The sequence below is a fragment of the Nostoc parmelioides FACHB-3921 genome, from assembly GCF_014696625.1.
In the GTDB taxonomy this organism is placed as follows: domain Bacteria; phylum Cyanobacteriota; class Cyanobacteriia; order Cyanobacteriales; family Nostocaceae; genus Trichormus; species Trichormus parmelioides.
In genome coordinates this window covers 1-57,671 of sequence record NZ_JACJQL010000033.1, presented here as the reverse complement: position 1 = coordinate 57,671, position 57,671 = coordinate 1, and the positions used below count along the sequence as shown (strand labels likewise).

41 protein-coding genes and 1 pseudogene (1 of these 42 running past the window's edge) are annotated in these 57,671 nt (G+C 40.6%); 22 read left to right on the top strand and 20 right to left on the bottom strand.

The features are described from left to right. Window positions 1–373, top strand: partial view of a photosystem II q(b) protein gene (gene psbA, locus H6G14_RS20185; protein ID WP_190569091.1) — the final stretch only. 710 nt of this gene lie to the left of the window's left edge; the window shows 373 of its 1,083 coding nt (coding positions 711–1,083); its start codon lies beyond the left edge, outside the window; the stop codon is at window positions 371–373. Window positions 374–447: 74 nt separating this feature from the next. On the opposite strand, the gene H6G14_RS20180 is transcribed toward psbA, so the two are convergent. From H6G14_RS20180 to H6G14_RS20155, 6 genes are all read right to left on the bottom strand, one after another. After that, complete coding sequence (locus H6G14_RS20180; RefSeq protein WP_190569090.1) at window positions 448–810, bottom strand: ArsR/SmtB family transcription factor; 363 nt, start codon at window positions 808–810, stop codon at window positions 448–450. 123 nt (window positions 811–933) lie between these two features. Then, window positions 934–2,631, bottom strand: a complete 1,698-nt coding sequence (gene crtO / locus H6G14_RS20175; protein WP_190569089.1) for a beta-carotene ketolase CrtO — start codon at window positions 2,629–2,631, stop codon at window positions 934–936. Between the two features lie 108 nt (window positions 2,632–2,739). Continuing rightward, on the bottom strand, window positions 2,740–3,498 hold the full coding sequence (locus H6G14_RS20170; protein ID WP_190569088.1) for an LmeA family phospholipid-binding protein: 759 nt from the start codon (window positions 3,496–3,498) through the stop codon (window positions 2,740–2,742). 316 nt (window positions 3,499–3,814) lie between these two features. Next, window positions 3,815–5,200 (bottom strand): cytochrome P450, encoded by a 1,386-nt coding sequence (locus H6G14_RS20165; protein WP_190569087.1) that lies wholly within the window; start codon window positions 5,198–5,200, stop codon window positions 3,815–3,817. Between the two features lie 256 nt (window positions 5,201–5,456). Continuing rightward, on the bottom strand, window positions 5,457–5,912 hold the full coding sequence (locus H6G14_RS20160; protein ID WP_010997888.1) for a cupin domain-containing protein: 456 nt from the start codon (window positions 5,910–5,912) through the stop codon (window positions 5,457–5,459). Beyond that, a complete protein-coding gene (locus H6G14_RS20155; protein ID WP_190569086.1) occupies window positions 5,913–6,707 on the bottom strand; it encodes a cysteine hydrolase family protein in 795 nt (264 codons plus the stop codon). An 83-nt stretch (window positions 6,708–6,790) separates the two neighbouring features. Here H6G14_RS20155 and H6G14_RS20150 point away from each other — a divergent pair, with 83 nt between their 5' ends. Then, on the top strand, window positions 6,791–8,191 hold the full coding sequence (locus H6G14_RS20150) for an amidohydrolase family protein (RefSeq protein ID WP_190569085.1): 1,401 nt from the start codon (window positions 6,791–6,793) through the stop codon (window positions 8,189–8,191). A gap of 231 nt (window positions 8,192–8,422) precedes the next feature. On the opposite strand, the gene H6G14_RS20145 is transcribed toward H6G14_RS20150, so the two are convergent. Beyond that, the gene (locus H6G14_RS20145; protein WP_190569084.1) at window positions 8,423–9,052 is read right to left on the bottom strand and encodes a class I SAM-dependent methyltransferase; all 630 of its coding nucleotides are present in this window, start codon (window positions 9,050–9,052) and stop codon (window positions 8,423–8,425) included. A 93-nt stretch (window positions 9,053–9,145) separates the two neighbouring features. Here H6G14_RS20145 and hemH point away from each other — a divergent pair, with 93 nt between their 5' ends. Together hemH and H6G14_RS20135 are read left to right on the top strand one after the other, a co-directional pair. Further along, the gene (hemH, locus tag H6G14_RS20140; protein WP_190569083.1) at window positions 9,146–10,312 is read left to right on the top strand and encodes a ferrochelatase; all 1,167 of its coding nucleotides are present in this window, start codon (window positions 9,146–9,148) and stop codon (window positions 10,310–10,312) included. A gap of 272 nt (window positions 10,313–10,584) precedes the next feature. After that, window positions 10,585–11,151 (top strand): hypothetical protein, encoded by a 567-nt coding sequence (locus H6G14_RS20135; RefSeq protein WP_190569082.1) that lies wholly within the window; start codon window positions 10,585–10,587, stop codon window positions 11,149–11,151. A 107-nt stretch (window positions 11,152–11,258) separates the two neighbouring features. On the opposite strand, the gene H6G14_RS20130 is transcribed toward H6G14_RS20135, so the two are convergent. Continuing rightward, window positions 11,259–12,050 (bottom strand): SDR family NAD(P)-dependent oxidoreductase, encoded by a 792-nt coding sequence (locus tag H6G14_RS20130; RefSeq protein ID WP_190569081.1) that lies wholly within the window; start codon window positions 12,048–12,050, stop codon window positions 11,259–11,261. Window positions 12,051–12,736: 686 nt separating this feature from the next. On the opposite strand from H6G14_RS20130, the gene H6G14_RS20125 reads away from it, so the two are divergent. From H6G14_RS20125 to H6G14_RS20105, 5 genes are all read left to right on the top strand, one after another. After that, window positions 12,737–14,032, top strand: a complete 1,296-nt coding sequence (locus H6G14_RS20125) for a cellulose synthase subunit BcsC-related outer membrane protein (RefSeq protein WP_190569080.1) — start codon at window positions 12,737–12,739, stop codon at window positions 14,030–14,032. A gap of 79 nt (window positions 14,033–14,111) precedes the next feature. Further along, window positions 14,112–15,596: a DUF3131 domain-containing protein gene (locus H6G14_RS20120; RefSeq protein WP_190569079.1), complete on the top strand. Its 1,485-nt coding sequence runs from the start codon at window positions 14,112–14,114 to the stop codon at window positions 15,594–15,596. Window positions 15,597–15,837: 241 nt separating this feature from the next. Further along, window positions 15,838–18,657, top strand: coding sequence for a DUF3131 domain-containing protein (locus H6G14_RS20115; RefSeq protein WP_190569078.1), 2,820 nt, complete (start codon window positions 15,838–15,840; stop codon window positions 18,655–18,657). Window positions 18,658–18,712: 55 nt separating this feature from the next. Beyond that, entirely contained in the window at window positions 18,713–20,719 is a 2,007-nt protein-coding gene (locus tag H6G14_RS20110; protein ID WP_190569107.1) for a glycosyltransferase, read from the top strand. 623 nt (window positions 20,720–21,342) lie between these two features. Beyond that, window positions 21,343–21,681, top strand: a complete 339-nt coding sequence (locus tag H6G14_RS20105; RefSeq protein WP_190569077.1) for an STAS domain-containing protein — start codon at window positions 21,343–21,345, stop codon at window positions 21,679–21,681. A gap of 24 nt (window positions 21,682–21,705) precedes the next feature. Here the strand turns inward: H6G14_RS20105 and H6G14_RS20100 are convergent, their stop codons facing one another. After that, entirely contained in the window at window positions 21,706–22,896 is a 1,191-nt protein-coding gene (locus tag H6G14_RS20100) for a SpoIIE family protein phosphatase (protein ID WP_190569076.1), read from the bottom strand. A 149-nt stretch (window positions 22,897–23,045) separates the two neighbouring features. Here H6G14_RS20100 and H6G14_RS20095 point away from each other — a divergent pair, with 149 nt between their 5' ends. From H6G14_RS20095 to H6G14_RS20080, 4 genes are all read left to right on the top strand, one after another. Continuing rightward, window positions 23,046–23,462, top strand: coding sequence for an ATP-binding protein (locus H6G14_RS20095; protein WP_190569075.1), 417 nt, complete (start codon window positions 23,046–23,048; stop codon window positions 23,460–23,462). A gap of 36 nt (window positions 23,463–23,498) precedes the next feature. Then, on the top strand, window positions 23,499–28,151 hold the full coding sequence (locus H6G14_RS20090; RefSeq protein ID WP_190569074.1) for a GAF domain-containing protein: 4,653 nt from the start codon (window positions 23,499–23,501) through the stop codon (window positions 28,149–28,151). Window positions 28,152–28,808: 657 nt separating this feature from the next. Further along, the gene (locus H6G14_RS20085) at window positions 28,809–30,575 is read left to right on the top strand and encodes a peptide ABC transporter substrate-binding protein (protein ID WP_190569073.1); all 1,767 of its coding nucleotides are present in this window, start codon (window positions 28,809–28,811) and stop codon (window positions 30,573–30,575) included. A gap of 238 nt (window positions 30,576–30,813) precedes the next feature. After that, a complete protein-coding gene (locus tag H6G14_RS20080; RefSeq protein WP_190569072.1) occupies window positions 30,814–30,990 on the top strand; it encodes a hypothetical protein in 177 nt (58 codons plus the stop codon). A gap of 276 nt (window positions 30,991–31,266) precedes the next feature. Here H6G14_RS20080 and H6G14_RS20075 read toward each other — a convergent pair whose 3' ends face one another. The 5 genes from H6G14_RS20075 to H6G14_RS20055 all read right to left on the bottom strand — a co-directional run bounded on the left by H6G14_RS20075 (window position 31,267) and on the right by H6G14_RS20055 (window position 37,513). Continuing rightward, on the bottom strand, window positions 31,267–32,376 hold the full coding sequence (locus H6G14_RS20075; RefSeq protein ID WP_190569071.1) for a hybrid sensor histidine kinase/response regulator: 1,110 nt from the start codon (window positions 32,374–32,376) through the stop codon (window positions 31,267–31,269). A 27-nt stretch (window positions 32,377–32,403) separates the two neighbouring features. Further along, window positions 32,404–33,735 carry an ATP-binding response regulator gene (locus H6G14_RS20070; protein ID WP_190569070.1) on the bottom strand — a complete coding sequence of 444 codons (1,332 nt, stop codon included), beginning with the start codon at window positions 33,733–33,735 and terminating at the stop codon, window positions 32,404–32,406. A gap of 228 nt (window positions 33,736–33,963) precedes the next feature. Next, the gene (locus H6G14_RS20065; protein ID WP_190569106.1) at window positions 33,964–34,395 is read right to left on the bottom strand and encodes a response regulator; all 432 of its coding nucleotides are present in this window, start codon (window positions 34,393–34,395) and stop codon (window positions 33,964–33,966) included. Between the two features lie 355 nt (window positions 34,396–34,750). Beyond that, window positions 34,751–36,277: a PAS domain-containing sensor histidine kinase gene (locus H6G14_RS20060; RefSeq protein ID WP_190569069.1), complete on the bottom strand. Its 1,527-nt coding sequence runs from the start codon at window positions 36,275–36,277 to the stop codon at window positions 34,751–34,753. A gap of 12 nt (window positions 36,278–36,289) precedes the next feature. Then, entirely contained in the window at window positions 36,290–37,513 is a 1,224-nt protein-coding gene (locus H6G14_RS20055; protein WP_190569068.1) for an RNA-guided endonuclease InsQ/TnpB family protein, read from the bottom strand. A gap of 632 nt (window positions 37,514–38,145) precedes the next feature. Here H6G14_RS20055 and H6G14_RS20050 point away from each other — a divergent pair. From H6G14_RS20050 to H6G14_RS20030, 5 genes are all read left to right on the top strand, one after another. Next, window positions 38,146–38,868: a response regulator transcription factor gene (locus H6G14_RS20050; RefSeq protein WP_190569067.1), complete on the top strand. Its 723-nt coding sequence runs from the start codon at window positions 38,146–38,148 to the stop codon at window positions 38,866–38,868. Window positions 38,869–39,056: 188 nt separating this feature from the next. Then, window positions 39,057–40,409: a response regulator gene (locus H6G14_RS20045; protein WP_190569066.1), complete on the top strand. Its 1,353-nt coding sequence runs from the start codon at window positions 39,057–39,059 to the stop codon at window positions 40,407–40,409. Window positions 40,410–40,514: 105 nt separating this feature from the next. Continuing rightward, window positions 40,515–45,410: a WD40 domain-containing protein gene (locus H6G14_RS20040; RefSeq protein WP_190569065.1), complete on the top strand. Its 4,896-nt coding sequence runs from the start codon at window positions 40,515–40,517 to the stop codon at window positions 45,408–45,410. 60 nt (window positions 45,411–45,470) lie between these two features. Further along, window positions 45,471–46,184 carry a cyclase family protein gene (locus H6G14_RS20035; RefSeq protein WP_422394088.1) on the top strand — a complete coding sequence of 238 codons (714 nt, stop codon included), beginning with the start codon at window positions 45,471–45,473 and terminating at the stop codon, window positions 46,182–46,184. 281 nt (window positions 46,185–46,465) lie between these two features. Next, complete coding sequence (locus tag H6G14_RS20030; protein WP_190569064.1) at window positions 46,466–47,962, top strand: aldehyde dehydrogenase family protein; 1,497 nt, start codon at window positions 46,466–46,468, stop codon at window positions 47,960–47,962. A gap of 109 nt (window positions 47,963–48,071) precedes the next feature. Here the strand turns inward: H6G14_RS20030 and H6G14_RS20025 are convergent, their stop codons facing one another. Then, window positions 48,072–49,007 (bottom strand): hypothetical protein, encoded by a 936-nt coding sequence (locus tag H6G14_RS20025; protein ID WP_190569063.1) that lies wholly within the window; start codon window positions 49,005–49,007, stop codon window positions 48,072–48,074. 455 nt (window positions 49,008–49,462) lie between these two features. Continuing rightward, a complete protein-coding gene (locus H6G14_RS20020; RefSeq protein ID WP_190569062.1) occupies window positions 49,463–51,586 on the bottom strand; it encodes a serine/threonine-protein kinase in 2,124 nt (707 codons plus the stop codon). Between the two features lie 180 nt (window positions 51,587–51,766). Between H6G14_RS20020 and H6G14_RS20015 the strand changes: the two genes are divergently transcribed. Together H6G14_RS20015 and H6G14_RS20010 are read left to right on the top strand one after the other, a co-directional pair. After that, on the top strand, window positions 51,767–52,462 hold the full coding sequence (locus tag H6G14_RS20015) for a rhomboid family intramembrane serine protease (RefSeq protein WP_190569061.1): 696 nt from the start codon (window positions 51,767–51,769) through the stop codon (window positions 52,460–52,462). A 284-nt stretch (window positions 52,463–52,746) separates the two neighbouring features. Further along, window positions 52,747–53,094 carry a hypothetical protein gene (locus H6G14_RS20010; protein WP_190569060.1) on the top strand — a complete coding sequence of 116 codons (348 nt, stop codon included), beginning with the start codon at window positions 52,747–52,749 and terminating at the stop codon, window positions 53,092–53,094. 154 nt (window positions 53,095–53,248) lie between these two features. On the opposite strand, the gene H6G14_RS20005 is transcribed toward H6G14_RS20010, so the two are convergent. Together H6G14_RS20005 and H6G14_RS20000 are read right to left on the bottom strand one after the other, a co-directional pair. Further along, the gene (locus H6G14_RS20005) at window positions 53,249–53,716 is read right to left on the bottom strand and encodes an FHA domain-containing protein (protein ID WP_190569059.1); all 468 of its coding nucleotides are present in this window, start codon (window positions 53,714–53,716) and stop codon (window positions 53,249–53,251) included. 297 nt (window positions 53,717–54,013) lie between these two features. After that, window positions 54,014–54,256 carry a hypothetical protein gene (locus H6G14_RS20000; RefSeq protein ID WP_190569058.1) on the bottom strand — a complete coding sequence of 81 codons (243 nt, stop codon included), beginning with the start codon at window positions 54,254–54,256 and terminating at the stop codon, window positions 54,014–54,016. A gap of 48 nt (window positions 54,257–54,304) precedes the next feature. Here H6G14_RS20000 and H6G14_RS19995 point away from each other — a divergent pair, with 48 nt between their 5' ends. Further along, window positions 54,305–54,466 (top strand): hypothetical protein, encoded by a 162-nt coding sequence (locus H6G14_RS19995; RefSeq protein ID WP_190569057.1) that lies wholly within the window; start codon window positions 54,305–54,307, stop codon window positions 54,464–54,466. Between the two features lie 182 nt (window positions 54,467–54,648). After that, entirely contained in the window at window positions 54,649–54,840 is a 192-nt protein-coding gene (locus H6G14_RS19990; RefSeq protein WP_190569056.1) for a hypothetical protein, read from the top strand. A gap of 44 nt (window positions 54,841–54,884) precedes the next feature. Here H6G14_RS19990 and H6G14_RS19985 read toward each other — a convergent pair whose 3' ends face one another. Both H6G14_RS19985 and H6G14_RS19980 read right to left on the bottom strand, forming a co-directional pair. Then, window positions 54,885–57,203, bottom strand: coding sequence for a tetratricopeptide repeat protein (locus H6G14_RS19985; protein WP_338421207.1), 2,319 nt, complete (start codon window positions 57,201–57,203; stop codon window positions 54,885–54,887). 81 nt (window positions 57,204–57,284) lie between these two features. After that, a pseudogene (locus H6G14_RS19980) lies at window positions 57,285–57,560 on the bottom strand (hypothetical protein); the annotation flags it as partial. Window positions 57,561–57,671: the final 111 nt, after the last annotated feature.

Sequence of the window (57,671 nt, the reverse complement as noted above, 5' to 3'; positions counted from 1 at the left end):
TAAGTTTGGTCAAGAAGAGGAAACCTACAATATCGTAGCTGCACATGGTTACTTTGGTAGGTTAATCTTCCAATATGCCAGCTTTAACAACTCCCGTTCTTTGCATTTCTTTCTAGCAGCTTGGCCAGTAATTGGCATCTGGTTTGCGGCTTTGGGTATCAGCACCATGTCCTTTAACTTGAATGGGTTCAACTTCAATAACTCAATTTTGGATCACCAAGGACGGACAATTGACACTTGGGCAGACCTGCTCAACAGAGCCAACTTAGGGATTGAAGTGATGCACGAGCGAAATGCTCACAACTTCCCGCTAGATTTAGCATCTGGTGAAGTTCAACCAATTGCTTTGGCTGCTCCAGCGATCGCTAGTTAGTTTCTCCTGGTATGCTGCTTAGTAGATAGCACCCTAATTTTAGGGTGCTTTATTTTTAGATGACTATGTGATTTTTAAAAAATTGGTGTTTTCTCTTGAAGGGCTTTTAGACTCTTAGCCTGCTGTAGTAAACGTTGACTAATGCGATCGCATACTAACTCACAAAGTTCAAATATCATTGGATCAGTAATCTCGTAATAAGCGCTGGTACCCTTAGGCTGACGAGATACCAGACCTGCTTGAGTTAACACTTTCAAATGCTTAGACAAATTTGCCTGTCCTAAGCCAGTCGCCTCCGCAATTTCCATGACATTCATCGGCCCTGACTTGAGACAAGACAAAATCTGTAATCGACTGGCCTCCGATAGTACCTTAAAATAGTCAGCAACCGCCACAAGAACAGAGGGATCAGCCTGGGATGGCTTTATTTTTGGCATAGTGAGATTTAATTGCCGACACAAAAAGCGTTTAATAACTAGTTGGTATTATAGCTAAATACGATTAAAGTTTGTCATCAGTAGTCAACCGTCAACCGTCAACCGTCAACTGTTGACCACAGACTATTGATGAATCCCAAACACTGACTCAACCGTTGACTTAATCGAATCCCTCGCATCCTTGAGAGTCTGAGTAATGGGGTGCTTAGTCTGCAAAAATACCCGCGCACAGTTGCGTCCAGGCATTCCCGAAATCGAACCACCGGGATGAGTACCTGCACCAGTGAGAAATAAATTATCGATGGGGGTTTTGTAGTTGGCTATTTCTGGCAAGGGACGGAAAAAGACCATTTGATCCAAGGTCATATCAATGTGGTAATAATTTCCTTTGTATGCACCTAGTCTTTCTCCCAATTCCGCCGGGCTTTCTACACGCCGGGCAATTGTTGCTGTTTTGACATTTGGTGCATAGGTTGCCAATTTATCAACAACCTTGTCTGCAACTTGGTTTTTCAATTCGTCCGTCCAACCAGTACCTTTGAAACCAGTACCTTCTGCACCAGCGATTTGATAAGGGGCGAAAAACTCAATCCACACTGTATGTTTGCCAGAAGGTGCTAGTGTGGGGTCGAGATAGCTAGGCATAACTACATACATCGATGGGTCAGAATCAGGAATTTCTCCCAATGTACATTTACTATGTGCTTGTTCCACATGAGCTACAGAATCGGCAATTAAAATAGACCCAACCAAGTATTCATCTTTATGGGCGTGGAAAGGAAAACGCAAAGGTTCATCTAATGCCAAATCTATCTTGAGAATGGTTTCATTGTTGTTAACAATGCGCCGTTCCAACCTTTCCCATAAATCTGGGTCGGCTGCATCTACATCACTTTTATCGGTCATTTGCAAAAACAACCGTTTCGCGTCGATGTTAGAAATGACACCATATTTAGCACGATATTCTGTACCACCACTTACCCGCACACCAACGGCTTTACCGTCATCAATTAAAACTTTTTCAACGTGTTGGTCTGTGAGAATCACACCGCCTTTACTTGTGACCAAGTTCACCAAGGCTTTGACCAATGCGCCAGTACCACCGCGAGGTCTAGCCATCCCAGGATTGTGACGCATTGCCATCATGATTGCACCAATAGCGATCGTTTTTTGCGATGGAGGCGCGCCGAGTTCTGATGCTAATCTTGCTAAGGGTGCTTTGAGAAATTCCGAATCAAACCACTCATTGAGAATATCTTCTGCGCTGGTTAACATATTGCGAATGAAGTCCAGCGTTTTGTTAGGAGAACCGATGACTGAAAATAAGTCCTTGAATTTCGTGATATCGTAATTACCAACAATATCAATAATTGATTTTGGTGGCGCGTTAAACATAGGAATCATTGCACCTATTGCCCGTTGCCAGTATTCGGTAAACTCGGCGTATTTTTTAGCATCACGTTCGCTGTACCGAGCGATTTCTGCACAAGTTTTTTCTAAAGATTTATGAGCTAAAAAATACTTGCCATCGGGATGAGGACAAAAAACAACTGGATCACACTCTAGATATTCTAAGCCGTATTTACCCAGTTCTAATTCCTCAACAACTGGCCCCAAGTGAATAAATTCGTGATCAATGGCACACAAATTAAATTTAAACCCTGGTGCTTCTTTTGGCAAACACTCCTCTGTTGTAGCTGCACCACCCGGAACAGAACGCTTTTCCAGTAGCAGGACACTATAGCCAGCTTTCAGCAAATAAGCGGCACAAACTAGCCCGTTATGTCCTGCACCAATCATTACAACATCATATTCCTGCATATTTGTTATTTTGAATTAGAGTGGCTTGATAATATTACAAAGGGTAAAACGAAATTACAACCTTGATAGTTATTAGTAAATAAACTCCAGGTAATCTTACTGGTATTTTTAATCAGATTTTTCCATAATTGATTCTGGTAATTGAGCGAGATTCACTTCTAATAAAACTATTAATATACTTTGGCGAATTTCCATATTTTTAATACGAATCTTCATACCTTCCCAAACAAAATAAGGGAGATTTACTAGTTCTTTAGCTTTCTGCATCAATGAGGTAATTAATTCTAAAGAAACTCCTTCCCCTTGTGTACAATGGAAGCTTTCTAATATTATAGGTTGGGAATGAGTCCGGGGACGAAGCATAGCAGTAAAACCGAGCGATCGCCTATTATTCTTTTCCTTTAATATAAAATTACCACGAAAGCCCATCTGCCCATCACTAGGCAAAAATATTTGCATATCTTGCATTTCAAAACTAATAATTTCTCTATCTATATTTAACTCGAAATCTTGCATGAAATTACGAGTAAAATCAGATGTAAGTGCAGAATTAATATCGGCTTCTGTGAGAATGACACGAGTAGTTAAATTTACAGGCTTATCTAGTTGAACTTCTCCAAAAATGGCACTTAGTGGATTGATAGCGATACTATCCGTTTTTACTTGGATTTCTTGAACACGGATATTTTGCTTAGTAACTAAGCCTTGACCGCTAACTGTTACACCATCGGCTTGTCCTTGAAATACTTTTAAAATATCAGTCTGGACATAAATGTCAATTTGCTCGGCTGTATCTAGCTGATTTGTTATGCTTCTTTCAGCCACCTGAGATATTAACTTTTCTTCTAAATTCTGCTTATCTGGCATGAACTCATATTTTCCTAGTTTCCTCTCACTAATAACTTTAAACTCTCAGTGGTCAATATCGGATCTACAATATGGTATATACAAAAAAACAAATAGTTTCTATCAAAGCATTTTTCAGGCAAGTCATTAATATTCAATAAGCCCTAAGAATGATTTATGAAAATTAGACCATTCTTGAGAAATATAGCTCTTGACTGTTGACAGTATATCTATCGCATTCTTTTTTCACATTGCTATAAGCTGATGCACATCTGAATTGCATAATTACTAATAAGGGCTGTTAACAGTCAACAGCCCTCACGATAGATTGTGCAAATTAGCTTACAGTAGTTGTTTCTAGAATCCGAGATGTGATTTGACGCTGACTCTTAATCACCATCTCGATAGGACGGTGTGGGCCTGTTACTAAACCACGACGTTTTGGGCGGACTTCCACACTATTAGCTAATTCTAATTCGTAGCTAGTCATGATTTTAGCAAGTGCTAATTTCATCTCCCATTGGGCAAAAGCTAGACCAAGACAGCGCCTTGTACCACCACCGAAGGGTAGATACTCATAGGGTGAAAACTGCCTTTCTAAAAATCTTTCTGGTTTAAACTTTTTCGGTTCTGGATATAAATCTTCCCTTTGGTGGGTCAAGTAAATTGAACCTAAAACTGGTGTACCTGGTGGGAGTTCATAACCACCCAATGCCATAGTTTCGATGACTCTCCTGGCGAAAGTTAGCATTGCTACTGGGTAAATTCTCAGGGTTTCAGAGTAAACAGCATTGAGATAGGGCAGTTTGAAGATGGTGGTGGAGTCTGGATTATCTCCTAAACTATCTAATTCTTGCAGTAATCTGGCTTTGACTGCGGGTAATTTATGAATCCAATACATAGCCCAGGCTAAGGCTGTAGCCGTGGTTTCATGACCTGCTACTAACAGGGTCATCAATTCATCGCGTAACTCGACATCGGTCATTGGTTGACCGTCTGCATCCCTAGCATCCATGAGTAAGCTAAGAATATCGGTGCGTGATGGGTCGGGATTTTCTCGACGTTCTTGAATTTCTTCGTAGATAAGTTCGTCAACTTGCTGTTGTATTTGTACTTGTTCACCCCAAAATTTAATCGGGCCAAAATCCCGGCGTAAGGCAGGGAAATAAAGCAAAGCCACACTAAAAGGGGAACTGCTTTTTTCTAAAAGGTCAGACAACAAATGTTGTAGTGTCTCAGCACGGGAACCTTCATATAAACCAAATACTGCCTGCATAATTACCCTTAAGGTAATAGCCTGGGTCACAGAACGGATTTGAAAGGGTTGACCTATCTGGTATTGGCCGATAACTTTTTCTGTGACATCGGTAATCACCTGACTGTAACCCCGCATTCTTTCGCCATGAAAAGGAGGCATTAATAATTGCCGTTGGCGTTGGTGTTCTGCACCAGAAAGAGTAATTACAGAGTGTTTACCTAATAAAGGTTCAAATAAATCATTCCAATCACCTGGTGAGTCTAGTTGGTTGTTATCGTTGGTTAAAATTTGCTGTATGTCTTTGGGGTTGCTGAGAAATACTATCGGTGGGACATCTTTGGCTAACTTTATCGAGAAAATGTCTCCGTAACGTTTAGCGCAGTCTTCCAGAAAGGACATGGGGCTAAAAACCCAGCGCAGTACTTGGACAAAAACGGGAGTTTGGGGGCCTTTTGGTAGGTGCATAAAATTTTTATAAATTAGATTTTTATAAATTAGCAAGTGCTGAGTGCAAAGTAAAAAATACTTACCTCTAAATTATTAGTAATCATTGTTTTGGTGGGCATTGCCCGCCCTACTAATCCTAAATCCCCTTTACAACACGTAACGGCGAATTGCGAATTGCGTTAGCCTTCTCTACGTTCGCGGAGCGTGTCGTAGACAGACGCTACGCGTTGGCGGAAGCCTCTCGTAGAGATGCCGCAGGCTATTGCGAATTGGTTCAACAAGGCATCAAGGCATCTAATCTGCCAAGTACTGCCATATCTTCTGCATCTAACTCTAAGGGTGTACCACTACGAATTAGTTCTGCAAAGTCTTCGTTAGGAACCATAATTGTTAATGTGTACAGGCGACTAGAGCCTGTATTTTTGATTAAATGGGTGCCGGTGGGAGGTACTAATAAACTATCTCCGGCTTTGATGGGAACTTTTTTGCCGTCACACATGGCTATGCCTTCCCCTTTAATGACAAAAAACATTTCTACCGCCCATTGATGACGATTAGGTGGTGTTTGTCCGCCGACTTCAAAAATTTCTACGCAGCAGGTGAGGGAAGTGTTGGCGTTGGTGGAATCAAAAATAATTGCTAACCGATTTGTATCGTGAGGGCTAATACGATATACTTGGTAATCTTTGGGAGATTTAATAACAGGAATTACGCAACGAGTAGCTTGCATTTATTTATCCCTTCCTGTGGCTTCAGGGTGATTTAGGGCTGTGAAAATTGCTTGTGAATCACTAACAAAACCAAAGCATTGTTTAACGTTATATAAGGTCGCTAACCAACAATAATCAGGGGAAGTTGTAGCAGTACAATCTTTGACTAAAATGCAGTCGTATCCTAAGAAGTTAGCATCACATAGGGTAGTCAGTACACATTGATCAGCGTTAACACCAGCAAACAATATTGTTGTAATTCCCAGGTTTTTTAAAATACTATCTAAAGGTGTGTCCCAAAAGCCACTCATGCGGTACTTATCCACACAAATATCTTGTGGTGATTGCTGGAGTTCGTCTACGACTGCTGCCGCCCAACTACCTGCCATCAGTACTCTAGCATCGTTTTTGGGTAAGCGATCGCCTAACCCCACCCCCTCCCCTGTAGGATTGTAAACATGAAGTAAATTGGCGCTAATGTTCAGTAAGTCGGGACGATTGCCCCAATTTAACCAAATTACAGGCACACCAACAGCACGCAATTCTGGCAGTAAATTATTTAAAGGTACGATGGGTTTAGTAGCTGGTGTCACGTCTACGCCGATATGGGCTAACCAGCCATCTGGGTGACAGAAGTCGTTCTGCATATCTATGACAATAATGGCTGTTTTTGCCAAGTCTAGACGCAGAGTTTTGGTTTCTGTTGATAAGATAACGGGTTGTGGAGTCTTTTGCGGACGAGTGATATCTGCGATCGCTTGATTCACCATCCAAGCATTTGGCGCTACTCCCAATGTGCGTAAAGACTGATCCATAAAATTGCATCACCCAACATAATTACTATTTTGTACCTTGAAATCATATTGAGCGTTTAATTACTTAATTAAGGTTAAAATCTGTGAGTTTCACTATCCAAAATGTTCTACTAGCTACTGATGACGGTTACACCACTGCCGATGTTCAGGTTGTGGGTGATAAAATCGCCGCTATTGCCCCGAATTTAGATGTTGTCGGTACTGCCATTGACGGTAAACATAAACTGTTACTACCTGGTTTTGTCAATGCTCATACCCACTCATCAGAAATGTGGCAAAGAGGCTTAATCTCTATTTTTCCTTTAGAGTTATGGCTGGCGGAATTGTATGATTTTGCGCCTTTGGATACGGAGAAGGTCTATCTCAGCGCCTTGGGTACGGCGGTAGAAACTTTACTGTCTGGGGGAACCAGTGTAGTAGATCATCTGGTATTAATTCCTGGTCAGGAGTTAGAAACTATCGCCAGTGCAGTCCGCGCTTATCAAGAAGTCGGGATTCGGGCTTTTATCGCCCCCCTAATTCAAGACCAATCCCTCTCCGCCGGGCTACCTGCGGGGGAATCGACCCAAACCCATGAGCCTTTTTTCCGTTCAACTACTGCCACCTTAGAATTGGTAGAAGAGGCTGTGAGACAGTTTCATCGTCCAGATGCAGGTGTGAGTATTTTAGTCGCTCCTACGGGGATACAGTTGTGTACTGATGCTTTATTCACAGGTTGTATTGAATTAAGCGATCGCTATCATCTTTGTCGTCACTCTCACTTATTAGAAACCAAAGCCCAAGAAAAACTCGCCCAAGAGAAATACGGTTGTAGTGCTGTTACCCATCTGCAACGCATTGGTTATTTAGGCGATCGCACTTCTTTAGCTCATTGTGTGTGGTTAAATGATGCTGATATCGATATCCTCGCACAAACCCAATCGACAGTCGTCCACAATCCTTTAAGTAATTTACGTTTAGGTAGTGGAATTGCCCCAATTTTAAAATATCGCCAAGCCGGGGTAAATGTTACTTTTGGTTGTGATGGTGCTTCTAGTAACGACTCACAGGATTTATTAGAAGCTATTAAAATCGGGTCTATTTTACATAACGTCACCGACTTTGATTATCGCTCTTGGATTTCTCCCAGACAAGCAGTAGAAATGGCATCTTTAGGCGCGGCCAAGGGACTAAATCTGGCGGATCAACTCGGTTCAATTACCGTTGGCAAAAAAGCCGATTTAATACTGTATGATCTCACTAACTTATCATTAGTTCCGCGTACAGATCCCATTGGTTTATTAGTTTTAGGTCGTCCTACAAATGTTGTTGATAGTGCTTGGGTAAATGGTCAGCAAATCATCAACAATGGTCAAGTAAGTACAATTGACGTTGAGAAATTGCGAGCAGAATTATTCCACCTCAGTGAATGGGCTACTAATCGCCAATCTCAAACAGTGGAACAATTCGAGCTTCATTACCGCACAGTCATGGGTTTAATTTAATCTTGTCCAAAGAGCTACGGTGTACACACAAATTTAGTAGTACTTTAGAGAAGTTGCATACAACGTCTCTACATCATTTATTTGGCGCAACTTCATAGAGAATTGGTATAAACAGCAATTGTGGTGATAATGTCTATTCTCTATGCCCATCAACTAATGGTTTTGGTGGGCATTGCCCACCCTACAGATACTGAGAATTTTCTGCACAACCGCAGGCTACGCCAACAGAAATCAAATCGATTTCTTAGCTTGAATCACCTGTAAACTGCCACCCGCATATAAAGTGGTTTTACCTACTTCAAAACCAATTTCAGTGAGTAAACCAGCTAAATCTGTTTTTAATAACTGCCAAGCTGTTTCTGTCTCAAATAACAGTAAAAATACTGTTAAACCAGGCCAGAAGATGGGATTAGTAGGAGTGTGAAAATCTACTAATGTAAACACTCCTCCCGGTTTCAGCACGCGATAAATTTCTTGAATAATTTCTCGCAATTGTTGCGGTTCCATTTCATGTAAAGCCGCACTGGTATGCACTACATCAAACTGGTTATCTGGAAATGGCATTTTCTCCGCAAAAGCTTCTACATAATTAGCCTCTGGGACATTTTGTCTAGCCCGTCGCAAAGATAAGGGAGAAGCATCTAATCCTGTTACGTTTTGTGAATATTTCACTAATAATTGCGTTGCTTGACCACTACCACAACAAACATCTAACACAGAAGTATTTGCCTCAATGGTTAATCCTTGCAAAGCTAATTCCCGAAATCTGGCTTCTCCACCTACAGTCAGCGCAGCTACGCGAGATATGGAATCGTACAGCCATTGATAGCGATAACTTAAATCCCTGAAAATTGTTGCCATTGTACTATTCCTAACTGTTAAGCTTTATATTTAATAAAGATATATTGTTAACATTAGTAAAAAATCTGAAAAGGTTGGGGGAAAATAACTGCTATGGGTCGTGTAGGCGTATTATTACTCAATCTCGGTGGTCCCGATAAGCTGGAGGATGTAGGGCCTTTTTTGTTTAACCTATTCTCCGATCCGGAAATTATACGCTTACCATTCCGGTGGTTGCAGAAGCCCTTGGCTTGGTTTATTGCTTCTCGACGCACTAAAACCTCCCAAGAGAACTATAAACAAATTGGCGGTGGCTCCCCACTACGGCGAATTACGGAAGCCCAAGGAGAAGCTTTAAAGGAACAGTTGCATTATTTGGGTCAAGAAGCGAATATTTATGTGGGAATGCGTTATTGGCACCCATATACGGAAGAAGCGATCGCTCTTTTGACCCAAGATAACCTTGATAACTTGGTGATTTTGCCACTATACCCCCAATTCTCCATCAGCACTAGTGGCTCTAGCTTCCGTCTACTAGAAAGACTTTGGCAAGAAGACCCCAAACTACAACGTCTGGAATACACCGTCATTCCCTCTTGGTATAAAGAACCAGGTTATTTACAGGCGATGGCGGAACTCATCCGCCAAGAAGTAGACCAATTTTCTGATCCTGATCAAGTTCATGTGTTCTTCAGCGCTCATGGTGTACCTAAAAGCTATGTTGAAGAAGCAGGCGACCCCTATCAGCAAGAGATTGAGGAATGTACTGCATTAATTATGCAAACCCTCAATCGACCAAATCCTCACACTTTAGCCTACCAAAGTCGCGTCGGCCCAGTTGAATGGCTGCAACCCTATACTGAAGATGCACTCAAAGAACTAGGCGCGCAAGGTGTCAAAGATTTAGTTGTTGTACCTATCAGTTTCGTCTCCGAACACATTGAGACACTACAAGAAATTGATATTGAGTATCGGGAAATAGCAGAAGAAGCCGGAATCCACAATTTCCGTCGCGTCCCTGCACCTAATACCCATCCAGTATTTATTAGAGCTTTGGCGAATTTAGTAATTGATGCGCTCAACAAACCCAGCTTCAAGCTGTCGCAAGCAGCCCAAATGAAAAAGCGGGTAAAAATGTACCCTCCCGAAAGTTGGGAATGGGGTATGACTACTAGTGCGGAAGTATGGAATGGACGGATTGCGATGTTAGGTTTTATTGCTCTAATCATCGAGTTAGTGACGGGTCAAGGCCTACTGCATATGATTGGGCTTTTGCAGTAGTGAGAGAAAAACGATGACATCCCATCTGAGAGCGTCGCTGTAATATTTCTATCACAAAAAAATATTAATTGGAGTGATAAATCGGGCATTGAATTTTGATCAATGCCCGATTTTTTATAACTAATGAATAGTAGTAATTCTTTCAAAAGATAGGAATAAAAACTGGAGAAAAATCGACTAAATATCCCATTAGTGGGACGTATTGGCTGCTGATATTTTTTAAAGTGAGTTTGATTTGATTGATAAATTACGTTAGTTACAGGACATTCATCATGAGAAAATTATTTTGGTTATCAACATTAGGTTTGGCGATCGCTGCAACTAGTTTACCTGTTGTAGCCCAAACACCCGTAACTCCAATACCTGAAACTCAAACCCCAGGAACCCAAATTCCTGACACTCAAATTCCCAACACTCAAACCCCAGGAACCCAAATTCCACAAACTACACCAATAACTCAAGATAGTTTTGGCGCACCTCGAATTAAACATACAAGTACATCTCGTACCACCAATTACATCAGTCTCTACACAGGTAGTCAACCTTTAGCCTACGTGACGGTTTTACCGCAAGAAAATATCAGCATTGGTGACAATATTACAGTCACAGATCAATCTGGTCAAAGCATCAATGCCAACGTTACCAGAGAAGGAGAGCGAGTGAGAATTAGCTTTGCTCAACCAGTAGCCCCAGGAAGCACTTTAGAAATTGCCCTCACAGATTTGGCATTTGGTTATCCCTATCCCTCCAAAAGTACTTTTAATTATGAATTAGCTGGTGGACATATTGGCTTTAACCGAGAGATTCCTTATGGTTTAGCTCAGTTTCAAGTATACTAACTCCGTTTGCTAATTCAATGTCTCAGGAAAATTAGAAAGTGTTGGGTTGGAAGCAATAATTTTCAACTCAACACTTAACTATTAATGACTATTGACTAAATAGATCATTATTTATTTTCCTGCATATTCCTGACAATTTTAGTTACTAGTTTCCTGGGGATAAATCTGATACTTTTCGCCATTATTTTATTGATCAAACCAGGAATAACAATTGTTTTGCCCTGCATCAAACCACGATAACCAATATCGGCTACAGTTGCTGCATCCATCATCCTTTTACCTTTAACTAGCTTAGAATCTGCCATCCCCGTTCTCTGATGGAAAGCAGACTGTGTCGTTCCGGGACAAAGAACTGTCACAGTGACACCTGTACCGTCTAATTCATTGGCGAGTGCTTCAGAAAAAGATAATACGTAGGCTTTAGTCGCAAAATAAACGGCCATCAAAGGCCCTGGTTGAAAAGCCGCAGCAGAAGAGACATTTAAGATTTTGCCCTCACCTTGCTGAACCATATTTTTGAGAAATAACTTAGTTAAATGGGTAGTACATACCAAATTTACCTGTAGCATTTCTAGTTCATCAGTCAGGTTAGTGTCATTAAATAATCCATAGGTACCAAACCCAGCATTATTAACTAGCACATCAACTTTAATATTTGCCTGTTCTACCTCTTGGAAAATTTCTTCAGGAGATGTTGTTTTAGATAAATCTCGGACAATAGGCTTAACAGAAATTCCGAATTTATCTTGAAACTCAATCGCTATTTCTTCTAGTTTTTCCTTTGCTCGATCTACTAATACGAGATTGTAATCATTTTCAGCGAAAATACACACTAATTCATAACCAATACCACTAGCTGCACCAGTAATTAGAGCAGTCTGCTTATGTGTTTTGTTCATGTTTGATGTTGGGTGATTTCAATAGATTAACTAGGTCTGTATTTATCAAAAGAGAATGGGTAACTAAAGAATTGACCTATTTAAAAAACCAAAATGATAACGCTTTAAATATGATTCAGCAGCCTGCGATAACTATCAGGGTAAATAAATTTCAGCAATCGAACTTAGTTAGTGTGCGCTTAAATCCTCTTGTTTTGGTTAAGGATGAGGAGAAGCTAGCTGCATCCGTAATTTGCACATAATTTTTGCTGATTTCAGGCTCCTGAATTCTAATTTTTATTTGATAAATATGAACGAGCCGTCCAAAATTATATTCAACTTGTTGGGGCATTTTTGTATATATATATTCTATCTAAAAAATAATTTTTGTTCGGAATTAAAACTATATTATTTAGGGTAATGCTTGCAAAAATTTAAATATGTATATCTGACTGGATGAATTTTTGTGTAGTATGTGCTAAACGAAAATCATACTTAATCTCCGATTTTACGGTGGTTATGAAACTAGAAACCCTTGTAAAGTATGGATTTTTAAATTTTTAATTGGTATGAAAACGAAGTTAAAATTTATTTAATTTTTCCAAACATTGAAAGAAATTTCTATAGTGTCGATTAAGTTAAAGTGAGCAACAGCAGAAAAATAATTCTGAGATTGTTGCTAATACTACAAAGTATGATATTTCATTATGAAAATTAGAGCCTATTATAACTTTGTATATCGATACAAGTATGCTAAACCCTTTTCGCAAGGACTAAAAATTCAGCTTATTTTATTCTGGAGTTTCGGTATTTGGGGATTATTAACAGCAAATTCACAAGCTGCTCCAATACACAGTAATTGGGATAAATTCTCGAAATCGCTAGAAAATATCACTTTTAATAATAAAAATGTTGATTTATTCTCTATCCAGAATAATCAACGCCACCCCAATATACTTTTAAATCAATTAGATAAAAAACATATCTTAATTGCTGCCCCGGAAAACTTCAATCCTGGATTACGATTACCTCCAGCTATACCAATACCACCCACAATACAGCCTAACCCGATTCCACCTGCAAATCCCACCGAATCGGTTAAGCCAGTGACAGTATTAGAAAGTATTCAAACAGACTTCGTGAATGATACTAATAACTTTGGTCAAAGTAACTTACTCGTTGAACCAACAATTCAGTTTAAATTGCCTAACGGCAATAAAATATTTCTCAAAACAGGTTTAGAATTGTTTGAACAACGGGATGTGGAATCGGTTACTAACATTCCCGTGAAAATTGGATGGCAAGGAAAAGTAGATGAAATAACTCTACAAACAACAGTAGGAGTTGATGTCTTTAATCGATTACCGACAGCTATCAATTTCAATGCTCAGATGGAAGCTCCTATTATACCACCACAAATTTCTTCTTCAGGTCAATTAGTATCGGGTTTAATCATATCAGCTAACTTAGAACAAGGCCCTTATAAATCTAATGTTCAAACCTTAGAAAATCAAATTACAGCTTGGCGGTTTGGGCCTAATTTATATTGGCAAATTGATCGTGACACTAGTTTATTCTCATCGCTGCGTTTGGGTAACTATAGCGATCGCAATTTTGAAATTCAGTCTTTTAGCAGGCTAGAACGCAAGTTTGGACAATTTTCTTTGGCGGCTAACTTATTCAATTGGAGTTACAGTCGCAATCTGGAAAGCACTAGCGGCTATTTTTCTCCTCCAGATTTTCTCGCATACAACGCTGAAGTTGCTTGGCAGGGCGATATTGCTAATTTCTTGCAGTGTCGGCTGTCAGCCAATGTGGGACAACAGCGAATTAATGGAGAAACTGATAACGCCAACACTTATCAAAGTCGTTGTACAGTCAAGTTATCGCCAAAAATAGAGGCTGATATTGGCTATGGCTTTAGTAATGTGCGAAATCAAGATACAGGCGGAAGTGATTACAGTGGAGGTTCTTTGACGGGACAGTTAAGGATGAGATTTTAAATGTTAGTTAAATTTGCGAATTGGGAAAGATAACGTTGTTAAAGCTTTGAGTAAATTACACAATAAGGCTTGATACAGCATGAGTTCCGACTTTCAACCCCCACCTCCAGGCTTGTCTATACTAGCTGCTGTTGGAGGGGTGGTTACCGCAGTGATAGCGATCGCTGGGTTAAATTCTTTGTCTAGTCGTCTGGCTCAAAATACGTCAATATCTGCAATATCAACACCTCAAACTTCTCCTACCGCTAATGTGGAAACACAATCACAAAAGGTAGCAAAACTTGATGCTAAATCTGTAGTTCTACCAGGAACAGAGGTTCCTACTAGTGAATTAACCAAAACTAAAACACCTTACATCGGGGTGAAACTTGGCAAACTGGATGCGGTAGATATGGCTAACGCTCGGATAGCTTGGTCATATTTTCAACACAACTGGAACGATGAAACCGGCTTAGTTAATTCCGCCGATGGCTTTAGTTCTGTCACTATGTGGGATCAGGCGGCGGCGATCGCTGCTTTGGTGAGTGCTAGAGAACTAAATCTCATTCCAGTGGCAGAATTTGAGGCAAAGATGAGTAAAATGTTGCAGACTTTAGCAACCCTACCTTTATATAAAGGTGAACTGCCCAACAAAGTCTACAATGCCAAAACTCTCCTTCCTGTTAATTATGGAAAATTAGAGCAACGAGAAGAAATTGGCTGGTCAGCAATTGATTTAGGACGAATGGCTATCTGGCTAAAAATTGTCGAAGCCAAGTATCCCCAAATGCGATCGCCTGTGCAAGCTGTTTGGAAGCATTGGCAAGTCAAGCGCCTCACCAGAAACGGGCAAATGTACGGCACTAGCGTTGTTCAAGGTCAAGAACAATATCACCAAGAAGGGCGCTTAGGCTATGAGAATTACGCCGCCTGCGGTTTGCAACTATGGGGGTTAGATGTCAAGCAAGCCTTAGATTATCGTTCGCAAACCGCCTTTGTCAATCTCTACGGGCAAGGTGTTCCTTATGATCGCCGCGATGCTAACAACTCAGGCGCAAATAACTATGTTCTCAGCGAACCCTATATTCTGGATGGCATAGAAACTGGGTTTCAGGCTTTGCCTAAAGTTTATGCTGATAGAGTTTTAGCCGCTCAAGTAGCCCGTTATCAAGCAACACAAGAGTTAACCGCTTTGACAGAAGACAATGTAGACCGTCTGCCTTACTTTGTTTACAACAGCTTGTTTGTGAACGGTAAACCTTGGGCAACGATTACAGACACCGGACAACAGTACAATAATTTACGTTTTCTCAGTGCCAAAGCGGCGATCGGCTGGCATATGCTTTACAACACTGATTACACAAGCGCTTTATCTAACACTGTTTTCAAGCAACTGAAATCTGATAAAGGCTGGTACAACGGATTGTATGAATCTTTACGTCAGCCAAATAAAGCGCTCACAGCTAATAATAATGGCGTAATTTTAGAAAGTTTTCTCTATAAGCAAGTGGGTAAACCCCTCATTGTTTGGGCAGGAGTTAAGCTTGAAAGCGGAGGTGTTGGAGCGATCGCACCTGAGCAATAGTTTCAAAGTCAAGATTACTGTGAACTAAAAGTAAATAAAGCATTATACCCAGAATATATCAGTATATTAACTTGTATTTTGTACCTAAGTACAAGAGATTCAGTGTATTCCTCGCTGATATAGCAAAAATTTCCGCCTAACATCTAAAGTCATGAGTCCGCAATTTCATGTGATTCGCTAATGCGATTCAATTCATTTCTACCGCAGTGCTATCAATGTACTGATTTTTAACTCTCCGTATATGCTATACAAGCAACGCCAACAAAAGCTGTGGAAATGGATGGCATTGTTCCTAGTTGGGACATTGTTGCAGTTTTTGTTCTATGTTCCAGTACGCACCTTAGCACAGAGTTCTAATTTTGCTGCTAATTCCGCCAGTTGTAGCAGTATTACATCTCCTCTCAGCCCTGAGGAACAAACTTATGCTCGTGCGGCTTGGCAATATTTTGTGAAAAACTATCAGCCAGCAACAGGATTTACTAATTCTACAGGGGGTTATCCTTCCGGTACGCTGTGGGATATGGGGAACTACTTAATGGCGTTGAATGCGGCGCGGTGGTTGAATCTCACTGATCAAGCAGACTTTGACGCTCGCCTGAATAAGTTTTTGACGGGTCTGGGAAATCTGAAGTTGTTTGAGGATGCTTTGCCGAATAAAGTCTACAACGCAGCTACTGGACAGATGGTAGATTACACTAATACTCCCATTGAACGGGGTATTGGCTGGTCTGCCTTAGATGTCGGTCGGATATTGGCGGCCTTTGATGTAATTCGCACTTGTCACCCTCAATATAATGATTGGCTCAAAGGGATTGTAGCTAAGTGGCAAGTAGGGCGATCGCTCAAAGATGAACAACTTTTTGGCGCAACAGTCCTCCCAGATAACACCACATTACTGGTACAAGAGGGACGACTCGGCTATGAAGAATATGCAGTTAGGGGTTATCAACTTTGGGGTTTTGCCGCGCCCAAAGCTCTGGCTTTAGAACCATATAAGATGGTGGAAATTAATGGTGTACAGATTCCCGTTGATACCCGCGATTTCCAAAGCACCAATGCGAATAATTATGTCGTGAGTGAGTCTTATATCCTGGAAGGCATCGAATTTGGTTTTCAGGGAGAGTTAGGCGATTTTGCTGCTAGGGTTTTGGAGGTACAGAAGCGGCGCTACGATGCGACAGGTCAGTTAACTGCGGTGACGGAAGACAACATTGACCAAGAACCTTATTTTCTCTACAACACCGTTTATGCCAACGGTAAAAATTGGGCAACTATCACCGATACAAATCAACCTTACCCCCAGTTTCGTAGTGTTAGTAGCAAAGCGGCTTTTGGTTGGCGCTATCTTTTCCCAAATAATGCTTATGCACAAAAGATTTTCGATGCGGTCAAGGATCTCCGCAGTCCCGATGGCGGTGGTTTTTACGCTGGTATTTATGAGGAATCAAAGCAGCCGAATAAAGCTTTAACTGGCAATACCAATGGGCTAATTTTGGAGATTTTATACTACAAAGCCAGAGGAAATCGTCCTTTAATTGGTTCGAGTGCTGTTAGTCAACCAAGCAAACCAGCAAACAACAATACTTCCTCTGCTGCGACTCCCCCACCAGGAGAAACTCCCAAGGTGGCGCAAACATCTACAACCCCAACAAATTCTAGCCCTCCAATATCAGGAAATACTCCTCAGGTTGGGGAAGTGACGATCGCACCCATTCCCCCAGTGGGTAATCCAGACCCATCTTCTACCTTGAAACTCGCTCGACCTCTAACGGTAGTGGAACGGCGCTATGCAGAAGCAGCATGGAGGTACTTTCAAGCCAATTATCATGCTCGTAGTGGGTTAATCGACGATCGCAGCGATTTTCAGGGCGCTACTCTTTGGGGATTGGGAGATTATCTAGCGGCGCTTCATGTGGTGCGATCGCTGGAGATTATTTCCCCGAAGGAATTTGACCAGCGTACCCGGCATTTATTAGCAGCCTTAGGCCAGCTACCCTTATTTGCCGGAGAATTACCGAATCGAGGTTATGATACGCGAGTTCTCCAACCGATTGATTATGGTGGGAATCCGGTTCCCCAGGGTAACGGTTGGTCAGCTTTAGATATAGGTAGGTTATTAGCAGCACTGTATAACTTAAAAAGCTGTCACCCAGAATATACTCAAGCAGTTGATCAAATTGTTTTAGATTGGTCATACTTGCGGGTGGTGCGGGATAAAGTTCTTTCCAGCGCCACAGTTACCCCAGGTAAGGAAGGAAGATATCTTACCCGCGTCAATCTAGAAACCCGCTTGGGTTATGAAGAATACGCTGCTCGTGGTTTTCAACTATGGGGATTTGAGGTAGAGGGTTCGGCTGTTGGTGGTGAATATCAAACTACCTTGGTGGAAGGGGTAAAGGTTCCTACCCAACGCCGCCGCACAGATACTAACTCCAAGGTTAACCAATATACAGTTAGTAATCCTTTCTTACTTTACGCCCTAGAATTTGGCTTAGATCCACAAATGCGATCGCTCTTTGAGTCAATTTTTCAAGCACAAGCAGAGCGTTACCGCCGCACCGACACCCTCACAGCCTCAGCTACCACTCTCATAGACCGCAAGCCTTACACTGTCCACAGCACAATTACTGGTAAGGGTGAACCTTGGCAAGTTTTAGGTGATGACGGGCAAACTGTACCCCAAGGGCGAATGGTAAGTACAGCCGTAGCTTTTGCCTATCATTCTCTACTACCAGAAAATCAATATAGTCAAAAGTTATTTGCAGGAACCACAGACTTATATAACCCACTAGCAGGATTTTACGAAGGCTTTTATGAAACCACCGGTAAAACAGCCGTTGGTTTCACCAGCAGCACCAACAGTATGATTTTACAATCCTTACTGTACAAAGTCACCAACCGCCAACCCTTAATTCGTCCATCTACTGCCATGCAATCACCTTGGTGGCAAGCTGTGGCGCAAGGGGACTCTGGCCGAGGCTTACCAAGAATTGCTAAATCAAGAGTCCGATTAATTTCTGATAGTTATGGCAGTTATTGGATGTCCGATTCTTCCCAGTGATGTAGCAGGAATTGGGAGTTTTGTTTTCGACGATAATTTTATTACCATTGTCAAAATGACTTTTATATCTATTAATGACTCTCCAACTTTTTCTGGCAACAGTCGTTCCACCCTCAAAAAAAGAACACTGCTATTTCGTTACCTCGCAGAAATCAATTTAATTTTTGGTCTGTGGTATTTGCAATGGCGCATTACCAACTCCATCAATTTTGATGCGTTATGGCTCTCGATTCCGTTGTTGCTGGCAGAAATTTATAGCTACATTGGCGGAGTGATGTTTGTCATTGGCTTATGGCGACCTTTAGTCCGGCAGATTAAGTCACTTGACCAGTTGACTCCATCTCTACCGCCAACGGATTGGCCAATTGTAGATGTCTTTATCACCTGTTACAACGAACCGCCGGAGATAGTCGAACAAACAGCCCAAGCCGCTTTAGCCATAGATTATCCGCCAACTAAGTTGTATGTTTATGTTTTGGATGATGGTAATTCCCCCACTATGCGAGCCATGACGGAAAGGTTATGTATTGCAGATTTACAGTCACCACTACTACAGCAAGAAGCCAACCGCATTGATGCAGAACGCTCACACTTGGTAGAACGTCTGCAAAATCTAGAAAGTTTCACCCCTAATATTCAAGTGGCTGAAGAATGGTTGTCAAAATCGTCATCAGTTCCTAGCCAGGACAAAACCACAACTGAAGTTTTAGCGCAGAGTTTGCAACAGTTTATTCGTTGGTTATCTCCCAAGCATCATAGTGTTACTGAACGACTCAAAACTGAACGCCAAGTTTTAACAGCCGCCATTCGCCAAAAAGAACTGGAATTGGTCGAACTTGCTAGATTGCGTTATATTGCTCGTCCCAAACCTGTGGGTGTACCCCACCATGCGAAAGCGGGAAACCTCAATTACGCAATTTTTTCTGGCGAAACTTCGGGAGAATTTATTCTTACTTTAGACGCTGATCATACTCCCAAACCCCAATTTCTCAAACGGATTTTGCCATATTTCTACACATACAATCTGTTTAATGGCAAATACGAACAGAACCGCATTGCTTTTGTACAGACACCTCAGGACTTTTATAATCTTCCCCCAGGCGACCCCTTTGGGCATCGAGCCAGTTTATTTTATGGGCCGCTACAACAGGGTAAAGATGGGATGAATGCGGCATTTTATACAGGTACTAATGCCATTTTGCGACGTGAGGCTTTAATTAACGTGGGACTACAATATTTTGCTGATGATTTTACCAAAGATGAAAAACGATTAGATGAATTTCAATTGGTCGGTGGCTTATCTAGCAACAGTATTACAGAAGATATGAATACCGCTATGCGTCTACATGGTGCTGGTTGGAAATCGGTTTATCATCATGAACTTTTGGCAGAAGGTTTAGCACCTGATGACCTCAGTTCTACTTTGAAACAAAGACTACGTTGGGCGCAAGGAACAATCCAAGTACTAGTTCAAGAAAACCCACTCAGGAAACAAGGACTCACGTTTTGCCAACGTCTGCAATATTTTAAGACTATGTATAGTTATTTTTCTGGTTTTGCTACACTTATTTTTATTTCTTGCCCAATTATCTATTTTTTTACAGAAATTGCTCCTGTAAAAACATACGGTATTGATTTTATTCTACATTTCTTCCCCACGTTTATCATCAATCGTCTAACCTTTATTGTGGCAATATGGGGCATTCCAGCTAGTGAAATTTGGCGTTCTGAACAATATGCGATCGCTTTATTTCCCATATTTATTCAAGCTGTTTGGAGTGTATTCACTGGACAAAAAATTAACTTTCAAGTTACACCTAAACAACGACAGTCAGGAATTTATCTGCAAATGATTTGGCCACAATTAATCTTCTTTTTTCTGACTATGATAGGAATAATATGGAGCCTTTATAGATTGGTGATTGGTCATCTCAATCACCCTTGGGTTAACCTACTCAATAGTTCTTGGGCTGTCTATAACTTGCTACTTTTATCAGGCATCATTCGTGCATCCGTTTGGCAACTACCAAAAGATCATTCAAAGATGGGTAAGCTACTCTAGTTTTAAGTTGCACAATTCATCATGATTGCTGTTGATTGTTGACTGTTAACAGATTGGGAACTTTTTTATTGTCGGGAGTTTATCTTAATTAATATGAAGCTGCATAGAATAATTGAACGCAGATGCACGCAGCGAAAAGCTCTGTAGGAGGGTTTCCCTCCGTAGGAAACTTTTCAAGACAGAGAAACGCGGATAAATCAACGGATTTTATATTATGTGCAACCTCATATAGGAATCCGATTTGATTTCTGTTGGCGTAGCCTGCGCTAGCGCATAAAATTCTCAGTATCTGTAATGCCCACCAAAACCATGAGATGGTGGGGAATGCCCACCCTACGTGTATTTGAAAAATCAAGTATGAGTCCTATATATAGTTAAAGTTAAATTTGTTCAATAATTATGATTTTAATATTTTTGTTAAATTTTACTTTTGCATAGTTAACTACCTTGCCGTTTCAATATAATAATGCCAGAATGTATAAATCAATGCAATTATTGTTACACCGTGAGATTGCATATGAAAATATAATTATTAGTATGCTGTTCAATGCCTATATTTAACTCAAAAATTAAATAGTACAGTAATGGTACTTTAACAATTTATTTACAGAAAAAACTGGCTTATGAATACAAACTTTCAAATCATTGAATTATCGGGAATTTTAGATGGAATTAGGGGTAATCAACTACGTCGTGAAATTAGCGAATTGATTGTTGATGGTAACAATATTTTTTTGCTAGACATGAATGCGGTCACCTTTATGGATAGTTCTGGATTAGGCTCTTTAGTGTCAGCAATGCAAATGTTACGCTCTATTAATTCCCAACTTTTTATCTGCTCAATGAATGACCAAGTTAAGATGTTATTTGAATTAACTAAAATGGATAGAATTTTCCAAACCTTTATCGATCAAGATGACTTTAAACGGCAAATACTGACTGCTACAAGAGCTATTTCATAATTAAAATAATTCAACATTATGCTATTAAGTCAAAGTAATTTTTAATAATGATAAATCATCTTCAAGTATCTGTTGAATATTTAAGGTCATTATTTGCATTAATACATAATGAATATTACATGGTTCTGCCTGGCTAGAGTTAGTTAGTATTTCAATAAAAGCATCGAGTCCTAAAATGTTGCCATCTGGCTCTCTAATTTCATAAGCGCCATCACTAAATATATAAAGAGTGCTGTCTTTTTTCACTTCCCAGACAGCATCCTCAAATTGCACATCAGGTAAAAATCCTATAGGTAAATCTAGAGAATTGAGTCGTTTAACTTGAAAACCAGTTTCAGGTGTACCAGATAGAATTACAGCCGGGGGATGTCCGGCGCTAGCATAGACAAGTCGATGTTGAATACAGTGATAAACTCCATACCAAATTGTGAAGTATTTATCACCGTGATTTGCCATCTGGAAAGCATGATTTAACGCCTTTAAAACTTCTCTAGGCTTGTAGAAATTAGTCTTAGGTAAAGATTGCGATCGCAGAATATTCAAGATAGAGACAGATAATAAAGCAGAACCTATTCCATGTCCTGATACATCCAATAGATAAATTGCCAAATGCTCGTCATCCAGCCAGTAATAATCGAAGCAATCACCCCCCAACTGGGTTGAAGGAATAAATAAAGCTTCTGTATTTACTTTTCCTTCCAGGGGTTTGGGTAAAAGCGATCGCACATAATCAGCAGCTTCGGCTAAGTCTGCTTCTAAAGTTTGTTTTTGGGTTTGTAAATCATGGTTGAGTATTTCTAAAGTTTGCTTTTGGGTTTGTAAATCCTGATTGAGTTGATATAACCTGAGTCCTGCTCTTACCCGCGCTTTTAATTCAATCATTTCGATTGGTTTAGAGATAAACTCATCAGCTCCAGCATCTAGTCCTTTAACTCTGTCTTTCTCCTCTCCTGGTGCTGCTCCCTTAGCAGTTAACAAAATAAAAAAACTAGTTGCTAACTCTGGATTTGCTTTAATTTGACGACATACTTCCAACCCATCTAACCCAGACATCACCCAATCACAAATAATCAATGCGGGACGGAGGAGTTTTGCTTGAATAATTCCTTCCTCCCCATTATTGACGACAGTAGTTTCGTAGCCCTGATTCTCAAGCGTTCTTTTTAGCACCGTCCGCACAACCGGATCATCATCAATAACTAAAATTTTTACCATAGGTGATGGGCTAATAAATATAATTTCAATTAAGTAAGATATTTATTTCAACTTAACTATAATCGAGTTGATAATGTACAGTGAAAATACTCAAATTAAATAAAATGATCATTGTGTATGCTTAATTTAAGTCTAGTTTTCTCTAAGAAGTGAATAATAAAATCTATTTAAAATTAACTACGGACTTGTCAGCCTCGGCTAAGGTGTTGTCGTGGTTCGAGCAGATAAATCAACCAGTTATTTCTCATCAGCAAATCTGGTGGCAATGTCAAACATTACTAATGGAGGGATTTGTTAATATTGTTGAACATTCACACAAAAATTTACCAATAGAAACACCTATTGAGATAGAAGTTTCACGAACACAGGATTATATAGAAATACGTATATGGTCTCAAGGTGAACCCTTTGACTTAGAACAGCGATTAAAAAAAACGACTGAACTGGAAAAAAATATTCAAGAGCGCGGTCGCGGTTTAAAAATTATGGAAGCGATCGCCGATGATTTAAGGTATGAAAAACTAGCAGATAATCGTTACTGTCTATTTATTCGTAAATATTATTAAACCTCTTTATTATCACAAACTCATCTGTAATTAAAGATGAAAGCACAATTACCTGATAACGAAGTGCAGAGAATTGCAGCACTTTTAGAATATAAAATTCTTGATACTCCATCCGAAGCAGCATTTGATGATATCACCCGTTTAGCATCATATATTTGTGGAACTCCGATTGCTTTAATCAGCTTAATTGACCAAAATCGTCAATGGTTCAAGGCAAAAGTTGGACTGGAGAGGCGAGAAACACCGAGAGATGAGGCATTTTGCACTCATACCATTTTAGAATCTGAAGTCTTTATCGTGACTGATGCTACAGCCGATGAACGCTTTGCTACAAATCCATTAGTAATATCTGATCCTAAAATTCGATTTTATGCGGGTGTACCTTTAACTAACCCTGAAGGCTATTCATTGGGAACACTTTGCGTTATTGATTACATACCCAGAAACTTAAGTCCCGAACAGATTGAGGCGTTACAAATTCTGGGTCGCCAAGTCATAAAGCAATTGGAACTGCGTCGTAATTTAGCAAATTTAGCACTGGTAAATAATCAAAATAAACAAGCACAAAACATCTGTCGTCTATTTTTCAAAAAGATTGCTAGTGGCTTTGGGTTAGCATCAGTTATTTTAGTCTTACTTGGCTGGGCTTCCTATCAGGCTGAAATCGAATTAATTCATAATGGCAATCAAGTCCAAATAACCCAAGAAAGCATTAATAACTTAGAAAAATTGCTGTCTCAAATTAAGGATGCAGAAACTGGACAACGCGGTTACATTTTGACAGGAAAAGACCTTTATCTGCAACCTTATCAAATAGCCCTGGCAAACATTGATCAGAAGTTTGAGGAACTGAGAAATGCCACAGTTAATCAAGTTCAACAACAGCGTCTTGTCATACTCAAACCTCTGATTACAGCCAAAATCAACGAACTGAAGCAAACTGTCAAACTACGTCAGGATCGAGGCTTCCAGGCAGCATTACAGGTCATCCAATCCAATAAAGGGCAAACTCTCATGGATGACATCCGCAAAGTGATGCGTGAAATGGAGCAAGAGGAAAAGGTGCGCCTTCAACAGCAATTGCAAGCGGTAAAAGCCAGTGGGCAAAAAGTTACTGTCATCTTGGCGATCGCTACTGTCTCCGGTTTTATCATTCTCGCTGTTGTTTACTACCTAATTTATTGTGAAGTTATTGCCCGCCAGTCGATGGAAAATATACTCAACGAAGAGCGTAATTTTATTTCAGCAGTACTGGATACAGTCAGTGCCTTAGTCATCGTCCTAGATTCCCAAGGGCGAATTGTTCGCTTTAATCAAGCTTGTGAGGTGATAACGGGTTACTCATTCGATGAGGTCAGGGGTAGGCATTTTTGGAATCTGTTTTTGCTTCCTGAAGACGTAGAGCCAAGCAAAGCATCTTTTGCAAAGTTACCCACGGATTCAACAGTCTCCAGTGTTCAGGAGTCAGAAAACTATTGGGTAACTAAAGATGGTAATCGGCGTTTAATTGCATGGTCGAGAACTATCCTGCAAAACCATGAAGGCTCAGTAGAATACATTATTGGTACAGGCATTGATATTACTGAGCGCAAACGTGCAGATAAGCATTTGACAATTCAATATGCCATCACCCGTGTCTTGGCAGAATCTACAACAATTACCGAAGCTACTCCCCAAATTTTGCAAGCCATATGTGAAACCTTGGGATGGAATGTCTGTGAAATTTGGATGGTAAATCAGCAGGGGAATTTCTTGAGTTTTTTCGACCTGTGGCATCAACCATCTCTGGAAATACAGGAGTTTAAAACCCAAAGTCAGACAATCACGTTTGCATCGGGGATTGGATTGCCAGGACGGATTTGGGCTAGTGGTCAACCAATTTGGCTAACCGATATCGCCAATGATGCTAGCTTCCTGAGAAACCAATTAGCAGCGCAAGTAGGATTGCATGGTGCTTTTGGTTTTCCGATTCGGAGTGGGCAAAAAATTCTGGGAGTCATTACCTGCTTTAGTCATCAAGTTCAGCCGCATGACCCAGATTTGGCAAAAATCATGGATTCTATTGGCGAACAAGTAGGGCAGTTTATCCATCGCAAACAGGCAGAGGAGGAACTGCAACGGCAAAACTTGCGATCGCAATTATTTACAGAAATCACCCTCAAAATTCGCCAATCTTTGCAAATCGAAGAAATCTTACAAATCACCGTCAAAGAAGTACAAAAGATTCTCCAGACTGATCGAGTTTTAATTTATCAGTTACTGCCTGATGGTTCTGGAAGTCTGGTTATTGAGGCAGTCGTTGCTGGTTGGGCAGCAATTAAAGGACAAAATATTACTGATTTTTATTTGCAAACAGAATATCAACAACAGTATTGTCTACAACAATATCGCCTGAGGCATCTAGAAGCGATCGCCAACCTAGATTTGGCAGAGATTCAACAAAGTCATCTAGAATTACTCAGAAAGTTTGGAGTTAAAGCGAATTTAGTTATACCTATCCTTGTCAAAGATGAACTCTGTGGTTTACTAATTGTCCATCAGTGCGCTAACTCCCGCCAATGGACAAGTTTTGAGACCCATCTTTTACGACAAATAGCAGACCAAGTAGGTATTGCTGTAGCCCAAGCCCAACTCTTAGAAGTGGAAACTCGACAGCGACAGGAACTAGAAGTTGCCCGTAGTCAGGCTGAATTAGCTTCTCATGCTAAAAGCGTTTTTTTGGCGAATATGAGCCATGAAATCCGCACACCCATGAATGCTGTATTGGGGATGACTGGTTTAATGCTAGAGACTCTTCTCAACCAAGAGCAGCGAGATTTTATGGAGACTATTCGCATTAGTGGCGATGCACTTTTAACTCTGATTAACGAGATATTAGATCTCTCCAAACTGGAGGCTGGGGAAATGGCTTTAGAAAATTTGAATTTTAATTTATCAACCTGTGTGGAAGAAGTTTTAGATTTATTAGCCCCCCAAGCTCATAGTAAGGGATTAGAAATTGCTGCTTTAATCTATCGCCACGTTCCTATCCAACTCCAAGGAGATGCTAGCCGTTTGCGACAAATTCTTATGAACTTGATTGGCAACGCTATCAAGTTCACTAGTTTTGGGGAAGTAGTAATGCGAGTAGAATTGCGATCGGAAACTCCGACTACAGCTATCATCCACTTTGCCGTTACAGATAGTGGCCTGGGCATTACTTTAGAAGACCAACAAAAACTGTTTACCCCTTTTACTCAAGTAGATGCTTCCACCACACGTAAGTATGGTGGTACTGGTTTGGGATTAGCAATATGCAAACAACTAGTGACGTTAATGGGAGGAGAAATTGGCGTAGAAAGTCAGTTAGGCAAAGGTTCTAAATTTTGGTTTGAAATTCCTTTCGCCAAACAACTCCAGCCTGTTTCTTTTGTAGAAGATTGTGGACTGTTAAACAATCGTCGTTTACTGGTGGTGGATGACCACGCCACTAATCGAAAAATTATCTATCACCAAGTTAGTCGATGGGGAATGCAGGTAGATCAAGCTGATAGAGCTGTTGCTGCTCTAAGCATGATTATTGAAGCTTGTCAGCAGAACCAGCCCTACGATGTCATCTTAATCGATATGCAGATGCCGGAAATGGATGGGATGGCTTTGGGAAAACAAATTAAGGCCAATTCTGCTATTCCGCCAATACCTTTGATTATGCTTACTTCTACTAATCAACGTGACGAAGTGCAACAGGCGATTAAGATTGGATTTGCTGCTTATTTGGTCAAACCCGTAAAATCATCTCGGTTGCTCGACACTATTACGAGTGTTTTAAAAACTCCGCCACAATTGGCAGCAGAGAAATTGGAAGTAAAGGGACAAGAGTTGGAAAATAACAATTTAGATCACAGCCAAAATCATAATTTTCCTGCTATCCAGTCCCAAAGTTCTGTTTCCAAAAAAACTAGAATCCTACTGGCTGAGGATAATTTAGTTAACCAAAAAGTGGCTCTTAAACAACTTCAAAGCCTTGGTTATACGGCTGATGTTGCTGCTAATGGTAAAGAGGTTTTACAACTAATAAAACAAATTCCCTACGATTTGATTTTAATGGATTGTCAGATGCCAATTCTTGATGGTTTAGAAACCACGAAAGAAATTCATCGTTGGGCAGAAAGTTCCTTTGCTAGCGGTCATCGCCCTGTGATTATTGCGATGACTGCTAATGCTATGAAAGAAGACAAACAAATGTGTCTAGATGTCGGCATGAATGATTATTTGAGCAAGCCTGTGATGAAAGAACAATTGGCAACAGCATTAGAATATTGGTGCCAGTTGATACTAAACGCACGACAGGCGGTAGAGTTTGATAGACATAGTCTTCCTCTTGACTGGGAACACTTACATCAACTTTCCGAAAACGATACAGAATTTGAATTGCATTTGTTGCAAATATTCGTTGAGGATGTCCGAACTAGATTAGAGTTAGCTAAAGAGGCGATCGCTAACACTGACTTTCAACAAATGGCTCAACAAGTCCATCAGCTTAAAGGCGCTAGTACCAATCTCGGAGCTACAGCTATGTACTTAGCTGCTGAAAAGCTAGAACAACTGGCTAACAAGCAAGAGCGTAGAGGCAGCATGGAGTTAATTACAGAATTAGAAGAGGCTGTCAACCAAATTCAAGCTTTTTTAAATAGAAGCCAAACTGTTTAACCGGAAGAGGTAGGGGGAAACATTCTCTTCATCTCCCTGCCCCCTGCTCCTTTTCCTCTTCGTGACAACTGACGCACAGTGCAAAAAAAAGGTTTGGCTCACCACCAAACCTTTCTATAAATCCAGTGCATAACAACATCCCGAAATAATGTACCTGTTATTTTGAGGCGATCGCATCTTCCTATAGGATGTAGCTAAACGCCAAAAAGCCTGATTTTAGCCGATATTAGTATTAATAATTACATTTAAGGTAATTTAATCCGCTTTTTTCATTTATTACCAAAAAAAAGACGGGTTTTACCCCGTCGAAGTAGCTTGAAAGTGGCAATACACCTTGGACTCTGGAAAATAGGAAAAATAAAATTTAATAGATTGAAAGGAATATTAATGATGTGAACGACAAGAACGTTGATCTATGCCGTACTTGGGCTGTTAATCATTTCCATCCTCACAATTCCCATCAAGTTATCATAGGCGATTTTCCATCAGTTGCCAAAATGCCAAAACTGACAAAATAAAAAAACGCTATTTCTGAGTATTTTAAAACAACATTCAAAAATAGTAGTACCATTTATTACATTTAAAGTTTGATGATTTACCGTTACCACAGCTGTAATCAATCCAGCCAATAACTAATACTGCTAGAGAAAATCCAAAATGGTTATCTTGAATAAATTTCGTCAGGGTCAAATTTTTACTTGGTCGTTACTAAATATATTTTTCCTTGCTGGTTGTTCTTTTCCTCAGGCGGAAACTCCTACAACTTCTACACCTCTAACAAACTCTAGTGCAGGCGAAAACTTACGTCTACTCTATTGGCAAGCACCAACTATTCTCAATCCTCACTTAGCCCAAGGATCTAAAGACTTTGAAGCCAGCCGTATCGTCTATGAACCCCTGGCCAGCCACGATAAAGACGGTAAATTGGTTCTGTTTTTAGCCGCAGAGGAACCTACTCTAGAAAATGGTGGTATAGCCAAAGATGGTAAATCAGTTACCTGGAAACTCAAGCAAGGAGTCAAATGGTCTGATGGTCAACCTTTTACGGCTGCGGATGTGGTATTTACTTACAAATTTCTCTCCAATCCGGCTGTCGGTGCTACCACTTCCGCTAATTACGAAGTCGTGAAAAGCGTCGAAGCCATCGATGATTACACTGTCAAAATTAATTTCCACAGTCCTAACCCAGCTTGGTCACTACCTTTTGTGGGCTTAAATGGAATGATTATTCCCCGTCACATTTTTGAGAAATTTAACGGTAGTAACGCCAGGGAAGCCCCAGGTAATTTGATTCCTGTAGGTACAGGCCCTCATAAAGTCGCAGAATTTAAACCAGGTGACACCATTATCTATGAAGCTAATTCTCTGTTCCGTGAAGCTAATAAACCTTTCTTTAAGCGAGTAGAACTCAAGGGTGGTGGTGATGCAACATCAGCCGCTAGAGCAGTACTACAAACTGGAGATGTAGACTACGCTTGGAACTTGCAAGTAGAAGCCCCAATTCTCAAGCAACTAGAAGCAGCAGGCAAAGGCAAATTACAGATTAGTTTTGGTTCTTTTTTAGAACGGATTACCATCAATCATACCGACCCTGATAAACAAACAAAAGACGGCGAACGTTCCAGTACTGAATTTCCTCATCCCTTTTTTCAAGATATTAAAGTGCGTCAAGCATTTAACTATGCGATTGATCGGGACACAATAAATCAACAATTATATGGTTCTAGTGGTCGTCCTGCCGCCAATATTTTATTAGCACCAGAGATTTATAACTCACCTAATACTAAATATGAATTTAGCCCCAAAAAAGCTACTGATTTATTAGAAGAAGCTGGATGGAAAGATACAAATGGTAATGGTATTCGAGACAAAAATGGTGTAGAGATGAATGTTTTGCTTCAGACATCTGTAAATCCAGTGAGGCAGAAAACTCAGGAAATTATTAAACAAGGATTAACCGCTATTGGTGTCGGGGTGGAACTAAAAAGTATTGATGGTAGTATCTTCTTTTCTGGAGACCCATCGAACCCAGACACATTGGGAAGGTTTCAAGCTGATTTACAAATGTTTAGTACAGGTAATACTAATGTAGACCCTGGTGCTTATATGAAAGGCTTTACTTGTAGCGAAATTCCCCAAAAAAAGAATAACTGGTCAAAATCTAATTATTCACGTTATTGTAATCCTGAATATGACAAGCTCTGGCAACAGTCCAACACAGAATTAAATCCTGAAAAACGTCGGCAGCTATTTATTCAGATGAATGATTTGCTATTCAAAGATATTGCTCTAATTCCCTTGATTGCCCGTGCTGATGTTAATGGTGTGAGCAATAGACTAGTCGGTGTAGACTTGACTCCTTGGGATACCGATACGTGGAATATTAAAGATTGGCGGCAAATCCAGCCTCTTAGTAATAAGTAATTGGATAATTACAGTGCTTTATTCTGAACTGTAGAGACTTTGCGTGCAAAGTCTCTACATCATTTATTGGGTGCAACTTCATAGAAAATTGGTATTACTCATTACTTATTACATCAATCTCAAGCTAGAAATTCAATTTTCTAATTTCTAGCTTGGGTATAATTTAATCTCGGCAAATTCTTACTTATATAAAACCATAGGTGTTATTCACCTATTAACGTAAGTGAGGCTAACGATCATGTCAACTCAAACTTTTGCAACGGATTTACTCATAGATTTATCCGTCGAAGAACAACAATTTCTGGCTGGAGGTCAAGACCGTAGAGATGAAGAATTCCGAGGGGAGCGAGGTGATAGAGGTGAGAGAAGAAATAGATACTTCTGTCGCTATTGCTACGATTGTCGCCGTGAATAAACCTGTTAATTATAGCTGTGTTGACTGTTGACTGTTGACTGTTGATTGTTGACTGTTGACTGTTGACTGTTGACAGATTATAAATCCTTTAATTTTCAGGATTTTATCTTAGCTTGATATCTTGATCTATCTGGCTACAGCTATACACCAAATTCCATAATCCTGTCTGCAAGTAGATGATAGTAGAGGGGTGATTTCATACCCTTCTACTATAGTATTTATTGCATTTTTTTTAAATGACCATAACTTAATTTCAGAAGTCAGAGAAATTCCTCGTCAAATATTTTTAGGTAGTTGGACTGTGAATTTACTACCTTTACCTACTTCAGAAACCAAACTAATCATACCTTCGTGCGCTTCAACAATACGACTGGATAAATGCAGACCTAAACCACTACCTGAGCGTTTATTTCTTCCCTGACGAAAGCGCTCAAAAATGGTTACTTGGTCTTCGGGCGCAATACCATAACCAGTATCTTCGATTTCAATTGTTAACCAATGACTATTGGGTTCAAAAAAGCGAATTTCAATGCCGCCAGTGTCTGTAAACTTGATGGCATTTGCTACTAAGTTGTATAACACTCGGCGTAGTTCGAGGGTATCGCCCATGACTATACCTGCTTTTTCGCCTAAGTTATCTATGTGACTACTATCTATTTTTAAGGTGATACCTTTTTCATTAGTTAGAGTTGTGAGTTCGCTAACTACTTCCTGAGCGATTTCTTTTAAGTTGCAGGTTTCATAATTTAATGTTTTCTTACCGGCTTCAAAGCGATAAACTTCAAGCAAGGTATTAACCATTTGCATCAAATTTTGGTTGCTGCGAATCATGACAGCGATCGCCTGTTTCATTTCTGGCGAAATTTTGCAAAAAGCTTCTTGTTGAAATAAGTCCAACATCCGATCGGCTGCTACTAGTGGTGTGCGTAAATCGTGGGTCAGGCGTGACACAAAGTCTTCCCTTTGGCGTGCCATTTTCTTTTGTTCGTCCAGACTGTGCTTGAGGCGTAGGAGCGATCGCACTCTAGCCAATAGTTCATCTGTATCAAATGGTTTGCGAATGAAATCATCCGCGCCTACGTCCAAACCTTCCACAACACTCGATTCGTGAAAAGCTGTAATCAACAATATTGGTATATAACTTAGGGCTGGGTTATTGCGGATGCGTCGCGTCACTTCATAACCATCCATTCCCGGCATCATTACATCTAATAAAATTAAATCCGGTGGAGACTGTTCTACTTTTTGCAAAGCTGAAATGCCATCACTGGCTAAATCAATTTCATAGCCTTCGCTTTCTAAAATTGTTTGCACTAAAATCAGATTATCTTTAGTGTCGTCAACAGCCAAAATTCGATCGATTTTATGATTTTCCACAACAGACATGATAATAAATTTGTTATATATATAAATTTATAACTTAAGATTATGATATTTTCTGGCGTTTGGGTTGGATTTAGCCTTAGGGTGGTGTACTTTGTGATCTGGCTGTATCATTTCCCTAGCATCTTGCACAGATGATGAAGATAGGGATGAGTTTGATAAGGGCAATTGTCTTGGCAATGTAATTGTAAAAATTGAACCTACTCCCAATTCACTTTCTAAGAAAATTTTACCACTCATCATTTGCACTAATGAGTTGATAATTGCTAATCCCAAACCTGTGCCTGGATACTTGCGAGTAATGCTTTGATCAACTTGTCTAAAAGCCTCAAAAATATATTTAAAATCTTTAGATGCTATGCCAATACCTGTATCTTTTACTGTGATTTCTATCCAACTTCCTGGTAAGTCTTTAACGTTAATCCAAATACTACCAGAGTCTGTAAACTTAATGGCATTAGATAATAAATTTATCAAAATTTGTTTAATTCTTACTGGATCATTCACTAGCAAAGGATTTTGTAAATCAATCTGCACTAGCAAAGATAACTTTTTTGCCTCAGCTAGAGAACGCATTTCCATAACTACGGCGTTAATAACTTTCGTTAAATCAAATAATTCTGGCTTCAGTTCTAATCTTCCTTCTTCTAATTTGGAGAAGTCTAAAACTTCGTTTAATAGCATCAGTAAATGTTTGCCATTATTCAGAATACGTTCTACCATGTCGGCTTGCTGACCTGTGAGATTGCCAAATTTAGGGCGTAATAGTATCTGGGAAAAACCAATAATCGCGTTCATTGGTGTCCTCAATTCATGGGACATGGTAGCGAGAAATTGAGATTTCAGCCGCGATGCTTCGAGTAACCTTAAGTTTTGAATTTGGATTTGTTGCCGTTGTCGTTCTAATTCTTGATTTTTGCGTACCAGTTGCTCATGACTTTCTCTCAGTTGTTGGTAGGCGATAGCAGTCTGCATTTCCGCACGATAAAGCCGTATCGCATTGCGTAAAACTTGAGCTAAGGTTTCCGATGAAATTCTAAATTTAGATAGGTAATCTGTTGCACCGGCTTTCATTAACTCCACGGCAATTTGTTCATCACCTTGAGAAGTCAAAACTACTAAAGGAATTTTGATATTTAAGCTACGAATTGTTTCGATTAAGTTTAAACCATCTTGGTCGGGTAAACGATAGTCGATAAAGGCACAATCAAAAGAGGTATTGCTTAAGACGGAGAGCGCCGTATTCCCGTCACCTACCTCTGACATTTCCATGCGTACCCCAGCTTTAACCAAGGCACGGCGGACTGCCATACGGTCTACTTCATCATCGTCTACAACCAAAATCTTTAGCGTCTCTTCCATCGGTTTTTATATTTGCTGCCAAATACAGGTTGATTTCAAACATTTCTGATTTTAAATTGTTCAATTAAAAATTTGATTTTCTTGAATATAGTCTTTGTTAGTTTTCATATTTGAATTGAGCAGGTCTGATTCTCAATATCAAACATAAAAATCAGTGTTTCTCATTTTGTTTAGAACAACCTAATAGGAGATAATTCATATAAGTTAAAACTACTATAGTCAGACCGACTAAGGCATTTCACAGAATACCCAATATTTATTGAGTGCTGCTATTATTTCTACAAAATTAGAGAATGTTACAGGCTTGAGGATATAACCAGCAACGTTTAAGTTGTAAGCTTCTACACGGTCTTTATCCTGGTTTGATGTCGTCATCACAACTACGGGAGTTAGTCGTAGTTGGGGGTCGGCTCTTAATTTTTGCAAGAATTCAATACCACCCATTTTAGGCATATTTAAGTCTAGCAGAATTAGACGACGCTCATTGGTAAACTTTGGCGTTTGAGCATGATCACCACGCAAAATTTTTAAAGCCTCTAAGCCATTATCTGCTAAGTAAATAGGATTAGTGATATTAACTTTTTGGAATGCTCGTTTGACATTCATAACATCAACTTCATCATCCTCCACTAATAGTATGTTAATCACTCTTTCCTGCATTTTTTGTATAGAAACTATGCTTTTTATAGGAGGATCGCTAATTCGTGAATAATTATTCATGAATTAGTAATTAGTAAGCTGTTCTGCCTTTAAGTTGGATAATCCATAGTGAGGGCTGTTGGCCGTTGACTGTTAACGGTCAACAGTTAACAGCCCTGATTAGTAGTTGTGCAATTTAGGCGCGCATTAGCTTACTACACAAATGCTGAGTGCTTTCGCAGACTAAGCTTTTACTAAGTAATATAAAATACTTGAGTTAAGCTTCAACCCAATTGTAAAAGAGCGACTGAACGCACGTCCTCACCCATTAGTGAGAGTTGGAGAAAATCATTGTGTACCATAAGCTTGAGCTATTTTACTCAAGAGAACGTTTAGGCCAAGTAAAACAAAATGTGCTTCCAGTCCCAAAGACAGACTTCAAATTAATGGAACCCCCTTCCGTTTCGACAATTTTTTTGACGATCGCCAAACCAATCCCCGTATTTTCTTTGCGATCGCGCGGTTCAAGAGTTTGAAAAATTACAAAAACTTTATCCTGATATTCTACAGGTATGCCAGGGCCATCATCTTCCACACTAAATTCGTAGTATTTCCCTAAATCTCGCACCGAAATTTTCACCCTACCATCGATTCGTGTGTGGTGTTCAATGGCATTTTCGATTAAGTTAGCGAACACCTGTTGTAAGGGAACTCTCTTTGTGACTAAAGTAGGCATTTTTGGCTGGATTTCGATGTGAAAGCTTGCTGGTGGTTGCAACGAGTCGATTACTTCCCTGAGTAATGAGTCCACATTGACCTGTGTTAATTCTGTGTGGACGCGGCCAATACGCGAATATTCCAGTAGACCATCAATTAAGGCTTCCATGCGCCGCACCCGACCCCGTAACAACTGCATCTGATGTTGATTTTCTTCGGGAAGTTGGTCGGCGAGGTCTTCTTCTAACCATTCTGATAAACTAGCGATCGCCCGTAAAGGTGCTTTTAAATCATGGGATGCAACATAAGCAAACTGGTCTAATTCTTGATTGCGTTGTTGCAACAACGTGGTGGTTTTCGCCAGGATAGTATTTAAGCGGGTCAGTTGTTTGGTTCGTTGTTGGAGGGTAATTTCTACTTGCTTGCGGGGGTTAATATCAACACAGGAACCTATATAACCAGCGAAACTACCATCTGAATTAAATCTGGGTGTACCCGTATCGAAAATCCAGCGATATTGACCATCAAAACGTTTGAGGCGATATTCCATCATGAAAATTTCTCGATGGTCGAAGGCCGCAGTATATGTGTGAATACAACATTCTCGGTCTTCTGGATGCACGCTTTCTACCCAACCATTACCTAATTCTTCTGTCATTGTGCGTCCTGTGAAGTCTAGCCAGCCTTGATTAAAAAAATTGCAGAGTTTGTCTAATCCTGACATCCAAATCATCACAGGTGCATTATTCGCCATCATTGCGAATCGTTCTTCACTTTCACGCAATGCTTCTTCTATCTGGTGACGTTCACTAATATCGACTACTGTGCCGATATAACCGACTATGCGAACATTTTCGTCAATTTCTGCTACTGCTTCTGATAATACCCAAGTAATTTTGCCTTGAGGGTCTTGCAAGCGCAACTCAGCTTTATATGACTTCTGCTGTGACAAAATAAACCGGGCTTGCGCCTGTAATAGTTTCAAATCATCTGGATGAATAGCTACCTGCCAACCTCGACCCAATGATTGTTTTGGAGAAAGACCAGACATTTCACACCAACGCTCGTTGACATAAAGACAATTACCCGCTAAGTCTGCATGAAATATGCCAACAGGGGCCATTTTTGCTATATTTTCAGAGTGGCGATCGCTCTCTGGAGTTGTTTGATTGCTTGTAGTTATCATACAAACATCCGTTCATAATTTACTAACGTTTGCTAACAAACTGAAATCTTCTTGCTTCACTGTGGCAACGTCGGCGTTATCCACTCCACAAGCTGGCACGGCGTGACTCACCGCCTTAGACACGCCACTTGCTACAACTTTGGGAACCAAAGCAACGCAGTGGCTCAAATTAATTGCGGCGTTCAAGTCTCTATCACACTCAAAACCGCAGTTTTCGCATTTGAAAACACGTTCTGATAGTAATAGAGATTCTTTCTTTGTTCCGCAATTGGAGCAGGTTTTACTACTGGGGTAGAACCTGTCTACAACTACTAGCTCACTACCGTAAAGCTGAGTTTTGTACTCTAGCTGACGACGGAACTCATAGAAGCCCATATCAGCTATTGCCTTAGCTAACTTCCTGTTCGCCATCATCCCAGACACGTTTAAATCCTCAATCACTATCACGCCGTGGTTCTTGGCTAGATAGGTAGTAAGTTTGTGTAATGTGTCTTTGCGGATGTTGGCTATGCGTTGATGCAGCTTTGCAATTTTGATTTGCGCTTTTCTCCAGTTGGCTGAACCGCGTTGCTTGTGACGATTCAACCACTGGAGTCTAGATAGTTTCGCCTCTAGTTTGCGGTAGGATTTTGCACCTTCAAGCACTTCACCAGTGGAAAGTGTGGCGAGGGATTTAACGCCAAGGTCAACGCCTACAACATCAATTGTTTTGGGCGTGTCCCTTGGCTCTACCTCAATCCGAAAGGAAATGTACCAACGGTCAGCAGTACGGCTGATGGTGACTGACTTGGGTTGAACCTGGGGCAAATCTTCATAGGTTTTTAATGCACCTAGTCGGGGAAGTTGGATTTTGCGTGTTCCACGAATTTTAATGGTTCCATCCAACTCGAATGAGTCAAATTTCCCTTTCTTTTTAAACTTAGGAACACCCGACACTTTCTTGAAACACCTATCCCACGCTGTTCGCAAGTCACGCAAGGCATATTGAGGTGCGCACTTTGACACATAAAAATACCAGGGATGCTCAGGCTTTACCATCGCTACCAACCACTTATGCAGGTCAATTGCTGAAGGAAATTTAATTTTCTCTTCTGGGTTGATTTTGTTGTGGTCAAGTATCTGCTTAGTTAAAGACAGTCCCCAGTTCCAAGCGTGTCTTGCAACGCCACAGTGCCTTGACAACTGAGTGCGCTGCTTATTATTGAGCTTGAGTTCTGTCTTAAATCCTAGTAGCATACATTGTACAGCATATTAGCAGACAATGAAAGACGAAAGAAAGCTAACAATAAGGATTCCGCAGAAAGAACTGGACTTACTAGAGTCATACTGTGAGCAAGTGTCAAGGACTAAAACCGATGTACTGCGTGAGTTTATTCGGGGTCTGTCAAAGAAAGTTAGTAAAAGTGAGTAATTGTTAGCTTATTGAGTGCTATTGATTAACCTTCATAAAAATTCTAAACAAGATCCCCGACTTTTTGAAGAAGTCGGGGATCTGAGTAATCAGACTTTGTATTTATATTCCTGATCCAAATTATCCATATATTAATATTTTCTACCTAATTTTTATATTGTTGACAATACTTTGTCATAAGCTGAAATTAAATTTAAAGTATTACTCACCAGAAATTATTTTCCCTGTGTCAAAATCAATAGGTTGTCACAGTATTCTATATTTTCTTGTAAAATAGCGATATATCTCTAGCCAGATTTTTATCTCTATCTAAACCCAAAAAAAATAGATTTATTATTTCTATCGGTGGATGCAGACCCATCAAGATATCATCTATCTTTGGTTTGGGAAAATAAAAGAAGTGATTGAAAAAACAACTTAGTTTGCAAGAGGCAATTAGACAAGAGTGAGTGTAACGATGAATGAAATCAGCATTATTTTAATTGAAGATCATGACCTAACCAGAATGGGGCTAAGAGCTGCATTACAGGCCAACACTGGCATCAAAGTAATTGGTGAAGCGGCTAATGCTACTCAAGGACTGAAACTTTTGGAAACGGCGAAGCCGGATGTAGCGGTGGTAGATATTGGCTTGCCGGACATGGATGGCATTGAACTCACTCGCAAGTTTAGGCGTTATCAAGCTGAGAGTGGGCAAACCCACACCAAGATTCTCATTCTGACAATGGATCATACCGAAGATGCAGTACTGGCGGCTTTTGCAGCTGGGGCAGACTCTTACTACATGAAAGAAACCAGCATTAGTAGGCTGACAGAAGCAATTCAAGCGACTTTTGGCGGCAACTCATGGATTGATCCAGCGATCGCTAATGTAGTATTACAGAAGATGCGCCAAGGCATCCCCGGAGAAAGTCAATCATCTGATAAGCCCAAAACCGTCAAAATTGAGGCTCTACCTTCGGAATATGAACAAGTATTAGAAACTTACCCCCTTACACAACGGGAATTAGAAATTCTAGAGTTGATTGTTGCTGGCTGTAGTAATGGTCAAATTGCGGAAAAACTTTATATTACTGTTGGTACAGTTAAAACCCACGTCCGCAACATCCTGAATAAACTTTGCGCTGATGACCGTACCCAAGCGGCTGTACGTGCTTTACGTTCTGGGTTAGTAGCTTAAACATGAAACCATAACGCACCTACCAAAATTTAACACCCATACCCTAACCTTGGTTTTTCCCGTAAATCAAGGTTTTAGCTTTTTGCGCTAATTTTACGGATTACTACGAATTACGAATTCCTATTAGTACTCTTATCTTGGTAATCACTGTTATACAGGGTTGCCAAGAGAACTAGATTACTAAACTTATGGCTATAGATTTACGGGGATTTTTTCAGGCTACAGACCCTAGTCGGACTCTATTTCTCAATCAGGACACAGATAAAAAATACTACATTGACTTTTCTTCGGTGCGTGGCGGCGATATTATCGGTAAGCTCAAACAAAAGATTACTTTTTTTAAGCCAGATGAACCTACCTGCACTTTATTTACAGGACATATTGGTTGTGGTAAATCGACGGAACTCATCCGCTTACAAGCAGAATTAGAAAAGTTAGGCTTTCATGTAGTTTATTTTGAGTCTAGTGATGACTTAGAAATGACCGATGTTGATATAGCCGATGTGTTGTTGGCGATCGCTCGGCGTGTGAGCCAAAGTTTGGATAAAATCACTCTGGGGGAGACTCACAAATTTAATGATTTGCTACTAGGTGCATGGAAGGTTTTAAACTCTGAGGTGACGGGGATTAAAACCAAAGTTCCCGTAGTGGGTGATGTCGGTGTCAGTGTAGAGCAAGAAAAGTTATCTCTATCTGTAGGTATTGGTGAAATCACCACCAAAATTAAAAGTGACCCCACACTACGAGAGAAAATCAATCAATATCTCGCACCGCAAAAAATCAAGCTGTTGGAAGCGATTAATCAAGAATTATTGCAGCCGGCGATCGCTAAACTCAAACAACAAGGTAAAAATGGTCTAGTTGTCATTGTCGATAACCTCGACCGCATAGATAACCGTCCTAAGTCTTGGGGACGACCCCAGCAGGAATATTTATTTGTAGACCAAGGTGAATATCTCACCAAGTTAAATTGTCATCTAGTCTACACCATGCCCCTGTCTCTCAAGTTTTCCAACGATTACGGAATGCTGACTCAGCGCTTTCCCGAAGACCCCAAAGTATTACCTATGGTTCCCTTACATTGGCCTGATGGTAGGGTGCATGAGCAAGGAATGGAGCTGATGCAACAGATGGTATTAGCCAGAGCCTTTCCTGACTTGCAACCAGAACAACGCCTAGACAAAATTTCTGAGATTTTTGATAGTGCTGACACCTTAAAGCGTTTATGTATCTTGAGTGGTGGTCATGTGCGTGACTTGCTGCGGCTCCTGAATAGCTGGATTATGGAAGAAATGGCGCTTCCCCTCACCCGCAATACTTTAGAACAAGTTATTCGTTCCCGTCGCAACGAAATGATTTTGCCAATTTCCGAAGAAGAATGGCAATTATTACGCCATGTCCAACAGAAGAAAAAAGTTAGCGATGACCACGGCTACCAAAAACTCATCCGTAGTCGTTTTGTCTTTGAATATCGAGATGGCGGCGAGTCTTGGTTTGATGTCAATCCCATTTTGATTGGCGCAAAGGAGATGGGGGGATGAGGGAGCAGGGGGAGCAGGGGGCAGGCGAGCAGGGGGAGCAGGGGGAGTAAAGAAGAATAACTATGAACTATTAACTATTGACTATTGACCAACAACAAATAACAAATGACAAATGATTTAGTGAATAACGATCGCTCTCTGCAACAATTAGCTTGGGCGATTGATGCTTCTGTAGGGCAGTTTAAGTTGATTTTGGCACGGTGTAATTATGCCAGCTTGCGCGATCGCTTAATCAAAAGATTACAAGAAATTTGCCAAGCGGAAATTTGCGTCTTGGAAGTCCAGCAATCTGATAAAACCCTCTATACTGCCATTCGGGATGAATTTGGCGCAGAGATTCTTGGTTGTGTGATGGTTATCGGGTTGGAAAAAGTGCAGGATTTAGCAGTGATGTTAAGTTCAGCCAATCAAGTGCGCGAGGAGTTCCGCCAGCATTTTCATTTCCCTTTGGTGTTGTGGATTGATGATGAAATCTATAAACAATTAATTCAAGTTGCACCTGATTTAGAAAGTTGGGCAGTTACGAAAAATTTCCCTATTGACCGACAACAATTAACTGATTTTATTCTTGAAACGGCTCATCAATATTTGAGTGATCAGACTAAACTGACTTTTCATGAATCACTCAAGCTAGAAACTGAGTTATTAGCAGCCCAAAGAGATTTGTTTATAGATGGACAGATAGATAATATAGAATTAGCGGCTAATTTATTATCATTGCTGGGCTTGATTAACAAGAATATCAATAAAGTTACAGATGCGTTGTTATATTATCATCGGGCTGGTGATTTATGGCAAAAGCTTGATTTAATTAAACCTCAAGAATTTATTCTTTTAGAGATTGCTTTTTGTTATTATATTCAAAGTTATAAATATCAAGATATTAATCATATATCTTGGCATAATACGAGGCGTTATACTCAAGCATATATCGATTTTATTAACCAGATTCAACGCGCAGATTTAATTGCTAAATCTCTTTATAAGTTAGCTATAATCTTACGTAATCTTAACGATTGGGAACAGTTGGAAAAGCTATCTCAAAAAGCTTTAATCATTCATCAAGCAGATAATAATAATAGAGAAATTGCTAGGAATTATGCTTGTTTAGCAGATGTGGCTTTAGCCGAAAAAAATTGGCGACAGGCAAATCAATTAATTAACCAAGCATTAGATTTTATATCAGCCGATAAATCAGATAATCCACTCTCAGCACCAGAATTAAGCTTATATAGATTTATTCAGGGTTGCTCTCAATATAATTTAGGGCAAATTCCCCAGGCGATCGCTAACTTAGAAGATGCTATAAATAAGTTAAATCCTCAAGAAGATGTCAGGCTTTATCTGCATATTCTCAGTTATTTACATAATGTTTATTTCACTCAAAAAAAATATCTTGCAGCCTATGAAATTAAACAGCAATTACTTTCCATTGAACAACAATTTGGCTTGCGGGCTTTTATTGGCGCAGGAAGATTAGAAGCACGTAAGCAAACACATTTAGAAACCTTACCTACAACTTCTCTACAAGATAATATTGCCTTAGAAATTGCTGCATCTGGTCGTCAATTAGATGTAGAACGTTTAATAGAACGCGTCGGTCGCCCTGATTATAAATTGATAGTCATTCATGGGCAATCGGGTGTGGGTAAAAGTTCCCTCATTAATGCAGGTTTAGTTCCCGCTTTAAAGAAAAAAGCCATTGGTGTGCAAGATAATTTAGTCGTCGTTATGCGTGTTTACACCAACTGGCTGCAAGAGTTGGCGCGCATTTTGATAAAGGATGGGGGAAAAGGAGAAGGAGAAACCCAACGTTCGAGTTCAGAACCTATTGTCTCCTCGTTCCTCATCGCCCAGTTGCGTGAAAATGAACAACGCAACCTCCGCACAGTGTTAGTGTTTGACCAATTTGAGGAATTTTTCTTCGTTTACCCCGAACTAGGACAACGAAAGCAGTTTTTTGAGTTTCTGGGGGAATGTCTGCACGTTCTTTCAGTGAAAGTTATTTTATCGCTGCGGGTAGATTACATCCATTATTTACTGGAATGTAATGATTTGCCGGAATTTCAGATTATTGGTAATGACATTCTTAGTAATAACGTGCTTTACAAGTTGGGAAACTTCTCCCCCAATGATACAAAGTCAATTATCCAGCGTCTAACTGCAAATACTAGCTTTAACTTAGAACCTGACTTAATAGATGCACTGGTAGAAGATTTAGCAGGAGAATTGGGTGAAGTTCGCCCCATTGAGTTGCAAATTGTGGGAGCGCAATTACAAACCGAGAATATCACCACCTTAGAAAAATATCGGCGTTTCGGCACCAAACAAGACTTAGTGCAGCATTATTTAAATGAGGTTATCCATGACTGCGGCGAAGAAAATCAGCAATTGGCGGAGTTTCTGCTGTATTCTCTGACCGATGAAAGAGGAACTCGTCCCCTAAAGACACGGGGGGAATTAGAACGGGATTTTCAGCAATATTTTTCTGCTTATGATGTGGAATCTGCACAAATTTCCCCAATACCACGGCAAAAACAGGGCAAAATTACGCCAAAATCTTCACAACAGCCTGTGAGAAATGAGCAAATCTTAACTCTCCAGCAATTCGATTTAGTTTTAGATATTTTCGTCAAATCTGGCTTAGTTGTTTTGCTCCCAGAAAAACCCACTGACCGTTATCAATTGGTGCATGACTATTTAGCCGCCTTTATCCGCCAGCAACAACAACAAAAATTAAAACAGGTGATAGCGGAACTGGACAAAGAAAGAGAGCAAAGAAAACTAAGTGAAGCCAAACTTTACCGCTTTCTACAACGTGCTTTGTTTAGTTCAGTGGCTGTGGGTATAGGTATTGTTGTTTTAACCGCTTTAGCAGTGCAGTTAGCAAATGAAGCCAAAAAACAGACACAAAACGCCGAAATTAGCGCCGGAATTAACGAAATTAACGCCTTGAATAATTCTTCAGAAGCTTTTTTTGTCTCTAAACAATATCCTGATGCTTTGATAGAAGCACTAAAAGCAGCTAACAAACTCAAGGGTACACCGTGGGAGAGAGAAAAAAGTTCTGCCACAATACAAACTGCGGCAACTTTACAGCGAGCTATCTACTTACAGCCCAATGAATATAAAGAAAATCGTGCCACAGAGGTGAATACTTTGGCAGGTCATGAAAATTGGGTGAGTAGTGTCGCCTTTGCCCCACAAAAACGACAGTTAGCCTCTGGTAGCGGTGATAAGACAGTTAAAATTTGGGATATTAACAATGGTCAACTCCTAAAAACCCTCTCCGGTCATAATGATTCCGTCATCAGCATCGCCCATAGTCCCGATGGGCAACAATTAGCTTCTGGTAGTGGTGATAAGACAATTAAAATTTGGGATATCAGCAGTGGTAAAAGCCTGAAAACCCTCTTTGGTCATCGTGATTCCGTCATCAGCATCGCCTATAGTCCCGATGGACAACAATTAGCTTCTGCCAGTGATGATAAGACAGTTAAAATTTGGGATATTAACATTGGTAAAAGCCTAAAAACTCTCTCTGGCCATAATCATGCAGTAAGAAGCGTTACCTACAGTCCTGATGGAAAACAATTGGCTTCCGCTAGTCGAGACAAGACAGTTAAAATTTGGGACATCAACAGTGGTCAACTCCTGAAAACTCTTTCTGGTCATAGTGATGGGGTAATTAGTATTGCTTACAGCCCCGACGGCAAACATTTAGCCTCCGCCAGTAGCGACAAGACCATCAAAATTTGGGACATCAGCAATGGTCAACTCCTGAAAACTCTCTCTAGTCATGACCAGCCTGTTTATAGCATCGCCTACAGTCCCAATGGACAACAGTTAGTTTCTGTCAGTGGTGATAAGACCATCAAAATTTGGGATGTCGGCAGTGGTCAACTCCTGAAAACCCTCTCCGGTCACAGCAATTCAGTCTATAGTATTGCCTACAGTCCCGATGGCAAACAATTAGCATCCGCCAGTGGTGACAAGACCATCAAAATCTGGGATATCAGCATCGGTAAACCCTTAAAAATACTCTATGGTCATAATGATTCTGTTATCAGCATCGCCTACAGTCCCAGGGAAAAACAATTAGCCTCCGGTAGTGGTGACAACATCATCAAAATTTGGGATATTAGCACTGGTCAAACCCTCAAAACTCTTTCTGGTCATAGTGATTGGGTCAGAAGCATCACCTACAGCCCCGATGGAAAACAATTAGCTTCCGCTAGTAGCGACAAAACCATCAAAATTTGGGATGTCAGTACTGGTCAACCCTTAAAAACTCTCCTTGGTCATCAAGATAGGGTGATTAGTGTCGCCTACAGCCCCGATGGACAACAATTAGCTTCCGCTAGTGGTGACACAACAATCAAAATTTGGGATGTCAACAGTGGTCAACTTCTAAAAACTCTCTTCGGTCATAGCAGTTGGGTGAGGAGTGTCACCTACAGCCCTGATGGAAAGCAATTAGCTTCCGCCAGCGACGACAAAACCATCAAAATTTGGGATGTCAACAATGGTAAACTCCTGAAAACTCTCTCTGGTCATCAGAATTCAGTCAAAAGCGTTGTCTACAGTCCCGATGGTAAACAGTTAGCTGCCGCCAGTGATAACATCAAAATTTGGGATGTAAGCAGAGGTACACCCTTAAAAACTCTCTCTGGTCATAGCAATTGGGTGAGAAGCGTCGCTTACAGCCCCGACGGACAACAATTAGCTTCCGCCAGTCGTGACAACACAATTAAAATTTGGGATGTCAACAGTGGTCAAGTCCTAAAAACTCTCACTGGTCATAGTGATTGGGTGAGAAGCATCATCTACAGCCCCGATGGTAAACAGTTAGCTACCGCAGGTGGTGATAAAACCATCATTTTCTGGGATTTATATTTCGATAACTTATTACACTCTGGTTGCAACTTGCTGAATAATTATCTGATAGCCCATCCACAGGTTTTAGAAGAGCTGCCGTCATGCCAAACTCCTGGGCGATAGAGTCTAGCAAAATAAGTGGTAGGTTCTGATGGTGAGACATTTTTGCAGTGGGTGATTAGAGTGTCAAGCTTAAAAACGATCGCATACTCCCGCGTGATTCACTTAAGTCATATAATTGACCCAGGTATTCCCCAATGGCCTGGCGACCCTCCCATTGAATTTACCACCGTTGCCCAACTCCCTGATGATGGCTATTATCTACGGGGCTTCTCGATAGGGGAACACAGCGCCACTCATATCAATGCTCCTAATAGTTTTTATCAAGCAGGTATAGGAATTGACCAATACCCGGCTCAGTCGCTCATTGTCCCTGCTGTAGTCATAGATATACAGGCAGCCGCAGCAGTCAACGCCGATTATAAACTCACAATTGATGATATCTTCGCCTGGGAAGCAGAACACGGTGAAATTCCTATTGGTAATGTAGTATTACTACACACTGGCTGGCAGAATAAATGGTCTGATAAAAACGCTTTTCTCAACCAAGATGCCGCAGGAATCATGCACTTTCCGGGTTTTGGTAGCGATGCAACCCAATTCCTCTTGGAGGAGCGACAGATTGCAGGCGTAGGAATCGATACTCATGGGGTAGACCCTGGACAAGACACCAGTTTTGCTACCAACCGCTTAGTATTGGCGCAACAAGGTATTGTGTTAGAAAATTTGACAAATTTGCATCAACTACCAGCAAAAGGTAGTAATCTGGCGATCGCAATCCTTAGATTACGCGGTGGCTCAGGTTCGCCAGTGGGAGTTTTGGCATTAGCGCCTTGATAGTGGTGTGGGGGTATAGGGGTGTGAGGGTGTAAGGGTTTAGGGGTGTGGGGGTGTAAGGGTGTAAGGGAAAAATATTTTCATGTTTGGTTGTGTAATTTGCCTGTGATTGGTTGTCTTGATGTCTCCTGTCCATTCCGTAAACTAGACGATAACCTAGAAGTCAAGCCAAACTTATTTAAAACTTATTTAACTGTTTAAGGGTGTAAGAGTTTTACCCCTAAACCCCTAATCCCCCACACCCCTAAACCCCTACACCCCTATATCCCCCTATCCCCCAAATGAAAACTCCCCTAAACTGCCAAAATTACATCAATGGTCAATGGTTAAACGCCGCCACAGAAACCACCCTCAACAGTCACAACCCTGCTAACAAGAGCGAAATTGTTGCCACTTTCCCCCGTTCCCAACCTGACGATGTAGATAGAGCCGTCGCCGCCGCCCGTCAAGCCTATGGCAGTTGGCGCAAAGTCCCAGCCCCAGCCAGAGCCGAATATATCTTTCGTGTCGGCGAATTATTACTCCAGCATAAAGAAGAACTAGCCCAGCTCATTAGTAGGGAAATGGGTAAACCCTTAACTGAAGCTAGGGGCGATGTGCAGGAAGGCGTTGACTGCGCCTTTTATAGTGCTGGTGAAGGACGGCGGTTGTTTGGGCAAACCACACCATCGGAAATGCCCAACAAGTTCGCCATGACTGTGCGAATGCCCATTGGAGTCTGTGCTTTAATTACTCCCTGGAACTTCCCTGTGGCTATTCCTTGCTGGAAAGCAATGCCAGCTTTGGTTTGTGGCAATACGGTGATTCTCAAACCTGCGGAAGACACCCCCGCCTGTGCCACAAAATTAATCGAGATTTTCGCCGCCGCAGGTTTACCACCGGGCGTAATTAACTTGGTGCATGGAGTGGGTGAGGAAGCGGGGAAAGCTTTAGTCGAACATCCAAAAATTGATTTAGTTTCATTTACTGGTTCTTCCGCCACTGGTGCGTATGTTGGCGAAACTTGTGGACGCACTCACAAGCGCGTCTGTTTGGAGATGGGCGGGAAAAATGCTCAAGTGGTGATGGAAGATGCAGATTTAGAACTTGCCCTTGATGGGGCATTGTGGGGAGCCTTCGGCACGACAGGGCAACGATGTACAGCTACCAGTCGCTTAATTTTACATCGTGACATCAAAGAAAAATTTACAACCATGTTGCGTGAACGTGCCAGCCAATTACGTTTGGGTGCTGGTAATGAACCTGAGACAGATATTGGGCCGATAATTAATAACCGACAGTTGCAACGGGTACATGAATATATGAATATTGCCCGTGAAGAAGGAGCCAAGATTTTAATCGGTGGGGAAATTGCCACCGAGGGAAAATTACAACAGGGCTACTTTTTTCAACCCACGATTTTAGATAACGTCACCCCACAGATGCGCGTTGCTCGTGAAGAGATATTTGGGCCTGTAGTGGCATTGATTGAGGTTAGCACCTTTGAAGAGGCGATCGCTATCCTTAACGATACCAAATATGGTCTTTCCTCCTCAGTCTACACCCGTGACATCAATCGCGCCTTTGCTGCCATGCGCGACATTGAAGCCGGTATCACCTACATCAACGGCCCCACCATTGGCGCAGAAGTACACTTACCTTTTGGTGGTGTCAAACAAACCGGTAACGGACACCGGGAAGCCGGCACCACCGCTTTAGATGTGTTCACAGAATGGAAAAGCGTTTACGTAGACTTTTCCGGCAGTTTACAACGCGCGCAAATTGATAACAGGAGTTAGGAGACTGGAGGAAGAATTAGTGACTGTTGACTGTTGACTGTTGACTGTTGACTGTTGACTTTTGACTTTTGACCGTTGACCGTTGAGTAATCAGCAATGACTAATTAAACTAAGAACGTCTGATAAAGCGCCCAATAGCAGACGCGCAGCGTAGCTCAATTCTTTTCGTCAAGTATGACCGTCTCGGATAAAGTTGAATTGGTGATTGAGTATGTTGCCAATAGGCTTTATCAGTCAAGCTTGGAGGAACGCCACCCAAAGCTTTTAAAAGCAATTTTTTGCGCCACGGCTTGATTGCTGCCCCTGATGCGTGGGACATCAGATAAGTACTGGCATTGCCGAAATCCATACCCAAGCGGCTAACAGTACTCAATGGTTCATTAGACAATGTTACTGCTAAATTCAAAACACATTGATCAGTTAAAAAATAGGGATATTGCTCCGAATAAAGATGAAAATTATGGAGGTCAAAATATCCAGCAGATTCAAAAGTTTCTAGCAAATTTTTCCACAATACTAGTATTTCTTTTTGAGTTTGTTTTACTCCAATAAAACCTGCATTGTAATATCTATCTAATTGCCGAAGAGAACGATAACCGTGGCGCTCTGCTAGTTCCTGCCAAGCAATGCGATTAGGATCATTGGCAGGCATATAATCATAAGCATCTTCACATAAAGTAATGCCTCTACCAACCCACTCTTCGTAAAAAGCCCAGCGCCTTTTGTTGACAATATCAGGGTCAAAATAAAATATTGCTTCAATTTCTGGGCAGTAATTTTCCCAGAGTTGCAGCATAAAATCTGGTTTATAGTTTGTAAAACACTTGTAAGTATCTAACTTAATAAAACGAATTACACAATCTTGGGCAACAGTAAATTCCTGATAGTTTTCATCGTTTTTAACAGATGCAGTCCAAGGTGGTAAATTACCCCGATATCCCGCCCAAATTACACCACGAAAACCGTGATGATAGAGAGAATTTACCAGGTTTCCCACACCGTAGTGGTAATCACCTTCAAATAAAGTACAAATAGCTGTGAGCATGATGGGTTTAAAGGTATATGAACTTTATGATGAAGGAAAATATTCTCAGTATGTGATCTTGATGTGCTAGTCACACACTTTCTTAGTCAGACTTTAGATATAAGAGATAATACTTTTAAAATACTCAATAAACAGTGATAACAAAAGTTTCAATCTTATTGATGCTCGTTAAAGATAACTTAGCAATTATTCTTTAAGTTGCCATTTTGGCAGATTTCTAAATAACAATTTTATCCGTATTTATTATTTACAATGTAGTTAATTCATTTAGTAAGAATATACACCCAGCCAATGGATAAGTTAAATACCCGTGCAACTCAAACAAAACGGTAATAACTAATAAGTATATTGTCTTTAAATTGTTTTTGATGTGGTTTAATACTCTATCCCATTGCAGATAAAATTTTATAATTTATTTTACCAATTACCCATTACTTATTATCTGTGAGAATAAGTTAATTGTCTTGCGGAGGATTAGTAAATTCAGGAGTAGGCATGACTGGGATAACTACAGGTTTTGGTGTTGCAGCTTGGAGTTGACGCTGGGCTTCGTCACGGGCGTTAATTGCTTGGTTATAATCTGGTTTATGTTTAATTGCTTGTTCATAGGATGCGATCGCCTCTTTGTATTGTTTTAAACTAAATAAGGCATTACCCCGACTGTACCAACTTTCAATATGCTTTGGTCGGTAACGCACCGCCCTATTATAGGATGCGATCGCCTCTTGATATTGCTGTAAAATATACTGAGAATTGCCTAAACTATACCAAACCTGATAATTACTGGGCTTAATTGTTGCCGCTTTCTTATAGGATTCTATCGCCTCTGCATAGCGTTGGTTTTGATGCTGTGACCAACCTCTGCCATACCATGCTTGATAATTATTAGGATTAAATTTTATAACTTGATTAAAAGACTCAATCGCTTCTGGATAGCGTCGTAAAATAATCAAGACGTTACCTCTAGATAACCAAGCTATAGCATAATCTGTTTTATATTGTACTGCTTTATCATAAGCATTAAAAGCATCTTCGTAGCGATTTAAATTCACTAGAGAGTTTCCCAAATTATACCATGCTCTCTCATAATCTGATTTAACTTCGATGGCTTTATTATAAGCGTTTATGGCTTCATTATATTCTTTGAGGCTTTGCAAAGCTAATCCCTTATTATAAAAACTCTCGTAAGCATCTGAGTTAAATTCAATAGCTTTATCATAAGATTTAATTGCTTGATCATACTGTTTTAAATTACTAAAAGCTTCCCCTCTAGCATTCCAGACTTCTGGATAATTTTCATTGAGTTGTAAAGCTTTATCAAAAGAGGCGATCGCTTCTGCATAACGCTGTAAACTTTGCAAACTAAAACCCCTACCACTCCAAGCTTCTACATAATCTGGTTGGATTTGAATGGCTTTATCATAAGCTGTCAATGCGTCTTGATATTGCTTGAGTCGAAATAAAGTTTTTCCTTTGCCATACCAAGCAGGAGCATAATCTGGTCTAATATCAACCGCTTTTTTATAAGCAGATAAAGCATCTTTGTATCGTTGCAATTCAAAAAAAGTATTACCTTGTTTAGCCAATTCTGTAGCATTATTACTATTAATACTATTGACAACAAATACTGAAGCTGTACCAGTCGCACTAATTAATAAAATTGCTAATAATAATTTGATGAATATATTTTTTTTAGCGTGATTAAATCTAAATTTGGCAGGTGGTAAAGTGGGAGTTATGGCGATTGTCCCAGACGTTGGTTGTGTTAATTCTGTGAGTGCTTGTAATGCAGTCGTCGCTGAACCATAGCGTTGGCGGAAATCATAACACACCATTTTGTCTATAAATCTGGCAAACTCTGACGAGACTTGAGCATGATTTTGCCAGATAATTTCATGAGTATCAGCATCATGTTCTAGTTGATGGGGTAATAATCCCGTCAGTGCTTGAATTGCAACTATCCCCACAGCATAGATATCACTACTAAATTTGGGATTACCTTGGGCTTGTTCTCCGGGTATGTAACCTGGTGTACCAATAATCACAGTAGATTTATTTTCACCACTGGGGGTCACTATTTGGGTTGTGATTTGCTTCACTGCCCCAAAGTCGATGAGAATTAACTTACCATCCTGTCGCCTGAGTAAATTGCGCGGATTAATATCACGGTGAATCACATTTTGCTGATGGACAAATTCCAAGATGGTCAGAATCTCTTGTAATAGTATTGTCACCTCATCTTGAGTAAAGACTTTTCCTGGCGTTAACTCTTTACTCAGGTCGTGACCAGGGATAAATTCCTGTACCAGATAGAACTCTGCATTCTCCTCAAAATAAGCCAAAAGTTGAGGAATGCGATCGCAACTTCCCAACTTATATAAAACTTGCGCCTCTGTATCAAATAATCGCCTGGCTATTTCCAACGTAGCCGAATCGTTTGCTTGGGGTTGGAGTTTTTTCACTACACACTTAGGTAATCCTGGTAGATGAGTATCACAAGCCACAAAAGTTTCACCAAATCCCCCTCCTCCCAAGTGGCTAATAATTTGGTATCTTCCAACAAGTGTGTTTCCCAGCATCCAGTTTACCTACTTGAGTGCATTGTGTCTGATTCCAATCTTGCCACAGATTCTTTAAGGTGCGGGGAGAAGAAGCAGGGGGTAATAACTAATGACTACTGACCACTGTACGGGCGGGTTTACAAATATCCGCACTCTCAGACGATGATCTTTATAAACCTGCCCTTACTAACAAATTTAATGATTCCTATTAGTGATAACTTACATTTTCGTGAACGACCGATTATTAATTATTGGTTGATTGGTATTAATATTTTTATCTTCCTCTGGGAAATCAAACTAGAACTGAGTGGTGAATTAAGTTCTTTCATTAACACTTGGGGTTTAGTCCCATCCCAGATTAGCACAACACTTAATAATGTACTGATAAATCCTGCGGCTTTGGTAGTTGTGTTTGGGCGTTTATTCTCTTTGTTGTTCGCCATATTTATCCACGGCAGTTTTAGCCAAATATTGGGGAATATGTTATTTTTATGGGTGTTTGGTAAAGCAGTAGAGAATATTTTAGGACATAGGCGCTATTTAGGATTTTATCTGGTTGCTGGTATTATCACAGGGTTAGCGCAAATTATAGTTGAACCAAATTTGACTGTACCACTTGTTGGTGCAAATGGAGCGATCGCCGCAGTTTTGGGGGCTTATATAATTAAATTTTCTCAGGTCAAAATAGACACAATTTTACCGTTAATTCTTATTTATATTCCCATTGAATTACCTGCTTCTTTCTATTCATTATGGTGGTATATTCAACAGTTATTTTATGGCATTGGTAGTTTAAACATTCCCCCGGTGGGAGTCAATCAACCAAGCCTAGCCTACTGGATGCAGATTGTAGCCATGACTATTGGTGCAGTTTATATCCGAAAAAAATTCTGAAACACCTTTTCTTCTAAACTCCGCCCTTGATGCGCCTTGTTATCCGTATAAAAACATACAGTTATTGCCAAAGCTACTTTAGCAGTAGGTAATGGATAAGAGTCAAATTACCAATCACCCATTACCTGTTACCAAAATCCCTATCCCTTTGTAGTCAAGCATTCCAACGGAATTCACCTCCCACTAAAATCAGCATTTTTGTTTAAGGAATCTATAATTACTTGCCGTTTTGCTACTTCGATATTATAGGATGGACGGAGTGTTGTAAGGGGCTTGGGGCTATTATGGCTCGCTATACGTGTTCATTTGTGATTTCTATCCGTTTCGACTATCTCCAGCCATTGCTTCTAGACTTGTTACAGGACTGTGATTTAGAAATTCAATACCACACACCTGATTACATTTTGGCCCGTGAGATTCCTGGGACTGTTCCTTTTCCTAAATTGGTGAAAGTGGAAGTACTGATTGATAAATCAACGGCTACTGAGACAGAAAGCCGGATGAGTATTGTGATTAAAAATGAAGAATTACCCCTCTACTTGGATAATCACTGTCGGCAAGTATTTGAACTTGTTAAGCAGTCGATTGAAGGTAGTCGTCATTGGCATCTTCTCGAAAGTCTGGCTGGCTAACATCGCGCCTCAAAATTAAAAATTGATATCTGTGGAGTTGGTAATTGGTAATGCTAAAAACCAATTTTAGCCTTGCCAAAATTTAAGTATTTGTAGGGTGGGCAGCGCCCACCGTATCATAATTTGGGCGAGTAATGCTCATCAAGTCAGAAGTTTACAGTTCTTCTACATCCTCAGTCATACCCGGATTGATAAGGGTAATGTCATATTCACTAGCGTCTGTTTGTCCTGAGCGTTGAGTATTCTTTAATAAGTAGTAAATGGCACGTACTTTCGGGCCAAAAACTATCTCATCTTCATTTTTTAAATCATGGGCTGGGATTTTGCGACCATTAATCATCAGACCGTTGGCGCTTGCTTTACCTTTACCATCACCATCGACAATGCGGTAATAATAACTATTATTATTTTTTGGCAGTCGCACTAATGTAGCATGGCGACGAGAGACAAATTGCGACACTAAACGAATATTGGACTCCTTGTCTCTACCAATGGAGTATAAAGGCTGGTCTAAAGAAAATTCTTTACGACCTTGGTCGTCTTCAAGAATTAATAAATGACTTTCAAGAGTTTCTGCTGTCATTGATACATCTTTGCCACAGTCAGTTGAAGTTGGACTCATCCAAGTTGCTTTGATTTATCCTAGCTGATTTTTTCCACACCAGCGTTAGCATAGCTTACCGTGGGTATTGCCTGCATTGGGGCAAGCTAATTATACTCTGCACAATGACACTTATAAGCGATCGCCTCCACTGGGCAGAACGCCAGCGCACTTAGATTTATACTTCCAATAAAATCTCTCGACAAGTTACAGATTCAATCTGTCCGTTTCTTGCAAGTTCTAAACAACTATAAGGACTACCTCGCCAGCCTAACCCTGAAAAGAGCGTATTTGTATCAAAAACAACTATATAAGAGATCATTTAGATTCGTGCATCAAATCATCTATAAAGTATTCTCGCTCTTGTTCGGTCATAATATCCCAATTAAGCCCGCGTGACGCACTCAAAGAGCGCATCTGTAATTCTCCGTCATCAAGTCTACTTTGCCACCAAGCATCTTGTTCTGCTTTGATGGCTTGTAATATCATACGCTGTTCTGGAACTGCTAATTGCTTTACCAATGATATAACTTGCTCAATATTAAGTTGAAGTGTTGCCATGTTTTTAGTACCTCAAGCTTCAATAATAATGAGACATAGCATATTCTCATGAGATCATCATATCAAAGCGATCGCCACTTTCAAAACAAACCCGTTATACTCCACATATCGTCCGTGAATTTACTTGATGATGCTCCTGACTTTTCACGGAATCTGGAAAACCTCTCCCCTACAACTTTCTACGGTGTACACACAAGTCTAATAACCTAGCCCCATAACGTTTTGATCCCCCCTAGCCCCCCTTAAAAAAGGGGGAACAAGAATCAAAGTCCCCCTTTTGAAGGGGGATTTAGGGGGATCGAACCACATTTTGCACTCAGCACAAATATGTGTATACACCGTAGACACCTTCAAAACACCATCATTCGACCTCAGAACTAGAAAATTCTCGTTTGAAACAGGAACATTCTCACTGGAAACAGGAACGTTCTCGTTTGAAACAGAAACATTCTCGTTTAGAACAAGAACGTTCTCACTGGAAACAAGAATGCTTTAGTTGGAAACAGGAACATTCTCGTTTGGAACACGAAACTTCGGGTTCTGAACATGAAACTTTGAGTTCAAAACAGGAAACTTGGAGATAAAAGCTAGAGTGATGAGGTTGGGAAGGTAAATTTTCGTGTTCTCATTAGAGAGAATCGCGTAAATTTGCTAAATTCTTACGCACATTCACAGTATTAGGATGATTCGCGCCTAAACTTCCCTCGAAAATATTCAAAGCTTGGAGATACAGGGGTTCGGCTTCGTCGTACTTTCCTTGGTGTTGGTAGAGTGATGCCAAGTTGTCGAGGCTGGTAGCAACCAAGGGGTGTTCGTCTCCCAGCAAGCGTTTATCGAGTTCCAATGCTTTTATAGAAAATTCTTCTGCTTCCTTGTAGCGACCCTGCATCCTATACATAGAACCTAACGCGGATATAGTATCTGCTACAAGAGGGTGATCTTCTTTCAGTAGATACTGTTTGAGCTTTAAGGCTTTCACAAATAATTCTTCTGCTTCGCTATAACGTTCTTGCTCTCTATATATTAGAGCTAAATTATGTATATCTGTTGCTAGATTCGGATGATTTTCTCCTAAAGTCTCTTTATCTATTTTTATCGCTTGTAATGCTAAAGGTTCGGCATCAGCGTAGCGCCCTTGGTAGTAGTAGAGTAATGCCAAGTTGTTGAGGCTGGTGGCGACATCGGGATGATTTTCTCCCAACAGGCGTTGTCTGAGTGCTAAAGCTTGGATATACAGAGGTTCGGCTTGGTCGTACTTTCCTTGGGTGCGGTAGAGTTCTGCCAAGTTGTTGAGGCTGATGGCGACTGAGGGATGATTTTCTCCCAGCAGGCGTTTACATAGTTCTAAAGCTTGGAGTAAAAGGGGTTCGGCTTGGTCGTACTCTCCTTGGGATTTGTAGAGTAATGCCAAGTTGTTGAGGCTGGTGGCGACTGAGGGATGATTTTCTCCCAGCAGGCGTTTACATAGTTCTAAAGCTTGGATATACAGAGGTTCGGCTTGATCATACTTTCCTTGGGTGCGGTAGAGTCCTGCCAAGTTGTTGAGGCTGGCGGCGACGGAGGGATGATTTTCTCCCAGCAGGCGTTTACATAGTTCTAAAGCTTGGAGTAAAAGGGGTTCGGCTTGATCATACTTTCCTTGGGATTGGTACAGTAATGCTAAGTTGTTGAGGCTGACGGCGAAATAGAGATGATTGTCTCCCAAACGGTTTTGTACTGTTGATAAACACTGCTGATACCAAGGTTCGGCTTGGGTATATAACCCTTTTCCTTCATAGAAGTGACCCAAGCCGATGAAAGACAAAATTATATCTTCATCAGTGACGTATTGAATGGGATTGTTTGCTACTTCAGCTATGTGTGGTATGGCAAGGGAAACAGCGTTAATTTCCTCAAGTGTAGGAGTGTAAGGAATTTGTTTAGCAACTTCTACCATTACCTGACAAAACGATCGCTTACATTCCTCTGCTTGCTCTAAACCTGTAAACTTAGATTGGAAAAATTCCCGCAGTAGGGGATGCAGTTGATAGATTCCTTCACCTTTGCGCTGGAGTAAATGCAGATTCAATAATTTATCATCCCGAATTTCCTCTAACTCATCCTCATCTTTCTCTGTTAAGCACTGTTCTACAAAGTTCCAGGGTATGGGTGCGGTTGCAAATAAACTGAGTACACAGCCTAATAACTTATCATCCTCTGCTAATTCCTGCCAACTCAACTCAAAGGCGGCTTTTATTCCCCGTTGTGCTGTCATATCTGCTTCTGGCTTATTAAGCGCAGCTTGTTCTAGTGGCTTTTCCTTTTCCTTTTCCTTTTCCTTTAATCGCCCCATCATTTTCAATAGGGACAAATCTTGTTTTTTCGCTAAATATCGCCCCACCAACTCTAAACCCAAAGGCAAATACCCCAGCCATGCACACAACTGTTTTGCTACATCTAATTCTCTCTCAATTCGCCCTGGTGTTTTTGTCAGCAAAGACCGTAACAACTCCAATGCTGCATCTGGTTGTAATACATCTAAAGATAATTGCTTGATGGCTGCACCCAACTTTTGGCGCGTAGTCATCAACACTTTAAATCTGGAAGATACGCCCTGTAGGTAAGGTCTGATTTGCTGGTAATCTGTCACATCATCCACCACCAGCAACACATTACCCTCACGCCAATTCCGCCAGCAGTATTGTACTTGTGCAGGTAAATCAAATTCTTCTGGTGGCTTTAAATCAAGCTGAGTTCTGGCAAACCGCACCACTTGAACGCCGAAATCCTCAGCTTTCGCCTGTAACCAGCACAGTCCACCTTTGTAGTTTTCGCGCTGAGTCATGGCATATTGCAAGGCGAGTTCTGTTTTACCCAGTCCACCCATTCCCAAAATTGCCGCAATGGCTACTTGGTTATTTTCCTGCAATAGTTTATGGAGTTCTTGCAGTTCTTCATCACGTCCCACAAATTTCACCACCCCACTCAGGGGTAAATTTTGCGGTATTTCAGGATTTGACTTTACCCGTTCCTGTCCGGGCGACTGTAGTCAGTTGTATGTGTTGTGCTGTTCCTGAATTGTGATTTGTTGGGCAACCATTGCCCCTTTTTCAGCTTGGATACTTTCTGCTAACTTGGCAAAGTTATTAACAATTGCTGGCTGCGCTTGAATTTCTGCGGCTAATTTCTGAATTTCCTCAGCCTTGGGGGATTCATCTTGATTAACTGTTGCTTCCACTTCCCGCACTGATTGAGCAATTTCGGTATCTGTATCGGCTGCGGCTTTCAACTCCAACACAGCTTGACCATAATCTAACGGCTGCTGCATCCGTGAGAGGTTAAAGTAATTGCACATTTGTCAAGAGGGTGCAGGAAAAGGGGATAGATCCAGCTTGAAGACTGGTTTTCGTAGGGCTTTGACTACGCCTAAATCTTG

Bases quoted from the DNA above. Each gene is read 5' to 3' on its own strand.
- H6G14_RS20180 (WP_190569090.1), bottom strand. From the start codon at position 810: ATGCCAAAAATAAAGCCATCCCAGGCTGATCCCTCTGTTCTTGTGGCG.
- crtO (WP_190569089.1), bottom strand. From the start codon at position 2,631: ATGCAGGAATATGATGTTGTAATGATTGGTGCAGGACATAACGGGCTA.
- H6G14_RS20170 (WP_190569088.1), bottom strand. From the start codon at position 3,498: ATGCCAGATAAGCAGAATTTAGAAGAAAAGTTAATATCTCAGGTGGCT.
- H6G14_RS20165 (WP_190569087.1), bottom strand. From the start codon at position 5,200: ATGCACCTACCAAAAGGCCCCCAAACTCCCGTTTTTGTCCAAGTACTG.
- H6G14_RS20160 (WP_010997888.1), bottom strand. From the start codon at position 5,912: ATGCAAGCTACTCGTTGCGTAATTCCTGTTATTAAATCTCCCAAAGAT.
- H6G14_RS20155 (WP_190569086.1), bottom strand. From the start codon at position 6,707: ATGGATCAGTCTTTACGCACATTGGGAGTAGCGCCAAATGCTTGGATG.
- H6G14_RS20145 (WP_190569084.1), bottom strand. From the start codon at position 9,052: ATGGCAACAATTTTCAGGGATTTAAGTTATCGCTATCAATGGCTGTAC.
- hemH (WP_190569083.1), top strand. From the start codon at position 9,146: ATGGGTCGTGTAGGCGTATTATTACTCAATCTCGGTGGTCCCGATAAG.
- H6G14_RS20135 (WP_190569082.1), top strand. From the start codon at position 10,585: ATGAGAAAATTATTTTGGTTATCAACATTAGGTTTGGCGATCGCTGCA.
- H6G14_RS20130 (WP_190569081.1), bottom strand. From the start codon at position 12,050: ATGAACAAAACACATAAGCAGACTGCTCTAATTACTGGTGCAGCTAGT.
- H6G14_RS20125 (WP_190569080.1), top strand. From the start codon at position 12,737: ATGAAAATTAGAGCCTATTATAACTTTGTATATCGATACAAGTATGCT.
- H6G14_RS20120 (WP_190569079.1), top strand. From the start codon at position 14,112: ATGAGTTCCGACTTTCAACCCCCACCTCCAGGCTTGTCTATACTAGCT.
- H6G14_RS20115 (WP_190569078.1), top strand. From the start codon at position 15,838: ATGCTATACAAGCAACGCCAACAAAAGCTGTGGAAATGGATGGCATTG.
- H6G14_RS20110 (WP_190569107.1), top strand. From the start codon at position 18,713: ATGACTTTTATATCTATTAATGACTCTCCAACTTTTTCTGGCAACAGT.
- H6G14_RS20105 (WP_190569077.1), top strand. From the start codon at position 21,343: ATGAATACAAACTTTCAAATCATTGAATTATCGGGAATTTTAGATGGA.
- H6G14_RS20100 (WP_190569076.1), bottom strand. From the start codon at position 22,896: ATGGTAAAAATTTTAGTTATTGATGATGATCCGGTTGTGCGGACGGTG.
- H6G14_RS20090 (WP_190569074.1), top strand. From the start codon at position 23,499: ATGAAAGCACAATTACCTGATAACGAAGTGCAGAGAATTGCAGCACTT.
- H6G14_RS20085 (WP_190569073.1), top strand. From the start codon at position 28,809: ATGGTTATCTTGAATAAATTTCGTCAGGGTCAAATTTTTACTTGGTCG.
- H6G14_RS20080 (WP_190569072.1), top strand. From the start codon at position 30,814: ATGTCAACTCAAACTTTTGCAACGGATTTACTCATAGATTTATCCGTC.
- H6G14_RS20075 (WP_190569071.1), bottom strand. From the start codon at position 32,376: ATGTCTGTTGTGGAAAATCATAAAATCGATCGAATTTTGGCTGTTGAC.
- H6G14_RS20070 (WP_190569070.1), bottom strand. From the start codon at position 33,735: ATGGAAGAGACGCTAAAGATTTTGGTTGTAGACGATGATGAAGTAGAC.
- H6G14_RS20065 (WP_190569106.1), bottom strand. From the start codon at position 34,395: ATGCAGGAAAGAGTGATTAACATACTATTAGTGGAGGATGATGAAGTT.
- H6G14_RS20060 (WP_190569069.1), bottom strand. From the start codon at position 36,277: ATGATAACTACAAGCAATCAAACAACTCCAGAGAGCGATCGCCACTCT.
- H6G14_RS20055 (WP_190569068.1), bottom strand. From the start codon at position 37,513: ATGCTACTAGGATTTAAGACAGAACTCAAGCTCAATAATAAGCAGCGC.
- H6G14_RS20050 (WP_190569067.1), top strand. From the start codon at position 38,146: ATGAATGAAATCAGCATTATTTTAATTGAAGATCATGACCTAACCAGA.
- H6G14_RS20045 (WP_190569066.1), top strand. From the start codon at position 39,057: ATGGCTATAGATTTACGGGGATTTTTTCAGGCTACAGACCCTAGTCGG.
- H6G14_RS20040 (WP_190569065.1), top strand. From the start codon at position 40,515: ATGACAAATGATTTAGTGAATAACGATCGCTCTCTGCAACAATTAGCT.
- H6G14_RS20030 (WP_190569064.1), top strand. From the start codon at position 46,466: ATGAAAACTCCCCTAAACTGCCAAAATTACATCAATGGTCAATGGTTA.
- H6G14_RS20025 (WP_190569063.1), bottom strand. From the start codon at position 49,007: ATGCTCACAGCTATTTGTACTTTATTTGAAGGTGATTACCACTACGGT.
- H6G14_RS20020 (WP_190569062.1), bottom strand. From the start codon at position 51,586: ATGCTGGGAAACACACTTGTTGGAAGATACCAAATTATTAGCCACTTG.
- H6G14_RS20015 (WP_190569061.1), top strand. From the start codon at position 51,767: ATGATTCCTATTAGTGATAACTTACATTTTCGTGAACGACCGATTATT.
- H6G14_RS20010 (WP_190569060.1), top strand. From the start codon at position 52,747: ATGGCTCGCTATACGTGTTCATTTGTGATTTCTATCCGTTTCGACTAT.
- H6G14_RS20005 (WP_190569059.1), bottom strand. From the start codon at position 53,716: ATGAGTCCAACTTCAACTGACTGTGGCAAAGATGTATCAATGACAGCA.
- H6G14_RS20000 (WP_190569058.1), bottom strand. From the start codon at position 54,256: ATGGCAACACTTCAACTTAATATTGAGCAAGTTATATCATTGGTAAAG.
- H6G14_RS19995 (WP_190569057.1), top strand. From the start codon at position 54,305: ATGAGATCATCATATCAAAGCGATCGCCACTTTCAAAACAAACCCGTT.